This window comes from Coralloluteibacterium stylophorae (assembly GCF_018122625.2).
Taxonomy (GTDB): Bacteria; Pseudomonadota; Gammaproteobacteria; order Xanthomonadales; family Xanthomonadaceae; genus Coralloluteibacterium; species Coralloluteibacterium stylophorae.
In genome coordinates this window covers 57672-113328 of the sequence record NZ_JAGQFT020000008.1, presented here as the reverse complement: position 1 = coordinate 113328, position 55657 = coordinate 57672, and the positions used below count along the sequence as shown (strand labels likewise).

The 55657-nt window shown below is 72.2% G+C and carries 50 protein-coding genes and 1 riboswitch (1 of these 51 running past the window's edge); of the genes, 23 read left to right on the top strand and 27 right to left on the bottom strand.

The window, feature by feature from the left end; translation table 11 throughout:
* Positions 1–373, bottom strand: partial view of a TonB-dependent receptor gene (locus KB893_RS12725; RefSeq protein ID WP_211928153.1) — the 5' end (the start) only. It extends 590 nt beyond the left edge of the window; only the first 373 of its 963 coding nucleotides appear in the window; the start codon lies at positions 371–373; its stop codon lies beyond the left edge, outside the window.
* Positions 374–695: 322 nt separating this feature from the next.
* Between KB893_RS12725 and KB893_RS12720 the strand changes: the two genes are divergently transcribed.
* The 9 genes from KB893_RS12720 (at position 696) to KB893_RS12680 (ending at position 8027) form a co-directional block, all read left to right on the top strand.
* Positions 696–1031: an ATP synthase subunit I gene (locus KB893_RS12720; RefSeq protein ID WP_211928154.1), complete on the top strand. Its 336-nt coding sequence runs from the start codon at positions 696–698 to the stop codon at positions 1029–1031.
* Positions 1028–1903 (top strand): F0F1 ATP synthase subunit A, encoded by an 876-nt coding sequence (gene atpB / locus KB893_RS12715; protein WP_213173766.1) that lies wholly within the window; start codon positions 1028–1030, stop codon positions 1901–1903. The genes KB893_RS12720 and atpB overlap by 4 nt, the downstream gene beginning before the upstream one ends.
* 73 nt (positions 1904–1976) lie before the next feature.
* Positions 1977–2264 carry a F0F1 ATP synthase subunit C gene (gene atpE / locus KB893_RS12710; RefSeq protein ID WP_211927360.1) on the top strand — a complete coding sequence of 96 codons (288 nt, stop codon included), beginning with the start codon at positions 1977–1979 and terminating at the stop codon, positions 2262–2264.
* A 103-nt stretch (positions 2265–2367) separates the two neighbouring features.
* A complete protein-coding gene (locus KB893_RS12705; protein ID WP_211927359.1) occupies positions 2368–2838 on the top strand; it encodes a F0F1 ATP synthase subunit B in 471 nt (156 codons plus the stop codon).
* A 39-nt stretch (positions 2839–2877) separates the two neighbouring features.
* A complete protein-coding gene (locus KB893_RS12700; RefSeq protein ID WP_211927358.1) occupies positions 2878–3408 on the top strand; it encodes a F0F1 ATP synthase subunit delta in 531 nt (176 codons plus the stop codon).
* A 54-nt stretch (positions 3409–3462) separates the two neighbouring features.
* Positions 3463–5010, top strand: a complete 1548-nt coding sequence (gene atpA / locus KB893_RS12695; protein WP_211927357.1) for a F0F1 ATP synthase subunit alpha — start codon at positions 3463–3465, stop codon at positions 5008–5010.
* Between the two features lie 96 nt (positions 5011–5106).
* Positions 5107–5970 (top strand): F0F1 ATP synthase subunit gamma, encoded by an 864-nt coding sequence (atpG, locus tag KB893_RS12690; protein WP_211927356.1) that lies wholly within the window; start codon positions 5107–5109, stop codon positions 5968–5970.
* Between the two features lie 91 nt (positions 5971–6061).
* On the top strand, positions 6062–7489 hold the full coding sequence (gene atpD, locus KB893_RS12685; protein ID WP_211927355.1) for a F0F1 ATP synthase subunit beta: 1428 nt from the start codon (positions 6062–6064) through the stop codon (positions 7487–7489).
* 112 nt (positions 7490–7601) lie between these two features.
* Positions 7602–8027, top strand: a complete 426-nt coding sequence (locus KB893_RS12680; RefSeq protein ID WP_211927354.1) for a F0F1 ATP synthase subunit epsilon — start codon at positions 7602–7604, stop codon at positions 8025–8027.
* A 91-nt stretch (positions 8028–8118) separates the two neighbouring features.
* On the opposite strand, the gene KB893_RS12675 is transcribed toward KB893_RS12680, so the two are convergent.
* Positions 8119–8502: a GtrA family protein gene (locus KB893_RS12675; protein ID WP_211927353.1), complete on the bottom strand. Its 384-nt coding sequence runs from the start codon at positions 8500–8502 to the stop codon at positions 8119–8121.
* Positions 8503–8692: 190 nt separating this feature from the next.
* Here KB893_RS12675 and glmU point away from each other — a divergent pair, with 190 nt between their 5' ends.
* Entirely contained in the window at positions 8693–10063 is a 1371-nt protein-coding gene (gene glmU / locus KB893_RS12670) for a bifunctional UDP-N-acetylglucosamine diphosphorylase/glucosamine-1-phosphate N-acetyltransferase GlmU (RefSeq protein ID WP_213173765.1), read from the top strand.
* A 25-nt stretch (positions 10064–10088) separates the two neighbouring features.
* On the opposite strand, the gene KB893_RS12665 is transcribed toward glmU, so the two are convergent.
* The 6 genes from KB893_RS12665 to KB893_RS12640 are packed head-to-tail and all read right to left on the bottom strand — an operon-like array spanning position 10089 to position 17413.
* Complete coding sequence (locus KB893_RS12665) at positions 10089–11414, bottom strand: sensor histidine kinase (RefSeq protein ID WP_213173764.1); 1326 nt, start codon at positions 11412–11414, stop codon at positions 10089–10091.
* A 5-nt stretch (positions 11415–11419) separates the two neighbouring features.
* Positions 11420–12763 carry a sigma-54-dependent transcriptional regulator gene (locus KB893_RS12660; RefSeq protein WP_211928014.1) on the bottom strand — a complete coding sequence of 448 codons (1344 nt, stop codon included), beginning with the start codon at positions 12761–12763 and terminating at the stop codon, positions 11420–11422.
* A gap of 52 nt (positions 12764–12815) precedes the next feature.
* On the bottom strand, positions 12816–14048 hold the full coding sequence (locus tag KB893_RS12655) for an ABC transporter permease (RefSeq protein WP_211928013.1): 1233 nt from the start codon (positions 14046–14048) through the stop codon (positions 12816–12818).
* A 19-nt stretch (positions 14049–14067) separates the two neighbouring features.
* Positions 14068–15378, bottom strand: coding sequence for an ABC transporter permease (locus KB893_RS12650; protein ID WP_213173763.1), 1311 nt, complete (start codon positions 15376–15378; stop codon positions 14068–14070).
* A gap of 11 nt (positions 15379–15389) precedes the next feature.
* Complete coding sequence (locus KB893_RS12645) at positions 15390–16103, bottom strand: ABC transporter ATP-binding protein (RefSeq protein ID WP_211928298.1); 714 nt, start codon at positions 16101–16103, stop codon at positions 15390–15392.
* A 38-nt stretch (positions 16104–16141) separates the two neighbouring features.
* The gene (locus KB893_RS12640) at positions 16142–17413 is read right to left on the bottom strand and encodes an efflux RND transporter periplasmic adaptor subunit (RefSeq protein ID WP_213173762.1); all 1272 of its coding nucleotides are present in this window, start codon (positions 17411–17413) and stop codon (positions 16142–16144) included.
* 207 nt (positions 17414–17620) lie between these two features.
* On the opposite strand from KB893_RS12640, the gene glmS reads away from it, so the two are divergent.
* The 3 genes from glmS to KB893_RS12625 all read left to right on the top strand — a co-directional run bounded on the left by glmS (position 17621) and on the right by KB893_RS12625 (position 20255).
* Positions 17621–19444 carry a glutamine--fructose-6-phosphate transaminase (isomerizing) gene (glmS, locus tag KB893_RS12635; protein WP_211925680.1) on the top strand — a complete coding sequence of 608 codons (1824 nt, stop codon included), beginning with the start codon at positions 17621–17623 and terminating at the stop codon, positions 19442–19444.
* Positions 19445–19542: 98 nt separating this feature from the next.
* A complete protein-coding gene (locus KB893_RS12630) occupies positions 19543–19893 on the top strand; it encodes a glycine zipper 2TM domain-containing protein (protein ID WP_211925679.1) in 351 nt (116 codons plus the stop codon).
* Between the two features lie 119 nt (positions 19894–20012).
* A complete protein-coding gene (locus tag KB893_RS12625; protein ID WP_211925678.1) occupies positions 20013–20255 on the top strand; it encodes a hypothetical protein in 243 nt (80 codons plus the stop codon).
* Between the two features lie 88 nt (positions 20256–20343).
* Here KB893_RS12625 and KB893_RS12620 read toward each other — a convergent pair whose 3' ends face one another.
* The gene (locus tag KB893_RS12620) at positions 20344–20781 is read right to left on the bottom strand and encodes a hypothetical protein (RefSeq protein ID WP_211925677.1); all 438 of its coding nucleotides are present in this window, start codon (positions 20779–20781) and stop codon (positions 20344–20346) included.
* Between the two features lie 158 nt (positions 20782–20939).
* Here KB893_RS12620 and KB893_RS12615 point away from each other — a divergent pair, with 158 nt between their 5' ends.
* On the top strand, positions 20940–21746 hold the full coding sequence (locus KB893_RS12615) for an MOSC domain-containing protein (protein ID WP_211925676.1): 807 nt from the start codon (positions 20940–20942) through the stop codon (positions 21744–21746).
* A gap of 79 nt (positions 21747–21825) precedes the next feature.
* Here the strand turns inward: KB893_RS12615 and KB893_RS12610 are convergent, their stop codons facing one another.
* From KB893_RS12610 to KB893_RS12570, 9 genes are all read right to left on the bottom strand, one after another.
* On the bottom strand, positions 21826–24798 hold the full coding sequence (locus KB893_RS12610; RefSeq protein ID WP_213173761.1) for a M14 family zinc carboxypeptidase: 2973 nt from the start codon (positions 24796–24798) through the stop codon (positions 21826–21828).
* 187 nt (positions 24799–24985) lie between these two features.
* Entirely contained in the window at positions 24986–25801 is an 816-nt protein-coding gene (locus tag KB893_RS12605; protein ID WP_211925674.1) for a MetQ/NlpA family ABC transporter substrate-binding protein, read from the bottom strand.
* A 37-nt stretch (positions 25802–25838) separates the two neighbouring features.
* Positions 25839–26513: a methionine ABC transporter permease gene (locus KB893_RS12600; RefSeq protein ID WP_211925673.1), complete on the bottom strand. Its 675-nt coding sequence runs from the start codon at positions 26511–26513 to the stop codon at positions 25839–25841.
* A complete protein-coding gene (locus tag KB893_RS12595; protein ID WP_211925672.1) occupies positions 26513–27514 on the bottom strand; it encodes a methionine ABC transporter ATP-binding protein in 1002 nt (333 codons plus the stop codon). Before KB893_RS12595 ends, KB893_RS12600 begins: the two co-directional genes overlap by 1 nt.
* Positions 27515–28022: 508 nt before the next feature.
* Positions 28023–29288 (bottom strand): FAD-dependent oxidoreductase, encoded by a 1266-nt coding sequence (locus KB893_RS12590; protein ID WP_211925671.1) that lies wholly within the window; start codon positions 29286–29288, stop codon positions 28023–28025.
* 206 nt (positions 29289–29494) lie between these two features.
* Positions 29495–30208 (bottom strand): pseudouridine synthase, encoded by a 714-nt coding sequence (locus tag KB893_RS12585; RefSeq protein WP_211925670.1) that lies wholly within the window; start codon positions 30206–30208, stop codon positions 29495–29497.
* Positions 30205–31272 carry a class I SAM-dependent methyltransferase gene (locus KB893_RS12580; RefSeq protein WP_211925669.1) on the bottom strand — a complete coding sequence of 356 codons (1068 nt, stop codon included), beginning with the start codon at positions 31270–31272 and terminating at the stop codon, positions 30205–30207. The genes KB893_RS12585 and KB893_RS12580 overlap by 4 nt, the downstream gene beginning before the upstream one ends.
* Before the next feature lie 51 nt (positions 31273–31323).
* Positions 31324–32190: a DUF3014 domain-containing protein gene (locus KB893_RS12575; RefSeq protein ID WP_211925668.1), complete on the bottom strand. Its 867-nt coding sequence runs from the start codon at positions 32188–32190 to the stop codon at positions 31324–31326.
* A gap of 69 nt (positions 32191–32259) precedes the next feature.
* Complete coding sequence (locus KB893_RS12570) at positions 32260–35319, bottom strand: ligand-binding sensor domain-containing diguanylate cyclase (protein WP_211925667.1); 3060 nt, start codon at positions 35317–35319, stop codon at positions 32260–32262.
* Between the two features lie 213 nt (positions 35320–35532).
* Here KB893_RS12570 and KB893_RS12565 point away from each other — a divergent pair, with 213 nt between their 5' ends.
* Entirely contained in the window at positions 35533–36144 is a 612-nt protein-coding gene (locus tag KB893_RS12565; RefSeq protein WP_211925666.1) for a YbhB/YbcL family Raf kinase inhibitor-like protein, read from the top strand.
* Positions 36145–36151: 7 nt separating this feature from the next.
* Here the strand turns inward: KB893_RS12565 and KB893_RS12560 are convergent, their stop codons facing one another.
* Complete coding sequence (locus tag KB893_RS12560; RefSeq protein ID WP_211925665.1) at positions 36152–38284, bottom strand: alkaline phosphatase D family protein; 2133 nt, start codon at positions 38282–38284, stop codon at positions 36152–36154.
* Between the two features lie 203 nt (positions 38285–38487).
* Here KB893_RS12560 and KB893_RS12555 point away from each other — a divergent pair, with 203 nt between their 5' ends.
* A complete protein-coding gene (locus KB893_RS12555; protein WP_211925664.1) occupies positions 38488–40815 on the top strand; it encodes a TonB-dependent receptor in 2328 nt (775 codons plus the stop codon).
* Positions 40816–40954: 139 nt separating this feature from the next.
* Positions 40955–41131 carry a hypothetical protein gene (locus tag KB893_RS12550; RefSeq protein WP_211925663.1) on the top strand — a complete coding sequence of 59 codons (177 nt, stop codon included), beginning with the start codon at positions 40955–40957 and terminating at the stop codon, positions 41129–41131.
* Positions 41132–41167: 36 nt separating this feature from the next.
* Here KB893_RS12550 and KB893_RS12545 read toward each other — a convergent pair whose 3' ends face one another.
* Complete coding sequence (locus tag KB893_RS12545) at positions 41168–41857, bottom strand: M23 family metallopeptidase (RefSeq protein ID WP_377731422.1); 690 nt, start codon at positions 41855–41857, stop codon at positions 41168–41170.
* Positions 41794–42777 (bottom strand): L,D-transpeptidase family protein, encoded by a 984-nt coding sequence (locus KB893_RS12540; protein WP_211925662.1) that lies wholly within the window; start codon positions 42775–42777, stop codon positions 41794–41796. Before KB893_RS12540 ends, KB893_RS12545 begins: the two co-directional genes overlap by 64 nt.
* A gap of 185 nt (positions 42778–42962) precedes the next feature.
* Here KB893_RS12540 and KB893_RS12535 point away from each other — a divergent pair, with 185 nt between their 5' ends.
* From KB893_RS12535 to mntP, 4 genes are all read left to right on the top strand, one after another.
* Entirely contained in the window at positions 42963–44618 is a 1656-nt protein-coding gene (locus KB893_RS12535) for a Na+/H+ antiporter (RefSeq protein ID WP_213173760.1), read from the top strand.
* A gap of 239 nt (positions 44619–44857) precedes the next feature.
* Positions 44858–45343 carry a PaaI family thioesterase gene (locus tag KB893_RS12530; protein WP_211925660.1) on the top strand — a complete coding sequence of 162 codons (486 nt, stop codon included), beginning with the start codon at positions 44858–44860 and terminating at the stop codon, positions 45341–45343.
* Between the two features lie 49 nt (positions 45344–45392).
* Positions 45393–46769, top strand: a complete 1377-nt coding sequence (locus tag KB893_RS12525; protein WP_211925659.1) for a chloride channel protein — start codon at positions 45393–45395, stop codon at positions 46767–46769.
* A 32-nt stretch (positions 46770–46801) separates the two neighbouring features.
* A riboswitch (yybP-ykoY riboswitch) is annotated at positions 46802–46934 on the top strand.
* A gap of 48 nt (positions 46935–46982) precedes the next feature.
* On the top strand, positions 46983–47558 hold the full coding sequence (gene mntP / locus KB893_RS12520) for a manganese efflux pump MntP (RefSeq protein WP_211925658.1): 576 nt from the start codon (positions 46983–46985) through the stop codon (positions 47556–47558).
* A gap of 6 nt (positions 47559–47564) precedes the next feature.
* On the opposite strand, the gene KB893_RS12515 is transcribed toward mntP, so the two are convergent.
* Positions 47565–48095 carry a hypothetical protein gene (locus KB893_RS12515; protein ID WP_213173759.1) on the bottom strand — a complete coding sequence of 177 codons (531 nt, stop codon included), beginning with the start codon at positions 48093–48095 and terminating at the stop codon, positions 47565–47567.
* A 59-nt stretch (positions 48096–48154) separates the two neighbouring features.
* Positions 48155–48325 (bottom strand): oxidoreductase-like domain-containing protein, encoded by a 171-nt coding sequence (locus tag KB893_RS18425; protein WP_338026945.1) that lies wholly within the window; start codon positions 48323–48325, stop codon positions 48155–48157.
* Between the two features lie 173 nt (positions 48326–48498).
* On the opposite strand from KB893_RS18425, the gene KB893_RS12505 reads away from it, so the two are divergent.
* Together KB893_RS12505 and KB893_RS12500 are read left to right on the top strand one after the other, a co-directional pair.
* Positions 48499–49626: a mechanosensitive ion channel family protein gene (locus tag KB893_RS12505; protein WP_211927489.1), complete on the top strand. Its 1128-nt coding sequence runs from the start codon at positions 48499–48501 to the stop codon at positions 49624–49626.
* 93 nt (positions 49627–49719) lie between these two features.
* Positions 49720–50430 (top strand): MgtC/SapB family protein, encoded by a 711-nt coding sequence (locus KB893_RS12500; protein WP_213173758.1) that lies wholly within the window; start codon positions 49720–49722, stop codon positions 50428–50430.
* Between the two features lie 33 nt (positions 50431–50463).
* Here KB893_RS12500 and KB893_RS12495 read toward each other — a convergent pair whose 3' ends face one another.
* The 4 genes from KB893_RS12495 to dprA form a co-directional block, all read right to left on the bottom strand.
* Positions 50464–51024: a ferritin-like domain-containing protein gene (locus tag KB893_RS12495; protein ID WP_211927487.1), complete on the bottom strand. Its 561-nt coding sequence runs from the start codon at positions 51022–51024 to the stop codon at positions 50464–50466.
* A 167-nt stretch (positions 51025–51191) separates the two neighbouring features.
* The gene (locus tag KB893_RS12490; protein ID WP_211927486.1) at positions 51192–53675 is read right to left on the bottom strand and encodes a DNA topoisomerase I; all 2484 of its coding nucleotides are present in this window, start codon (positions 53673–53675) and stop codon (positions 51192–51194) included.
* Between the two features lie 238 nt (positions 53676–53913).
* Positions 53914–54390: a DUF494 family protein gene (locus tag KB893_RS12485; protein ID WP_211927485.1), complete on the bottom strand. Its 477-nt coding sequence runs from the start codon at positions 54388–54390 to the stop codon at positions 53914–53916.
* On the bottom strand, positions 54390–55595 hold the full coding sequence (gene dprA / locus KB893_RS12480; protein WP_211927484.1) for a DNA-processing protein DprA: 1206 nt from the start codon (positions 55593–55595) through the stop codon (positions 54390–54392). Before dprA ends, KB893_RS12485 begins: the two co-directional genes overlap by 1 nt.
* Between the last annotated feature and the right edge of the window lie 62 nt (positions 55596–55657).

Genomic DNA, 55657 nt, shown 5'->3' with positions numbered 1-55657 from the left:
CGTCGAAGGTGCCGCCGTCGTAGGAGAAGCCGCCGGAAATGTCCTCGCTGCGGCTGCGCTTGAAGTCGAGGTAGTCGAACAGCAGGCGCTGGCGCTCGCTGAAGCGCCACTTCAGGGCGATGCTCGGCCGCCACTTGCTGCCGGCCTCGAGCGTGGCGCCATCCTGGTCGAACTCGGCATTGCCGGTCTCGCCCTCGCCGGTGCCGGTCACCGTGCCGGAGGCCGCCAGGCGGATGTCGGCGTGCGACTTGAAGCCCGAGACACGGGCCTGGAAGGTGTCGTCCAGCGGCGCGCTGCGGTTCTGGGCAGCGGCCATCCCCGCGAGCGAGCAGAGAACGGCGGCGGTGAGTGCGCGGGGGAGGAGCTGGGTCATGGGGCGTCCTGTTTGTAAAAATAGCGTTGGGACGCGCACCATCCGCAGGCGCACGTTGAACGGTTGTGAAGGGAGCCAGCGTTCCGTCCACGTCCGTTGCGACAGGTTCAGCAAGCGGGCGTTGTCCGTACGGGACAACGGCGACGGGGCATGGGCCAGAAGTCATTGCCCAGGCAGCGAACGCCGGCAAATTCAATGCCTTGACTCCACCTTGCCGGGTTGCCGGCGACAGTTCAGGACTGTTAAAATTCGGCGGCTTTGGGATCGCCAACCGACGGTCTTGCCCCCCGCGCACCGCAGCATCGCCCGTGCCACCCGCCTCGTGCTCCTGGCCCAGCTCGTCCTGGGGCTCGGGGCTGCCGGCGTCGCGGCACTGCTGCTGGGTCCGGCGCATGCGCAGGGGGTGATCGTGGGCGCTGCGGTCATCGCGACGGGTTTCGCGGTGTTCGGCTGGCGCACCGATGCGCGTTCGCCGGTGGTGCCGGCGGGGCGTCAGTTCGGACGGCTGCTCCTGGGGACGGTGCTGAAGTGGCTCGTCATCGTCGCAGGTCTCGTGCTTGCCATGTCGGGTGACCGCTTCGCCGCCGCTCCCGTCCTCGCCGGTGCCCTGGTGGCCTACCTGGCGTACTTCTTCTGCTTGCCCTGGTTGCTGCGATGATCCAACTCCTGAAGGTTGCCGAAAGTCAGAGCCCCAGCGAATACGTCACCCACCATCTGCACCACCTGCAGATCTTCGGTGACGGTCGCTTCTGGGATCTCAACGTCGACAGCATGGTCATGTCGGTGGTCCTCGGCCTGGTCGCGATCGGCATCTTCTGGCTGGCCGCGCGCCGCGCCACGGTGGGCGTGCCGGGCAAGTTCCAGGCCTTCATCGAGATCGTCATCCAGTTCATCGACGGCCAGGTGCGCGACGTCTACCACGGCAGCCGCCGCTTCGTCGGCCCGATCGCGCTGACGATCTTCGTGTGGATCTTCCTCATGAACGCGGTGAAGATGCTGCCGGTCGACCTGCCGCCGGGCATCGCCCACGGCGCGCTCGGCCTGGACTATTTCCGTGCCGTGCCGACCGCCGATCTCAACGTCACCGCGGGCATGGCGCTCGCCGTGCTGCTGCTGATGATCGCGTTCGCGGTGCACTCCAAGGGCGCGTACGGTTTCACCAAGGAACTGGTCACCGCGCCCTTCCACGCCGACAGCGTGGCGATGAAGATCCTGCTGTCGCCGGCCAACCTCTGCCTCAACGTCATCGAGTACCTGTCCAAGCCGGTCAGCCTCGCGATGCGACTGTTCGGCAACATCTACGCCGGCGAGCTGGTGTTCCTGCTGATCGCCCTGCTCGGCGCGGCCGGCGGCAGCTTCATCGCCGAGGCCGGCGCCGGCTCCAAGTTCGCGGGCGTCGCGGCCTTCGCCGGCGCGGTGATCGCGGGCGCCGGCTGGGAGATCTTCCACATCCTGGTGATCACGCTGCAGGCCTTCATCTTCATGATCCTCACCGTGGTCTACCTGTCGCTCTCCTCCGAGGCGCACTGACCCCGGTCCGTTTCCGCTGTCCCGTCGTTCCATCCAACCCACCATCGCTTTCGTTGCATAGAGGACTCACCACATGGATCTCACCGCCCTCATCTCCGCCATCCAGAGCAGCACCGCGATCGCCATCGGCGTGATCATCGGCCTCGGCGCACTCGGCGCCTGCCTCGGCATCGCCATCATGGGTTCGAAGTTCCTCGAGTCCGCCGCGCGCCAGCCGGAGCTGGTGCCGATGCTGTCGGGCCGCATGTTCCTGCTTGCCGGCCTGATCGACGCGGCGTTCATCATCGGCCTCGCGATCGCCCTGTTCTTCGCCTTCGCCAACCCGCTGCTGTCGGCGGCGACCGCTGCGGTCGGCGGCTGATCCAGGCCCGCAGGACGCGCGCCGCATACGGGCGGCGCGTGTGCACGACGCGGCGGAGGCAAGTCCGTCCGCCGCGAATCCAGGCTCTCCGCGGAACAAGCGCATGCAAATCAACGCAACCCTGATCGGGCAGATGCTCGCCTTCGCGATCCTGCTCTGGTTCTCCTGGAAGTTCGTCTGGCCGCCGCTGATCAACGCGATCGAGGAGCGCCAGCAGAAGATCGCCGAGGGTCTGGCCGCCGCCGAGCGCAGCCAGAAGGACCTCGCGCGCGCCGAGGAGCAGGTCAACGCCCTGCTGCGCGAGGCGCGCGGCAAGGCGAACGAGATCATCGAGCAGGCGCACGCGCGCGCCAACCAGATCGTCGACGCCGCCCGCGACGACGCGATCGCCGAGGCCAACCGCCAGAAGGCGGCCGCCGAGGCCGAGATCGCCGCCGCCGCGCAGCGCGCCAAGGAGGACCTGCGCAGGCAGGTGTCGGCGCTCGCCGTCACCGGCGCGGAGAAGCTCCTGCGTCGCGAGATCGATCCGGCCGCGCACAAGTCGATCCTCGACGAGCTCGCCGCGCAGCTGTAAGCGCGGCCTCCCTCGTCCCGACCTTTCCAGGGCAGATCCATGAGCAACGCCATCACCTTCGCCCGTCCCTACGCACGCGCGGCCTTCGCGTCGGCGCAGGGCGCGTCGCGCGTGCCGCAGTGGTCCGCGGCGCTGGGCTTCGCCGCCGCGGTCGCCGCCGATCCGCGCATCGAGGAACTGCTGGGCGATCCGCGTCCGACCGCGGCCGACAAGATCGCGCTGCTGCTGCCGGAGGGCGGCGCCGACGAGGGCTTCCAGGCGTTCCTGGGGCTGCTCGCCGAGAACGGCCGCCTCGACGTGCTGCCCGAGATCTCGGCGCTGTTCGAGCAGCAGCGCGCGGAGGCCGATCGCGTGGTCAAGGCGACGGTCACCTCGGCGGTGCGGCTCGACGACGCCGACCTCGCGCGGCTCAAGGCCTCGCTCAAGGCGCGCTTCGGCCGTGAGGTCGAGCTGACCCCGGCGGTCGACGAGTCGCTGATCGCCGGCGCGGTGATCGACGCCGGCGACGTGGTGATCGACGGCTCGCTGCGGTCCAAGCTGGCGCGCCTGGAATCGGCGCTCGCCCACTAACGGTTTCACACATCAGTGGGCGGACCAGACGTCGCCCAACAACGGGATATCAAGATGGCTAGCACCCTCAACCCCTCCGAAATCAGCGAACTGATCCAGGCCCGCATCGAGAAGGTCAAGCTGTCGGCCGAGGCGCGCAACGAAGGCACCATCACCAGCGTCTCCGACGGCATCGTGCGCGTGCACGGCCTGGCCGACGTGATGCAGGGCGAGATGGTCGAGCTGCCGGGCAACACCTTCGCCCTGGCGCTCAACCTCGAGCGCGACTCCGTCGGCGCCGTGGTCCTGGGCGACTACGAGCACCTGCGCGAGGGCCAGCCGGCCAAGACCACCGGCCGCATCCTCGAGGTGCCGACCGGTCCGGAGATGCTCGGCCGCGTGGTCAACGCGCTGGGCGAGCCGATCGACGGCAAGGGCCCGATCCAGGCCTCCGCCTCGGCGCCGGTCGAGACCATCGCCCCCGGCGTGATCTGGCGCAAGTCGGTCGACCAGCCGGTGCAGACCGGCTACAAGTCGATCGACGCCATGATCCCGATCGGCCGCGGCCAGCGCGAGCTGATCATCGGCGACCGCCAGACCGGCAAGACCGCGGTGGCGATCGACGCGATCATCAACCAGAAGAACTCCGGCATCCGCTGCATCTACGTCGCGATCGGCCAGAAGGCCAGCTCGATCGCCAACGTGGTGCGCAAGCTCGAGGACAACGGCGCGATGGCGCACACCATCGTGGTGGCGGCCTCGGCTTCCGAGTCGGCGGCGATGCAGTACATCGCGCCCTACGCCGGCTGCGCGATGGGCGAGTACTTCCGCGACCGTGGCGAGGACGCGCTGATCGTCTACGACGACCTGTCCAAGCAGGCCGTGGCCTACCGCCAGATCTCGCTGCTGCTGAAGCGTCCGCCGGGCCGCGAGGCGTTCCCGGGCGACGTGTTCTACCTCCACTCCCGCCTGCTCGAGCGCGCCGCGCGCGTGTCCGAGGAGTACGTCGAGCAGTTCACCAAGGGCGAGGTCAAGGGCCGCAGCGGTTCGCTGACCGCGCTGCCGATCATCGAGACCCAGGCCGGCGACGTCTCGGCGTTCGTGCCGACCAATGTGATCTCGATCACCGACGGCCAGATCTTCCTCGAGACCGACCTGTTCAACGCCGGCATCCGGCCGCCGGTCAACGCCGGCATCTCGGTGTCGCGCGTCGGCGGCTCGGCGCAGACCAAGATCGTCAAGAAGCTCTCCGGCGGCATCAAGCTGTCGCTGGCGCAGTACCGCGAGCTCGCTGCGTTCTCGCAGTTCGCCTCCGACCTCGACGAGGCGACCCGCAAGCAGCTCGAGCGCGGCCAGCGCGTCACCGAGCTGATGAAGCAGAAGCAGTACGCGCCGATGTCGATCGCCGAGATGTCGCTGTCGGTCTATGCCGCCAACGAGGGCTATCTCGACGACGTGCCGGTGGCCAAGATCGGCGCCTTCGAGGAAGGCCTGCAGGCCCATTTCGCCAACACCCAGGGCGAGCTGATGAGCCAGATCGTCGCCACCGGCAACTGGGACAAGGACATCGAGGCCGCCTTCCGCAAGGGCATCGAGGAGTTCAAGCAGACCGGGTCCTGGTAAGCGCGCTCGCAGCGCCACGCGGCGTCCCGGCAGCGATGCCGGCGCCGCCGCGCGGCGCGCAGAGGGTCGTCTTGCAGTTCCGAACGGAGTGAGTCCATGGCCAGTGGCCGCGAAATCAAGACCAAGATCAAGAGCGTGCAGAACACCCGCAAGGTGACGCGCGCGCTGGAGATGGTCTCCGCCTCGAAGATCCGCCGCGCGCAGGACCGCATGGCCGGTTCGCGCCCGTATGCGCGCCTGATCCGCCAGATCGTCGGCCACGTCGCGCACGCGAACGCCGACTACGTGCATCCGTTCCTGGCCGAGCGCAACGAGGTCAGGCGCGTCGGCTACGTGATCGTGTCCAGCGACCGCGGCCTGTGCGGCGGCCTCAACACCCAGCTGTTCCGCCGCATCCTGGCCGACATGCGCCAGTGGACCGACCAGGGCGTCGAGGTCGACGTCGTGTGCATCGGCCAGAAGGCGGTGTCGCTGTTCCGCCGGCTCAAGGTCGACATGCTGGCCTCGGCCACGCACCTGGGCGACCGTCCGCAGCTCGAGGACCTGATCGGCCTGATCAAGGTCATGCTCGACGGCTTCGCCGAGGGCCGCCTGGACCGCGTCAACCTGTGCTTCAACAGCTTCGTCAACAGCATGACCCAGAAGCCCTCGATCGAGCAGCTGCTGCCGCTGCCGCCGGCGGAGTCGATGGAGCGCGCCCACGACTGGGACTACCTCTACGAGCCGTCGGCGGAGCAGGTGCTCGACGACCTCATGACCCGCTACGTCGAGTCGGTGGTCTACCAGGCGGTGCTGGAGAACGTCGCCTCCGAACATGCCGCGCGCATGGTCGCGATGAAGGCCGCCTCCGACAACGCCAACAAGCTGATCGGCGCGCTCAACCTCAGCTACAACAAGGCCCGCCAGGCCGCGATCACCCAGGAAATCTCGGAGATCGTCGGCGGCGCCGCCGCAGTCTGATGCCCCATCCGCGGGAGCGGCCTTGGCCGCGAACGCACGCGCCGCACGGCGCTCCCGCGCAACACCTGATTGAATCTACGAGGATCCACACATGAGCCAGGGCAAGATCGTTCAGATCATCGGCGCGGTCGTCGACGTCGAGTTCGAGCGCGGCGCGGTGCCGAAGGTCTACGACGCGATGACCGTCGACGGCACCGAGGTCACGCTGGAAGTGCAGCAGCAGCTCGGCGACGGCGTCGTGCGCAGCATCGCGCTGGGTTCCACCGAGGGCCTGAAGCGCAACCTGACCGTGCAGAACACGGGCAAGGCGATCACCGTGCCGGTCGGCAGCGCCACGCTCGGCCGCATCATGGACGTGCTCGGCCGTCCGATCGACGAGGTCGGCCCGATCGAGGCGAAGGACGGCTGGGAGATCCACCGCCCGGCGCCCTCCTACGAGGAGCAGGCCGCGACCAGCGAGCTGCTGGAGACCGGCATCAAGGTCATCGACCTGATGTGCCCGTTCGCCAAGGGCGGCAAGGTCGGCCTGTTCGGCGGCGCCGGCGTGGGCAAGACGGTCAACATGCTGGAGCTGATCAACAACATCGCGACCCAGCACTCGGGCCTCTCGGTGTTCGCCGGCGTCGGCGAGCGCACCCGCGAGGGCAACGACTTCTACCACGAGATGATCGAGGCGGGCGTCGTCAACCTCGACGACAAGACCCAGTCCAAGGTGGCGATGGTCTACGGCCAGATGAACGAGCCGCCGGGCAACCGCCTGCGCGTCGCGCTGACCGGCCTGACCATGGCCGAGTACTTCCGCGACGAGAAGGACGAGTCGGGCAAGGGCCGCGACGTGCTGTTCTTCGTCGACAACATCTACCGCTACACCCTGGCCGGTACCGAGGTCTCGGCGCTGCTGGGCCGCATGCCGTCGGCGGTGGGCTACCAGCCGACCCTGGCCGAGGAGATGGGCGTCCTGCAGGAGCGCATCACCTCCACGCGCACCGGTTCGATCACCTCGATCCAGGCCGTGTACGTGCCGGCGGACGACTACACCGATCCGTCGCCGGCGACCACCTTCGCCCACCTGGATTCGACCGTCGCGCTGTCGCGCGAGATCGCCAGCCTCGGCATCTACCCGGCGGTGGACCCGCTGGCCTCGACCAGCCGCCAGCTCGACCCGAACCTGATCGGCAACGAGCACTACGACACCGCGCGTCGCTGCCAGGAGACCCTGCAGCGCTACCGCGAGCTCAAGGACATCATCGCGATCCTGGGCATGGACGAGCTGTCCGAGGAAGACCGCCAGGTCGTGGCGCGCGCGCGCAAGATCGAGCGCTTCTTCTCGCAGCCCTTCCACGTGGCGGAAGTGTTCACCGGCGCGCCCGGCAAGTACGTGTCGCTGAAGGAGACCATCCGCGGCTTCAAGGCGATCCTCGACGGCGAGGTGGACCACCTGCCGGAGCAGGCCTTCTACATGGTCGGCGGCATCGACGAGGCCATCGAGAAGGGCAAGAAGATGGCGGAGAAGGCGTAAGGCGCCGCGGCGGTGGGCGGGCAGGCCGCGGGCGCTCCCTCGCCCGCGCCGGCCGGCCCACTTCGCGCTGCATCGTCCCCCTCATCCGCTTTCGTAACCGGAGCCTTTCGACATGGCCACCACCATCCGCTGCGACATCGTCAGCGCCCAGGAAGAGATCTACCGCGGTGACGCCACCCTGGTCGTGGCCACCGGCGAACTCGGCGAGCTCGGCATCACCCCGCGCCACACGCCGCTGATCACCCGCCTGAAGCCGGGCCAGGTCCGCGTCGTGCACGAGAACGGCGACGAGCACGCCTTCTACATCTCCGGCGGCATCCTCGAGGTGCAGCCGCAGGTGGTGAGCGTGCTCGCCGACACCGCGATCCGCGCCGCCGACCTCGACGAGAAGGCGGCGCTGGCCGCCAAGCAGGAGGCCGAGAAGGCCATCGCCAACCGCGGCGAGACCGAAGACCTCGCCGCCGCCCAGACCCGCCTCAACGAGGCGATGGCCCAGCTCGCCGCGCTGGAGCGCCTGCGCAGGAACATCAAGCACTGACGCCCCCGCGGCGCGTCGACGTGGACCCGGTGCCGGCCTCGTGCCGGCATCGTCGTTCCTGGCGTCCGGCCCCGGCGCACGCGCCGCGCGCTCAGCGGTAGACCCAGGTGCGCGAGCAGGCGAAACCGAGCACCGCCATCAGCGCCTCGACCAGGGGCTTGGCCAGCCATGCGTGGCGCAGGCCGACCTGGTGCGCCGTCCAGCCCACCAGCAGCGTGCTCGCCGCCGTGAGCACCAGCCACATCGCCAGGAAGCGCGCGAGTCTGCGCCGTCCCAGCCGCGGCTTCCCACCCTTCGCGAAGGTGATGCGGCCGTTGAGCCAGAAGCCGACCGCCGCGCCCGCGGTGCGGCTGGCGAGGTTGGCCGCCGGCGCCTGCACGCCCAGCGCCGTCAGCGCCACGAACAGCACCCAGTCGATCGCGAACTGCAGCCCGCCCACCGCGATGTAGCTGCCGCCCTGGCGGAGCAGGCTCACGAGGCGCGCCTCCGCGCGCGGCCCGGTACGCAAGGCGCGGCTGCGGATGCGGTGCGGTGCGTGCGATGCGGGTGGAGGCGCAAGCGCGTTCGGTATCCCCGGGGCGGTCGCCCATGCTAGCGCCGGGTGCGGTGCCGGTGCGGATCAGGCCAGTAGAATGGTCGGTCCCCACGCGACTCCCGGTTCGTCCATGACCGCTGCCCTCCACGTCGTGATCCTCGCCGCCGGCGCCGGCACGCGGATGAAGTCCGACCTGCCCAAGGTCCTGCAGCCGGTGGCGGGACGTCCGATGCTCGCGCACGTGGTCGATGCCGCGCGCGCGCTCGGCGCGGCCGGTATCCATGTCGTGTACGGGCACGGCGGCGAGCGGGTGCGCGCCGCCTTCGCCGGGCAGGACGACCTGCAGTGGTGCGAACAGGCCGAGCGGCTCGGAACCGGGCATGCGGTGCAGCAGGCGCTGCCGGCCATTCCCGATGCGGCCCGCGTGCTGGTGCTGTACGGCGACGTCCCGCTGATCCAGGTGGCCACGCTGCATGCGCTGTGCGGGGTGGAGGCGGTGCTCGCGGTGCTCACCGCCGAGCTCGACGATCCGACCGGCTACGGGCGGGTCGTCGTCGATGCGCAGGGCCGGGTCGAGGCCGTGGTCGAGCACAAGGACGCGACTCCGGCGCAGCGCGCGGTGCGGACCGTCAATACCGGCATCCTCGTCGCGCAGGCGGCGGCGCTGCGCGGCTGGCTCGGCGCCGTCGGCAGCGACAACGCCGCGGGCGAGTACTACCTCACCGACGTGTTCGCCCTCGCCGCGCGCGACGCGGTGCCGGCCCAGGCGGTGGCCTGCGCGGATGCGGCGGAGACCTTCGGCGCCAACGATCCATGGCAGCTCGCGGCGCTCGAGCGGCACTTCCAGCGCCGCGCCGCGCGGCGCCTGTGCGAGGCCGGCGTGCGCCTGCTGGATCCGGCGCGCTTCGACCAGCGCGGCACGGTGGTGGCGGGGCGCGACGTGGAGATCGACGTCGACGTCGTGCTCGAGGGCCACGTCGAGCTGGGCGACGGCGTCCGCATCGGCCCGTTCTGCCGGCTGCGCGACGTGCGCCTCGCCGCGGGCACCGAGGTGCGCGCGCACTGCGACCTCGAGGGCGCCGTCACCACCGGGGCGGTGAGCATCGGCCCGTTCGCACGCCTTCGCCCAGGGACCGAGCTGGCCGGGGGCGTGCATATCGGCAACTTCGTCGAGACCAAGAACGCGGTGCTCGGCGCGGGCAGCAAGGCCAACCACCTGACCTATCTCGGCGACGCCGAGGTGGGCAGTGGCGTCAACATCGGCGCCGGCACCATCACCTGCAACTACGATGGCGCCAACAAGTCGAAGACGCGCATCGGCGACGGCGCCTTCATCGGCTCCAATACCTCGCTGGTGGCGCCGCTGACGGTGGGTGCGGGCGCGACCACCGGTGCCGGTTCGGTGATCGTGAGGAACGTGCCCGAGCACAAGCTCGCGCTCGCGCGCGCGCGCCAGACGGTGATCGAAGGCTGGCGCCGGCCGGCCAAGCCCCCGAAGTAGCGCCCGCGGAGCGCGGCACCGCTGCCTACTCCGGCACGAGCACCGCGATCGCCAGGCCGCCGCCGTCGCGGTTGGACAGCGACAGCCTGCCGCCGTGCGCCTCGGCGATCTCGCGCACCAGCGCCAGGCCGAGGCCGGTGCCGCCGCGCTTGGTCGAGTAGAACGGCAGCAGGGCGTTGGCCAGCACCGCCTCGCTCATGCCGCCGCCGCGGTCGCGGACCTCGATCGCCACCATCTCGCCCAGCCGCCGCACGCCCAGGCTCACCGCATCCGCGGGCGAACCCGACTCGTGCGCGTTGCGCAGCAGGTTGATCAGCGCCTGCTCCATCTGCGCCGGGTCGAAGCGTCCGGGCCGCCCCGGCAGCGTGCCGTCGATGCGGAACTCGATCTGCGAGCGCAGGCGCTCGACGAACCCCGGCCAGGGTGTCGGCTCGAGCCGCGGGGCCGGCAGCTTGGCGAAGCGCGCATAGCCGCGGATGAAGCCTTCCAGGTGCCGCGCCCGGTCCTCGATGGTGGCGAACACCTCGGCAAGCTTCTCGGTGCGACCGCGCTCCAGCAGCGCGCCGCCGGAGTGCGCGAGCGAGGCGATCGGCGCCAGCGAGTTGTTGAGCTCGTGGCTGATGACCCGGATCACCTTCTTCCAGGTGCGCACTTCCTGGCGCCGCAGTTCCGCGGTCAGGTGGCGCAGCAGGATGAGCTCGTGCACGCGGCCGTTGAGGCGGAAGCCGCGGCGGGCCAGGTGGAAGGTGTCCTCCTCGTCCTCGTCGCGGCCGATCGCGAAGAGGCCGTCGCCGCCGCGCGCGACCGCTTCGCGCAGCGCCTCCGGCCCCGCGGCGAACACGGCGTCGAGGGGCATGCCCTCCAGCCGGCGGCCATCGTTGAGCAGCTTGCGCGCGGCGAGGTTGGCGTAGACCACGCGCCGCGACGGGTCGCACAGCAGCATCGCCACCGGCGTGTTCTGGACCATGGTGTCGAGCAGCAGCTCGCGCTGGGCGAGGCCGAGGCGCTGCTCGCGCAGCGTCGCGCCGAGCGCATTGTGCGCGGCGACGAGATCGGCCAGTTCGTCGTCGCGCGCCCAGTGCAGGCCGAAGGAGAAGTCGCCGTCGCGGTAGCTGTTGACGGTTCCGGCCAGTGCGCGGAACAGCGACAGCGCCGGCGCCAGCGTGCGCTGCGCGACCCAGGCGCACAGCGGCGCCAGCAGCAGGATCGCCATGCCCCATGCCGCCCAGGGCGAGGCGAGCCAGGGCCGCAGCGCGAGCGCGGCGCCCGCGCCCGCGGCGACCAGCAGGCAGCCGCCGACGCTGTGCCGCGCGACCAGCGACAGGCGGGGAACGAGGCGTCGGCGCGGCATGCGGATCAGGAACGCGCGATGTCGAGCCGGTCCATGCGCCGGTACAGCGCCTGGCGGCTGAGGCCGAGTTCGGAAGCGGCCTGCGCGATCACGCCGCCGGCGCGCGCCAGTGCGGCCTCGATCGCGGCGCGGTCGGGCTCGGCCTCGCCGGCGGCCGTCGGCGCGACCGCCGGCGCCGCGGGGAGGCCGAGGTCGGCGGCAACGATCTCCCGCCCCGCCGCCAGCAGCGCTGCGCGCTGCATGGTGTTCTTCAGCTCGCGCACGTTGCCCGGCCAGGCGTGCCGGCGCAGCGCGCGCAGCGCGGACTCGGCAAGCGTGCGCCCGGAGGGCAGGAAGCGGCGCGCCAGCGGCACGATGTCGTCCGGCCGCTCGGCCAGCGGCGGCAGCGCGATCTCGATGGTGTTGAGGCGGTAGTAGAGGTCCTCGCGGAAGCGGCCCTCGCGGATCATCTGCGGCAGGTCGGCGTTGGTCGCGCTGATCACGCGCACCTGGACCTGCCGTTCCCGGTTCGCGCCGAGACGCTCGAAGCGGCCGGTCTCGAGCACGCGCAGCAGCTTCATCTGCCCGGCCGGCGGCAGGTTGCCGATCTCGTCGAGGAACAGGGTGCCGCCGTCGGCCGCCTCGAACTTGCCCTCGCGCGCGCGGGTCGCGCCCGTGTAGGCGCCGGCCTCGGCACCGAAGAGTTCGGCTTCGATCAGCTCGGCCGGCAGCGCGCCGCAGTTGAGCGTGACCCAGGGGCCGTCCTTCACCGCCGAATTCGCCTGCACGATCTCGGCGATCTTCTCCTTGCCGGCGCCGTTGGGTCCGGTGATCAGCACCGGCACCTCGGCGCGCGCGACCTGGCAGGCGAGCGCCACCGCGCGCTCGGTGGCGGCGTCGGCGAACACCAGGCCGCGCAGGTCGAAGCGCGTCTCCAGTTCGCGCGCGCGCCGGCGCTCGCCGCTGCGGCGACGGTCGAGCTCGCGCCGGGCCTCGGCCAGTTCGAGCAGGTTGTTGACCGTGGCCAGCAGACGGCGGTCGTCCCAGGGCTTGGGCAGGTAGTCGACCGCGCCGGCCTTGACCAGGTCGACCGCGGCTTCCAGGTGCGTCCACGCGGTGAGCAGGATCACCGGCAGGTCAGGGTGCCGCGCGCGGATCTCGGCGAACAGGGCCCGGCCTTCGGCACCGGAGGTGGTGTCGGCGCTGAAGTTCATGTCCTGGATCACCAGGTCGATGGCGTCCGCGGCGAGGGCGGCGAGGCCCTCCTCCGGCGCATCCACGTGGCGCACCTCGATGTCGTGCAGGGAGAACAGCAGCGACAGCGCGGTGCCGATCGCGGGGTTGTCGTCGATGACGAGGATCGAGGGCATGGGTGGTGATCGCCGGTCGGACGCGCAGCGTAGGCCGCAGCGCGTCGCCGTGCTACGCCGTGCGCGTGGCCACCGCCGGCGGCACCGCCGCCGCGCGCCGGGCCGGGCCCAGCACTGCGACCTGGCCGAGCAGCCACAGGGCCAGCGCGCCGACCGGCAGGAAGGCCAGCGGCAGGCGCGGCAACTCGTAGGCCTGCATCAGCCACTGGTTGATGGCGTAGGCCAGCAGCATGCCGAGCACGATGCCCATCGTCGCCAGCAGGAAGTTCTCGGTCTGGAAGTAGCGCAGGATCTGCCCGCGGGTGGCGCCGAGCGCGCGGCGGATGCCGATCGTGCGGCGGCGCTGCTGCACCCAGAAGCTGGCCAGCCCGACGATGCCCAGCGCGGTCACCACCAGCAGCGCGACGCAGACCGTCACCAGCAGCCAGGCCATGGCGCGGTCCTGGCGGTAGTAGTCGTTGCGCATCTGCTCGAAGCTCACCGCGTCCTCCTCGGGCAGGATGCGGGTCGGGCCCGTCCCCTCCAGCGTCTTCAGCGCCGCATCGATCACCGCCTGGCGCCGGGTGGGATCCTGGACACGGATCAGGTAGCTGCCGCGCTCGTAGCTCGGATGGATCGGCAGCAGGAACGAGTACTGGGTCTGCGCGGGACCGCCTCTCTCGTTGGGGCGCATGAGGTTCTCGACCACGCCCACGATCCGATGCGGCGCATCGCCCCACGCGTAGAAGGTCTTGCCGATCGCGCTCTCGCCGGGGAACAGCGACTCGGCGACGCTGCGGGTGACGATCGTCGAAGGGATGGCGCGGTTCGCGCCAGGCGCCTGGGTCACGTCCCAGTCGAGGACCTCGTCGGGCTGGAAGTTCCGCCCCTCCACCAGCGTCAGTCCCATCGTGCCGAGAAGCGTCTGGTCGCCCAGGTAGACAGCGGCATTCATGTTCGCATGGCTCTGGTCCTGCTCGAGCTGGATCGAGCTGTTCCAAGAGGAATTTCCGAACGGCAGCTGGTTGACGGCGCTGACCGAACGCACGCCCGGGATCTGGCGTAGTGCGACGAGATCCGCGCGGGTGACGGCCATGGCGTCGCTGTTGCGGGCGATGCCGTTGACCTCTATCCGCACCAGCTCCTTCTCGGCGAGTCCACTGGGGCGCTGCATGCGGTCCAGCCGCGTGCCGATGAGGAACAGGGCGTTGCAGATGATCGCGCACGACAGCGCGATCTCCACGACGATGAGCAGCGCAGCGGTCTTGTGCCGGCGCAGGGTGGACAGGATCGGACGCAGTTCCATCGGGATCTCCTGGTGAGGCTTACTGCGACTTCAGCTGGAGCGCGGGCGCGACCTGCATCGCGCGCCAGGCCGGCAGGAGGCCGGCCAGCACGCTGGCGAGGACGGCGAGCACGAAGGTGGTGAGCAGCATTGTCGGATCGAGGTGGGCGAGCTCGGCGTAGTCGCTGGGCTGCTGGCGCACGGCCCACAGGCCCGCCGCTGCCAGCAGCAGCCCGAACAGGCCACCGGCCAGGCCGATGACGCCGGCCTCGACCAGGCACTGCGCGAAGATCGCCCGGCGCGAGGCGCCCAGGGCGCGGCGCACGCCGATCTCGCCGCTGCGGCGCAGGAACTTGGCCAGCAGCAGGCCGACGGTGTTGACCAGGCACACCGCGAGGAAGCCGAAGGCCAGCCACATCTGCAGGCGCACGTCGCCCGGGACGACCTGCTTGAAGTCGAGCCAGGTCATGACGTCGCTGAGGCGGACGTTGGTGGGGCGCTCGAAGCGTCCGGCCGCACGCTGCTGCTCGGAGTAGTTCTCGAGGTAGCGACGGTAGTCGTCGGCCGCCGAGGCATCCGGCAGCTCGACCCAGTACTGGAGCCATGTACAGGGCGCCGTGCGGCCAGTGCTGCCTTCGGGATCGTCGTTCTGGCCTCCCCAGCAGTTCATGTTGCCGCTGCTGGGGAGATTGAGATCCCTCGACGTGGCGAACGGCATGAACACCTCCTCGCTCTCGCCGTAGCGCGTGCTGGTGAGGTCGTAGAAGCGCGGCGTCGGCCGCCATTCGTCGAGCACGCCGATGACCTCGAAGGCGGTGCCATTGAGGCGCAGGCTGCGGCCGACGCCGTCGTCGGTGCCGAAGACGCGTTCGCTGAGCGCGCGGGTGATCACCACCACGCGCGCGCGCGCCTCGTCGTCGTCGGCCGACCACGCCCGCCCGTGCAGCAGCGGCACCTCGAACATCGGGAAGAAGTCGGCCGAGGTGTAGCGCGACTCGATGGTGAACGGCGTCAGCCCCGGCAGCTCCGGTTCCACCGCCAGACCGCCGGCCGACATCACCGCCTGGCGCTCGCCGCGCGCCTCGCGCAGCAACGCCTCGGAGTCCCAGCGCGTCATCTGCTCCTCCGGATCATCCCCGGGCGTGTAGCCGTTCATGCCCGCCGGATCCATCTGCACGTAGAACAGCCGCTCGCTCTTGCCGGGGATGGGATCGCCCGAGAGCACGTGGAACACCGTCAGCGTGGTCATGCTGGCGCCGATGCCGAGCGCGATGGCCAGCACCATCAGCGCGGTCAGCACTCTGTTGCGGCGCACGCTGCGGACCGCAAGGTCGAGGTAGTAGGCGAACATGGCGGCCGACCTCAGGCGCCCGCGCCGGCCGCGGCCGGGCGGGTGAGGCTGGGTGCACGGGCGAGGTCGCTGGCCTGGCCGTCGACGATGTGCACGTTGCGCTGCGCGCGCAGGGCGAGCTCGGGGTCGTGGGTCACCATCACGATGGTCGCGCCCTCGGCGTTGAGCGTCTCCAGCAGTTCCATCACCTCGCGCGCCATGTGCGAATCGAGGTTGCCGGTCGGCTCGTCGGCCAGCAGCAGGCGCGGGCTGCCGGCCAGCGCGCGGGCGATCGCGGCGCGCTGCTGCTGGCCGCCCGAGAGCTCCGCGGGGTAGTGCTTCATGCGCGAACCGAGGCCGACCTGGCCCAGCGCCTGCTCGATCCGCCGCCGGCGCTCGGCGCGGTCGAAGCCGCGGTAGCGCAGCGGCACGTCGACGTTGTCGAACAGGTCGAGGTCGGGGATCAGGTTGAAGCCCTGGAAGATGAAGCCGATCTTCTGGTTGCGCAGCCGTGAGCGCTCGGCATCGCCCAGGCCCCGCACCTCGGTGCCGTCGAGCCGATAGCTGCCCGAGCTGAAGTCCTCCAGCAGTCCTGCGATGTTGAGGAAGGTGGTCTTGCCCGCGCCCGACGGGCCGGTGACCGCGACGAACTCGCCCTCGCGCACGTGCAGGTCGAGCGCACGCAGGGCGTGGGTCTCGACGAGTTCGGTGCGGTAGACCTTGGTGACGGCCTGCATCTCGAGCATGGGTGGCGCTCCTGGTGTCGTGTGCGTGTCTGGAAGGATCAGAGGCCGGCGATGCGCACGCGCTCGGCGTCGCCGAAGGCGTCGGTGGCGGAGACCACGATGCGCTCGCCCGGCTCCAGGCCATCGAGGATCTCGACGGCATCGAGGCTGCTGATGCCGGTGCGGATGGCGCGGCGCTCGGCGATGCCGTCGCGCACCACCCAGGCCACCGAGCCGCCGCCGCTGGCGAGGAAGGCGCCGCGCTCGACCATCAGCGCATCCGGCTTCTCGTCGAGCACGATGCGCGCCGACAGGCGCTGGTTCTGGCGCATGCCCCCGGGCATGTCGCCGGTGAAGCGCAGGCGGCTGACCACCTCGCCGCCGACGACCTCTGGCGAGACCGAGCGCACCGTGCCGGCGAAGGTCCGCGCGCCGCTGCCGATCGTGGCCGGCATGCCGACGGCGAGGTCGCGGGCGAAGCTCTCGGGCACGCGGATCTCGAGTTCGAACTCGGTGAGATCGACCACGCTCAGCACCGGCGCGCTGGCGGCGACGTTGGCGTACTGCGGCACCATCACCTGGCCGACCTGGCCGTCGAAAGGCGCACGCAGGGTGAGCGCGTCGACCTGGCGGCCCAGCTCGGCGGTGAGCGCCTTCTGGCGGTCGAGCTCCAGGCGCTTGGCGTCGAGGTCGAAGCCGAGCCCCTCGGTGCTGAGCGCGGCGTCGGTGCGTGCGTGCGCGAGCGCGATCTCCGCCTTGGTGAGTTCGTCCCTGGCCTTGAGCATGTCGATCTCCGACATCGCCCCGGCGCGGAAGGCCTTTTCGATGCGCTCCAGGTCGCGCGCGGCGGACTGGCGGTCGATCTCGGCCTGGTCGATCAGCTTCTGCGCCTCGGCGCGGCCCTGCCGGATCTCGAGCCCGGCGTGGCCGACCGCCGCCTCCAGTCCGGCCAGGGTGGCTTCCTCCTGCGCCAGCCTGCTCTTGAGCTCCGGGCTGTCGATCACCGCCAGCGGCTGGCCCTGCTCGACCACGTCGCCGGCGACGATCTGGAGGTCGACGGTGCCGGCGGCGATGGCGTAGAGGGTGGGGCTGTTGGCGGCGACCAGGCGTCCGTCGGCGGCGATGTCGCGCACCAGCGTTCCGCGCTCGACCTCGGCGATGCGCACGCGCCCGGCATCGATCGAGCGCGAACCGGACATCCAGTCGCGGGCGACGCTCGCGCCGAGCAGCCCGGCCGCGACGAGGGCCGCGCCAGCGACGAGCCAGCTCTGGCGCACGCGGCGCGGCGGCGCGGCGAGGTGGCGGTCCTGGCCGGAGGTGTCCTGGATCATCGGGAACGTGCGCAGGTGGGGAGGGCATCTCTCCCCAGCAGCAACCGTGCCAACCGCAAGTTGCTGTTTTGAATGCGCATCAGCCGTGTCCGCCGGTGTCCGCCGTGTGTCCGGCCGCTGTCCGGAGCGCAGGCGCCGGCGGGCTGTCGCTCATGCCGGCGCGCGTAGAATTCCCCGCTTCGTCACCTCGACAGGAACGTCCCCGGTATGTGCGGAATCGTCGGCATCAGCGCCCGTCGCGACGTGGTCGCGCACCTCATCTCCGGCCTCAAGGCGCTCGAATACCGCGGCTACGATTCCGCCGGCGTGGCCGTCCTCGCCGACGGGCGCATCGAACGCCTGCGCACCCAGGGCAAGGTACAGGCCCTGGAGGCGCTGCACGCGGGGTCGGGCGTCGCCGGCCACTGCGGCATCGCGCACACGCGCTGGGCCACGCACGGCGTACCGAGCGAGGGCAACGCGCATCCGCACGTGTCGGGCCCGGTGTCGGTGGTGCACAACGGCATCATCGAGAACCACGCCGCGCTGCGCGCCGAGCTGCAGGCCGCCGGCTACGTGTTCACCTCGCAGACCGACAGCGAGGTCATCGCCCACCTGGTCGCGCGGGCGCTGGATGGCCAGCCCGACCTGCTGGCGGCGGTGCGCAGCGTGCTGCCGCGCCTGCACGGCGCCTACTCGATCGCGGTGATGTCCACCGACGAGCCCGGCGTGCTGGTCGGCGCGCGCCTGGGCTCGCCGCTGGTGGCGGGGCTGGGCAGCGACGAGAACTATCTCGCCTCCGACATCCACGCCCTGCTGCCGTTGACCCGGCGCTTCATCTACCTGGCCGAGGGCGACGTGGCGCGGGTGGACGCCGAAGGCGTCGCGATCTGGGACGAGGGCGGCGCGCCGGTCGAGCGCGCGGTGCGTGAATCCCAGTTCTCCACCGACGCGGTCGAGCGCGGCGAGTACCGGCACTACATGCTCAAGGAGATCCACGAGCAGCCGCAGGCGCTCGCCGACACGCTGGAGGGCCGCATCGCCGGCGGACGCGTGCTCACCCAGATCCTGGGCGTGGATGCGGAAGACCTGCTGGCGCGCACCGAGGCCGTGCACATCGTCGCCTGCGGCACCAGCTACCACGCCGGCCTGGTGGCGCGGTACTGGATCGAGTCGCTGGCCGGCATCCCGTGCACCGCCGAGATCGCCAGCGAATACCGCTACCGCAACCCGGTCGTGCGCCCGGGCACGCTGTTCGTGAGCATCTCGCAGTCTGGCGAGACGGCCGACACCCTGGCCGCGCTGAAGCTCGCGCGCGAGCGCGGCTACCTGGCGCAGCTCGCGGTGTGCAACGTGCCGGAATCGTCCATCGTGCGGGAGTCCTCGCTGGTGCTGATGACCCGCGCCGGCCCGGAGATCGGCGTGGCCTCGACCAAGGCCTTCACCACCCAGCTCGCCGCGCTGGCGCTGTTCGCGCTGGCCTTCGCCCGCGCCAAGGGGCTCGACGAACAGCGCTACCTCGACGGCGTGCGCCAGCTCGAGCAGCTGCCGGGCCTGGTCGCCGAGACGCTTAGGCTCGACGCCGGGATCCAGGACCTGGCGGGGGATTTCGCCGACAAGCAGCACGCGCTGTTCCTCGGCCGCGGCACGCACTGGCCGGTGGCGATGGAAGGCGCGCTCAAGCTCAAGGAGATCTCCTACATCCACGCCGAGGCCTATGCGGCCGGCGAGCTCAAGCACGGGCCGCTGGCCCTGGTCGACGCGCAGATGCCGGTGATCGCGGTGGCGCCGAACGACACACTGATCGACAAGCTGCTGTCGAACCTCGAGGAGGTGCGCACGCGCGGCGGCGTGCTCTACGTCTTCGCCGACCACGACATCGGCAGCCGCGTCGACGACAGCCGCACGCTGGTGATGCCCGCCTGCGGCGAGATCGCGGCGCCGATCGTCTCGACCGTTCCGCTGCAGCTGTTGAGCTACCACGTCGCGGTGCTGCGCGGCACCGACGTCGACCAGCCGCGCAATCTCGCCAAATCGGTCACCGTGGAGTGAAGGCCTGAATGAACCGCGGCCGGGAGCGCGGTCGCCGGTTTACATGCGCATGACGAACCCGGATCTAGCGTCGGGACCAGTTTCCCCGGAGATCCGCAATGAAGACCACGCTTCCCCTGTTCGCCGGTGTCCTCGGCCTCGCGCTGAGCGCCGGTGCCGCAGCGCAGTCCTCCGACTGGGACTACGACTACGACGACGGTGTGCGCTGCCGTGACGTGCCGGTGCAGCGCCAGAAGGAAGTCAAGGACGAGAACCAGATCGCCGGTACCGCGATCGGCGCGGTGGCCGGTGGCCTGCTGGGCAACCAGGTCGGCGGCGGCAGCGGCAGGAAGATCGCCACGGCCGCCGGCGCCATCGGCGGCGGCATCGCCGGCAACAAGATCCAGGAGCACAACCAGAACAACTCGTACGAGACCGTCTACGAGCGTCATTGCGAGTCGATCCGCTGAGCCGCCGCGCGGCCGCGTCCACCCCGCCAGGTGGCGCGGCCGCGCGCTTGGGTGCAGGGTGTGGGGGCGCCGCCCCGGCGCCCGTCCATCTCCAGACGTCTCGACTGACGAGGTAGACCATGCGAGCACTGTTCGTCGGCGGTACCGTCGACAATTCCGAACTCGAATTCGGCACCCGGAAGGAAGCGCCGATCCACTATCCCGAGAACACCGGCAGCGGCCAGTCGCGATACCGGCTGCATCACGAGCATCGCGAGGAGGGGAAGGTCGTGTACGCGGTCTACGCCGCACCGGACCTGGCCGAGAGCGAGGTGGAGCGGGTGATGGAAGAACGCGACTACGTCCGCCGCTTCGGCGGGTGACGGCGGCGCCGGAACGCATCGAGAGCCAAAGAAAAGGCCCGCACGCCGCGGGCCTTTTTCGTGTCCGCGGCGTGGGCGCGGCGGTGGATCAGGAGCGGGACTGATCCTGCGCGTCGCCTCCCTCCTGCGCACCTTCGCCCTGCCCGCCCTCATCCTGGTTCTCCCGGCTCTGCTGGCGCAGCGCCTCGGCCTCGTCGCGGCAGCGCCCCCGTTCCTCCTCCGGCAGGTTCTGGCAGCCCTCGATCGCCGCCTCGTAGCGATCGGCGGGCGAGGTCACCGGGCCCTCGGCGGGCAGGCCTGCCGGATCGGGACGTGCCAGGTCCGCACGCTGCGGCGGCACGCTGCGCTCGTTGACGGTGGCGGCGTCCTCGACGGCCTCGTCCGGCGCCGTGCTGGTGTCCATGTCGCGGCCGGTGCGCACCGGCGGCGGATCGACCGGCGTGTCGTAGGGATCCTTGTCGCAGGCCGCCAGCGGCAGTACGGCGGCGAGGGCCAGGGCGGCGAGGGCGAAATGTGCTCGATGCATGGTGACGGCTTCCATGGGTGGCGGGCGCGCCGTGGCGGCGGCGGATCGACGCCGCGCCGGTCGCCGGGACGGCGATGCGCCGGCGCGACGGACGATGCGACCCGCACCTTCGGCCAGCGCCGGTCCATGGCCGGTGAAGGGGCGGCTATCCTGCGCGCATGCATCTGGCCGGCATCCGCATCCATCCCATCAAGTCATGCGCCGGTCTCGACCTGGATGCCGTCGCCATCGAACCGCGCGGTCCCGAGCACGACCGGCGCTACATGCTGGTCGATGCCGCGGGCCGCTTCGTCACCGGCCGCCAGCACGGCGCGCTGGTCGGGCTGCGGCCCGAGCTGCGCGAGGGCGGCCTGCGCGTGCACGCCGGCGGAGACGCGCAGCTGCCGCCGCTCGAGATCGGGACGCCGGCGGCCGGGGCGCGCCGCATCGCGGTGACGGTGTGGAAGGACAGCGTGCAGGCGGCGCACGTCGGTGCGGACGCCGATGCCTGGTTCACGCAGGCGCTCGGCGTGCCGGTGCGCCTGGTGTGCATGGATGCGGCGGCGCACCGGCCGGTGGCTGCGGGGCATGCGGATTCCGGCGCCGAGGTCAGCTTCGCCGACGGATTCCCGTTGCTGCTGGTGTCGCAGGCGGCGGTCGATGCGCTGTCGGCGCGTGTGGGCCGGGCCATGTCGATGCGCCGCTTCCGCCCGAACCTGGTCATCGGCGCCTGTCCGCCGCACGCCGAGGACGGCTGGCGGCGGCTGCGCATCGGCGCGCTCGAGTTCGAGGCGCCCGGGCCCTGCACCCGCTGCGTGTTCACCACAGTCGATCCCGACTCCGGGCTGCGTGCGGCCGACGGCGAGCCGCTGGCCACGCTCAAGACCTATCGCCGCGGCGAGCGCGGCATCACCTTCGGCATCAACCTGATCGCCCGCGGGCAGGGCAGGCTGCGCATCGGCGATCCGGTGGAGGTGCTGGGATGACGGATCGGCTCCGCCCGCGACCCCGGACACCGGTCGCGGCCGAAGCCGCTCCCGTAAGGCGCTCCCGGCTCCCGACGCGCTAGAGCGCGTCGTGGTTGAGGATCGCGTTGGTGACCAGCGGATAGCTGCCGAGCGTCGCTGCGCGGTACAGCGGGTTGATGCCGAACAGCAGCACGTGGCCGTCGCCCAGGCGGGCGTCGACCACCGCCGCACGCTCGGCCAGCGCGTCGCCGTGGTCGAGCAGGCCCGAGACCAGCAGCCGGTCGGCCTCGGCGAAGCGCAGCAGGGCGCGCGGGCGCTGCTCCTCGGGAAGGAGGCGCAGGTTGTTGCGCATCTGTTCGGCATTGAGCGGCACCGCCTGCCACGGTTTCACGTCCGGCAGGGTCGGCGGCGCGACATAGCCGGGGCCCTGCGGCATGTCGATGTCGTCGGCGTCGCCGCGGCCGGTCGGCCGCCGGTAGTCGGCGGCGGTCTCCACGCGGGCGTCGCCACCGACCTGGTTGCTGACCTCGAAGGCCAGCCCGCCGGCGCTGTAGACGGTGAACGGCCGACCGTAGCCCCAGGTGACCGGGCTCGGCGTCTCGGTCGGCTGCGCACGTACCAGGGTGCCGGCGATGCGCAGGTCGTCGACCTCGGCGACGCGCACGCCCGGCGCGAGGCCGTACGCGATGGCGAGCTCGGCGGTGTCCTCGGCCACGACCAGCAGGCCGCCATCGCGCACGAAGCGCTTCAGGTGCTCGACGCCGGCGCCGCCGAGGCCCGGGCGGATGTCGTCGGTGGCGTCGATGCGGCCGATGTTCGGCGTGAGCGACGTGCTCTTCCACGGGATCGGCGCGCCGTTCATGGGCAGGCCGTCGACGACGAGCCGGGGGTCGCCCCCGACGGGGCCGAACAGCACCACGTCGTAGCGCGACAGCAGGCGCGCGTCCCGGGCCACGTCCTGGGTGCTGACGTAGTCGTAGTCGATGCCGAGGCCGTCGAGCGCCATGCGCCACCAGCCCTCGGTCTGGGTGCCGAGCCAGCTGTGCAGGAGCGCCACCTTCGGCGTGCGCAGGCGCCGGGTGGCGACCTCGGGCGCGGCGGCCAGCGCGGTCGCGGACAGGCCCAGCGCGCGCAGGTGCGGCGCCACGTCGCCGCGCACGAGGAGGCTGCCGGCGGCGAACTCGCGGCCGCCGGCGGAGAAGGGGGCGGTGGCGATCTCGATGCCCGCGTCCGCAGCCGCGAAGCGCAGCGAGGCGAGTTCGGCGGTGGCGGCGTTCGCGACAACATGGACGCCGCCGCTGCCGTCGATGCGCGCGAGATCCGCGGGCGTCGGCGCGGCCGCGCGCATCGGCGCCGCCAGCAGGGCCGGATCGACCACGCGCTCGACGTCGACGCCGAACTGGTCGCCCAGCGACCAGCCGGTGTCGTCGTAGGGATGCTTCTGCGGATCGTCCGGGGCCCAGTACTGGCGGTCGAGCAGGGTGTCGGCGATGCGCGAGTACGGCTGGTCCATGCGCACCACGAAACTGCCCGCAGGAAAGGTGCGGCTGCGCGGCGCGCCGGGCTGCGCCTCGCCGCCCTCGGCCGGCTCGTCCCGCTTCGCATCCGGGCCCGGCGCGGCGATGCGTGCGGCGGCCGGCCACTGCACGGTCAGCGGCGCGTCGAGCCGGTGCACCTCGACCTTCTGCCGCGCGAGCACCTCCAGCAGCTGGGCCTGGGCGGGCCCGCGCGGGTCGTCGGCCGTCAGCACGTAGCCGGCCGGGCCGGCATCCGCGGGCTTGCCCACCGCGCGCTTCGACTTCAGCCAGAACGTGCGCATGAAGGTGTCGGTGTTCTGCGCGAAGTAGTCGAGCGCCGCGAGCATGCCGCTCTGCGAGTAGTTGTTGTTGTTGCGCTGCGACCACAGCACCTGCGCCCGCGGCGGACTGGGGCGGTACCAGGTGCGTGCGTAGTCGGCGGGATCGAGGATGCGCTCGACGGTGTCGGCGCCACCGTTGCCGAAGGTCTCGTACAGGCGGCTGATGCCGTTGTGCATCGCCGCGATGAACATCAGGTAGCCCGGGCTCCAGGTGTCGAACTCGCCGTGGGTGAACACGCCCGGCAGGCCGAGCCGGGTCAGCGTCTGCACGTTGTTCCAGCCGAGCTGCTGCCACTCGCCGACCAGCAGCGGATCGATCCAGGCGTTGTAGGGCGGCGCCCCGATGGTGTTGTCGTAGAGGAAGGGCACCGACTCGTGCAGGTCGTGCAGCACCAGCGGATGCCAGCGATCGAAGGTGTCGATGACGTTGCGGGTCAGCGCGAGCGACGCGACCATCGCGTCGCGGTTGTTGTCGTGGGCGACGTAGTGGCCCCAGTACAGCAGCGGCGGGGTCGGCCGGTCCGGGTGCGCGCGGTGCCAGTCGTAGACGTCGACCATGCGCTCCCAGCCGTCGGGCTCGACCACCGGCGTGATCAGGGTGATCACGTTGCGGCGGATGGCCCGGATGTAGGGCGCCTCGTCGACGGTCAGGCGATAGGCCAGTTCCATCAGCGAGGTCGGCGTGCCGGTCTCGGTGGAATGGATGGTGCCGGTGAGGTAGTAGACCGGCGTGGTCCGCGCGATCAGCGCATCGGCACGGGCATCGTCCATGCCGATGCGGCGCGGATCGGCGAGTTGCGCCATGCGCTCGCGGTTGGCCTCGAGGTCGGCGATCAGCGCCTCGTCGGCGATCGCCACCGCGATCATCTCGCGGCCTTCCTCGGAGCGGCCGATGGGGAACACCTTCACCCGCGGGCTGGCCTGCTCGAGCGAGCGGAAGTAGTCGTGGACGACCTGCAGGCGCGGCAGCCTGTTCGGGGCCCCGGCCACGTCGCCGAGCGCCGCCATCGGCGTCGGCACGCTGGCCGAGGCCGGCAGGTAGCCGGTCAGGATGGTGTTGAAGTCGGCGTCGGTCGTGTACTCGGCGATCTTGGCGCCGTAGGCCGCGTCCACCGCCTGCGCGGGATCGCGGGCAAAGTGCGATTCGAGCCCGTCGGCGGCCTGGGCCGCACCGGCGAGGCCCACGAGGGCGAAGGCGAGAAGACGCTGCATGGATTCCCCGGACGGCCGCGGGGAGGGGCGGCCGCGATCGGGCGATTGTGCGTTGCCCTGGTCGAAGCGAGAAGTGAGGGATGAGGAGCGAGGGACGCCCGGACGCGCCTCGGGGCCCCGGATCATCCTGCGATTCCCGATTCCCGATTCCCGATTCCCGATTCCCGATTCCCGACTCTCAGCGCGATCAGAACGCCGGCAGCACCGCGCCCTGGTACTTCTCCTCGATGAACCGCTTCACCGTCTCGCTGGTCAACGCCTGCGCGAGGGCCTGCACGCGCGGGTCGTCGCGGTTGTCCGGGCGGGCGACCAGGAAGTTCACGTAGGGCGAATCGCTGCTCTCGATGGCCAGCGCGTCCTCCGTCGGCTTCAGGCCGGCATCGAGCGCGTAGTTGGTGTTGATCAGCGCCAGGTCCGCCTCGTCCAGCACGCGCGGCAGCATCGCCGAGTCGAGCTCGCGGAACTGGAGGTTCTTCGGGTTGGCGGTGATGTCGCGGAGCGTCGACAGCGCGTTGCCCGGGTCGGCGAGCTGGATCAGCCCCGCGCGGTGCAGCAGGATCAGCGCGCGGCTGTTGTTGGAGGGATCGTTCGGGATCACCACGCTCGCGCCCTCGGGCAGGGCCTCGAGGCTGTCGTAGCGGCGCGAGTAGGCGCCGAAGGGCTCGATGTGCACGCCGACCACGGTCACCAGCTCGGCCCCGCGGTCGCGCTTGTAGGCCTCGAGGTAGGGCTCGGTCTGGAAGTAGTTGACGTCGATCTGCCTCTGCACGACCTGGTCGTTGGGCTGCACGTAGTCGTTGAACACGCGCACGTCGAGTTCGATGCCCTGCGCGGCCAGCATCGGCTCGACCTGCTCGAGGATCTCGGCGTGCGGGATCGCGGTGGCGGCGACGCTGAGGCGCCTGCCGCCGTCGGCGTCGCCACCCTCGCCCGGCGAGCAGGCGGCGAGCGTCGCGGTGGCGAGCGCGAGCGCGAGAGCGAAAAGGGCGGGGCGGAAGCGCATGCGGTGACTCCGGAAGGCGGACGAAGGGAAGGCGCGCTCAGCGCCGGCTGTAGCGTGCGACCAGGCGGTCGCCGACGACCTGCAGGACCTGCACCAGGACCAGCAGCGCGACCACGGTGACCACGGCCACGTCGGTCTGGTTGCGCTGGTAGCCGTCGCGGTAGGCGAGGTCGCCGAGGCCGCCGGAGCCGATCGCGCCGCCCATCGCGGTGAAGCCGATCAGGGCGATGGCGGTGACCGTGGCGCCGGCGACGAGGCCCGGTCGCGCCTCGGGCAGCAGCACGCGCAGCACGAGCTGGCGGGTGGTCGCGCCCATGGCCTGGGCGGCCTCGATGACGCCGCGGTCGACCTCGCGCAGCGCGGTCTCGACCAGGCGCGCGTAGAAGGGTGCCGCGCCCACCACCAGCGGCAGGATCGCGCCGCGCACGCCGAGCGAGGTGCCCATCACCGCGCGTGTCAGCGGGATCAGCGCGATCATCAGGATGATGAAGGGCGCCGAGCGCAGCACGTTCACCATCAGCGCGAGGCTGCCGTAGACGACGGGCCGGGCCCCGGTCTGGCGCGGCGACCACAGGAACAGGGCTACGCCGAGCGGCAGGCCGATGAGGACGGTCAGCGGCAGCGAGCCGGCGAGCATCAGCAGGGTGTCGAGCGTGGCCTGGCCGAGCGCCGACCACTTGTAGGCATCGAAATGGGGGAGCAGGGCGTCCATCAGCGCAGGACCTCCACGTGCACGCCGGCGGCCTCGAAGGTGCGCCGCGCGGCGTCGACGTCGCCGCCGGTGAGGGCGACGGTGAGCTGCCCGTAGGGCGTGTCGCGGATGCGGTCGATGCGCCCGGCCAGGATCGAGTAGTCGACGCCGGTCTCGCGCGCCACCCGCCCGAGCACCGGCGCATAGGTGTCGTCGCCGAGGAAGGTCAGGCGCAGCACGTCGCCGGTGCCCTGCACGCCGCCGCGCAGCAGCTCCTCGTCGACGTGTTCGGCCTCGGCGACGAAGCGGCGGGTGGTGGCATGCCGTGGATGCAGGAACACCCGGGTCACCGGCCCTTCCTCCACCAGATGACCGGCGTCGAGTACGGCCACGCGGTCGCAGACGCGGCGGATGACGTCCATCTCGTGGGTGATCAGCACGATGGTCAGGCCGAGCTCGCGGTTGATCGTCGACAGCAGGTCGAGCACCGCGGCGGTGGTCTGCGGGTCGAGCGCGCTGGTGGCCTCGTCGCAGAGCAGGATCTTCGGCCGCGTCGCCAGCGCGCGGGCGATGCCGACGCGCTGCTTCTGTCCACCCGAGAGCTGCGCCGGATACTTGTCCGCGTGCGCCTCCAGGCCGACCGTCGCGAGCAGCTCGGCCACGCGGCTGCGGAGCTCGGCCGCGGGGGTGCCGGCCAGCTCCAGCGGAAAGGCGACGTTGCCCGCCACCGTGCGCGCGGAGAGCAGGTTGAAGTGCTGGAAGATCATGCCGACGCGCCGGCGCAGCGTGCGCAGGCCGTCGGCGTCGAGTCCGGCCAGGGCGACGCCGTCGACTGTCAGGCTGCCGCCCGAGGGCGTCTCCAGCCCGTTCAGCAGCCGCAGCAGGGTCGACTTGCCGGCGCCGGAGTGGCCGATGATGCCGAACACCTCGCCCGCGCCGATCGACAGGTCGAGCGGGTGCAGCGCGGGAACGTCGCGACCGTCGACGCGGTAGGACTTGTGGATCTGCCGGAGCTCGATCACGGCGGGCGGGGCCCTGTCGGATGCGGCGCGCAAGCCTAGCAGGGGGCTCCGCGGCCGGGGCGATCGCGCGGGAACACAGTCGTCGTCTCCGCGGGACGGACCGCGTCCGCCGTTTTCCACATGTGCTGTGGATAAGCCGCTGGACAACGGTGTGAGCAGATGCCGCAAGTGGCTGATCCGGGACGCCTGGAACCGCCTCTGGTCAGCGTTTGACCAGCCTGTGGACGCTGTGGACCGGGTGCGCGGCGGCGCGCGTCGAAGTCGCCGGGGATGCGCGTCAAGTACTTTTCGGATCAGTAATTTACGACCGATCGCGCGGCTGCACCACGCAGGCCGGAAGATCAAGATTGACAGCGGGATGACGGGCGCTTCCGGCCTGGAACCGGCGCGTCGTCCGGCTCCGGCCGCTTTCCACAAACCTTGTGGATAAGCACTTGGACAAGAATGTGGGAAGGTGCGGCAAGTGCTTGACGTGACGGGCGATCTTCACGCGCTGTTTAGTTTTTGCTCACCGACCTGAATCCCCGGCCGCGCCGAAGCGGATCCGCTCCGGGCGCGGCCCCAGCCCGAACAGCCACGCCGGCAGCGCCCGGACCACCGGCAGGCGGCTGGCGAGGCGCGCCAGCCGAGGCGCGCGCGGTGGCGGGCCGCCGGCGGCCAGCGCCCGCGCGACCACCCGTCGCTGCAGTTCGATCTGGACCCGCTGGATCAGTCGCGTCGGCAGCATCCGTCGTCGCTGCACACGCGCCAGCAGCGCTTCCGGGACCGGGGCAGCACCGCACAGGGCCGGCCCGAGCAGGTTTCCGGCCGCGGCGGCGTCCTGGAAGGCGAGGTTGATGCCGACCCCGCCGATCGGCGACATCGCATGTGCGGCATCGCCGATGCACAGCAGCCCCGGCCGGTGCCAGCGCCTCAACCGCGATACCCGGACCTGCAGGCGATGCAGCCCGCCGGCGGCGAGCGCGGTCACCCGCGCATCCAGGTCCGGTGCCAGTGCATGCAGGCGCGCCTGCAGCTCGGTCGGCGAGGCCGCGACCGCTCCGGCGGCGTCCTTGGGCAGGATCAGGCCGACCTGCCAGTAGTCGCCGCGATGGATCATCACCATGAACTGGCCGCGCCCGGCGACGGCGTGGGTGCAGTCGGGGTCGCGCGCCTCGCGCGGCAGCCGGAACCACAGCACGTCCATCGGCGCGCCCAGTTCGCGAAGCGGTAGCCCCGACTGCGCGCGCAGGACCGAATCGCGCCCGTCGGCGGCCACCACCAGGTCCGCCTCGATCCGCAGCGACCCCTGCGCATCGCGTGCCAGCACGCCGGCGACGCGCCCGCCGGGATCGTCACCGTCGAAGCAGAGCGCGGTGGCCTCGGTGGCCATGCGCAGGGCGAAGCGGGGACAGGCGCGCGCCTGTCCCGCGAGCAGGTCGAGCAGGTCCCACTGCGGGACGAACGCCAGCCATGGATGAGGGCGCAGCCAGCCGAAGTCGGCGAGCGCCAGCATGCGGTCGGCGAAGCGGACGTGCAGGGCGCGCTCGCGCCGCTGCGGCAGGCGCGCGAACGCGTCGCCCAGGCCGAGGTCGTCCAGCAGGCGCAACGTCGACGGGTGCACGGTGTCGCCGCGGAAATCGCGCAGGAAATCGGCGTGCTTCTCCAGCACCACGACCTCCACACCCCCGCGCGCCAGCTGCAGGCCGAGCAGCATCCCGGCCGGCCCGCCGCCGACGATCAGGCAGCGGGCCCGGATGCGCCGGGGCGGCGCGTCCCCGGCGGAGGCGGCCATGCCCGGTCAGCGACGGCGGGGCGCGCCCGCGCTCCCGCCCTGGCCGGAGCGCTGGGTCACCGCCTTCCACACCTTGCCCGCCACCCAGACCATCACCACACGTCGCAGCATGCGCATCATCGTTCGACTCCTCAGGCCGTGAACCGCGCCGGGACGGCGCGAACGCAGGGAGGCTGCCGCAGGGCATGCCTGCATCGCGTGAGATCTCAGGGCGCGGGCGGTGGCTGGAACACGCGCGCGACCTCCTCCGGCGCCAGCTCGCGCCAGCTCCCCGGGGCGAGCGTGCCCAGGGTGAGCGCGCCCACCGCGACCCGTTCCAGCGCCAGCACGTGGTTGCCGGTCGCGGCGAACATGCGCCGGACCTGGTGGTAGCGCCCCTCGGTGACGTCGAGCAGCGCCCGGCGCGGCTCCAGCACGTGCAGGGCCGCCGGCAGCAGCGGCGTCGGCTCCGAGTCGAGCATCAGCGTGCCCGCGGCGAACAGCGCCGCCTCGTCGCCGCGCAGATCCTGCGCGAGGGTGACGGCGTAGCGTTTGCTCACCTCGGCGCGCGGCGAGATGATCCGGTGCAGCAGGGTGCCGTCGTCGGTGAACAGCAGCAGGCCCGAGGTATCGCGGTCGAGCCGCCCCACCGTCGACAGCGCGGGCTTGCGCATCCGGAAGCGCGGCGGCAGCAGCTGGTAGACGAGGCGCCCGGCGTCCTTGGTCGAGCATGTCGCGCCGAGCGGCTTGTGCATCATCAGCACCATGCCCGGCGCGGGATCCAGCGGCTCGCCGTCCAGGCGCACGTCCGCATGGTCACGGCGGTCGTCCTCGTCCAGCGGCTGCCCCGCGAGGTCGGTCACGCGACCACTGCGGAACAGGGCCGCGACCTCGCGCCGGCTGCCGTAGCCGAGATTGGCGAGATGGCGCAGCAGCTTCATGCGCGCGCCTGCGTCGCGGCGAGGACCTTGAAGCCGTCGCGGTCGGCGAGCGTCCGCACCTGCGCGAAGCGGCGCGCCAGCGTCGCCTCGTAGGGCAGGTGGCGGTTGGCGACCAGGATCAGGCGTCCCTGCGGCGCGAGCGCATCGGCGGCGGCGTCGATGAAGGCGCGGCCGAGCGCGGGATCGTCGGCGCGGCCCTGGTGGAAGGGGGGATTGCTGACGATCGCGTCGTAGCGCGCCGGCAGGCCCGCCGTCACGTCGTGCCAGTGCACCTGCGCGGCGACGCCGTCGGCATGCGGCAGCAGCGCCGCCCCGAGGTTGGCCCGCGCCGGTTCCAGCGCGCGCGCGTCGGCCTCGTAGAGATCCAGGTGCGCGATCCGCGGGCAGCGCCGCAGCAGCTCGCTGGCGAGAAAGCCCCAGCCGGCGCCGAGGTCGGCGACGCGCCCGGCCAGGTCGGCCGGCAGGTGTTCGGCCAGGAGCGCCGAACCCGCGTCGACCCGATCCCAGGCGAACAGCCCGGGGCGGCTGAGGTAGCGGCCGTCGAGGATCGGCCGGATCGCATCCAGCGCCTGCCATTCGGCGACGAGCGCGGCGTCCGCGCTGCCGTCGCTGCGCGGCGCGCACCAGAACGCACGGCAGTGGAACTTCGACAGGCTGCCGCCGTCGCCGGCCAGCCGCGCGAGGTCGGTGGCGCCGCTGCGCGCGCCCTCGGTGTTGGGCATGGCCGCGAGCACGATGCCGCCCTCGGCCAGCAACGACACCGCGCGCGCCAGCAGCGCGCGCGCCTGTTCGCGCTGGCGCGGCGGCAGCACCAGGACGCGGTCGAAGCGCGCCTGCGGCGCCGGCGGTGCCGTCGCCAGCCCGGCGCGCGCGAGCGCGTCCGCGCGCGGCTTCGAGTCCTGCTCGTACACCCAGCCGGCGCCACGCGCCGCGTGCAGGCCGGGACTCTCGCGGGCGCCGAGCACCAGCACGCGCGCATCCGCCGCGGGCTTCAGCGTTGGATCGGCGAGCGCGTGGAACAGCGCGTCGGAAGCGGGATCGGATGCGGAACCTGCGCGGGCCACGGCGGCACTACGGACGAGGGGCCCGCGATTCTACGCGCGACCCGGGGGCGCTCAGCCGGGGCCGGCGCCGTCCTCCGCGGCGGCCGCCGCCGGCCCGGCCACCGGCGCACCCTCGCCGACCAGGCGCGCGCGGATGTCGCGGAGCTTGGCCTTGACCGCCTGCGCCTGCTCCGGACCCATCCGCAGCAGCGCCTTGCGCCCGACCGACCAGGATTCGTACGCGGGATCGGCATAGGCGTAGCCGACCCGGCCGCGCACCAGCTCGATCTCCGCGGGCACCGGCGGCGTCGCCAGCAGATGGTCGATGACCTCGACCAGGCGGTCGTTGAAGTAGCGGTCCGGATAGCCGAGCTCGCGCCAGGCGCGCTGGAACAGCGGATACATGCGCGTGTAGGTGCCGACCAACAGGCCGGTGTCGGCCGTGGTCAAGGCCTGCACGTAGGGCGCGTAGCGGCGTGCGTTGTCCTCCGCCAGGAACAGGCGCCCGTCCTCCGCGGTGCGCAGCGCCAGGGTGCCGCCCACGCGCTTGACCGGCAGGGCCTGCGGGGTGAGGCGCTCGCTGGTGAGGCCGTCGACGGTGGCGACGAAGCGCGAGATCAGGTGCTGCGGCACCAGCAGGTCGAGCAGTTCGGCGGGGACGAGGCCGCCGAGCGCGTCGCGCACGGCAGCGTCGCTCTCGCCGAGGGCAGGCAGGACCGCCTCGTCGGCCGGCGCCTCGGCGGTCGCGACCTCCTCGATCGGATGGCGCGGCGCCGGCGTCGCCGGCACCTCGATCTCGCGGGCACGGCCTGCGGGCGCGGTCGCCGCGCTCTCCGCCGCCGGGCGCAGGTGGTGTGTGTAGATCCACCAGCCGGCGCCGGCCGCGAGCAGCAAAAGCAGGATCCAGATCCAACCGGTCGCGCGCTTCTTCCTTCTCATCGCCTCGGGATTTCGTGGGAACCTCGAGGTTCCGACACCGCTGCGTCGCGAATGTTCCGCCGGCGTGGCTCAGTCGGCGGCGACCACGCAGTCGCGCCCGGCGCGCTTGGCCGCGTAGAGCGCACGGTCGGCGCGCTGCAGGAGCGCGGCGAGCGCCTCGTCCGGCGCGTGCCAGACGGCGACGCCGACGCTGGTGGTGATGCGGATCGCGGTGCCGGATTCGGAATAGTCGACGGGGCTGGCCGCGATGGTCCGACGCACGTCCTCGGCGACCGCAAGGGCCGTGGCCGCGCCGGCACCCGGCAGGCAGACGATGAGCTCCTCGCCGCCGTAGCGCGCGACGTGGTCGTCGGCGCGGCAGGCGGCGGCCACGCGGGCGCCGGCCGCGGCGATCACCGCGTCGCCCGCGGGATGGCCCCAGGTGTCGTTGATCGCCTTGAAGTGGTCGAGGTCGATCAGCAGCAGCGCGAACCCGGCGCCCTCGCGCATCGCCCGCCTGCGCTCGGCCTCGGCCAGCTGCAGGAAGCGGCGCCGGTTGAGCAGGCCGGAGAGTTCGTCGGTGCTGGCCAGCGTGTCGAGCCGCGCGTTGGCCGCCTGCAGGTCGCGGGTGCGGTGGCGGACGAGACGCTCGAGGCGCCGCGCGCGGCGACGCTGGACCAGCGTGGCGAGGTGGAAGATGCCGAACAGCGACGCGGCGACCAGTACCGCCATCGCCAGCCGCGCCGGCAGCGTCTCGTGCCAGTGCGGCGCCACCTCGACCTCGACCCCCTCGACCACGGCGCCGCCGTGCAGGCCGCGGACCGTCGCGCGCAGCTCCAGCGTGTAGGTGCCGGAGGGCAGGTTCGTGTAGGTGGCGGTGGGCGGCGCGCCGCGCGGCACCTGCGTCCAGCCCGCGTCGTCGAAGCCGACCAGGCGATACGCGTAGCGGATCTCGGCCGGCGTCCGGTAGTCGAGCAGGGCGAAGTCGACGTGCAGGCTGCGCGCGCCGGCGGGGACCGCGAGCGCGCCGCCGGCCGCAGGCAGCGCGTCCGCCGGCAGCGCGGCGTCGTCGAAGCGCAGCCCGGTGATCGCCAGCGGCACGTCGAGACGCTCGCGTTCCCCCGGATGCGTACCCGGGCGCACGACGGTGAGACCGCCCAGTCCGCCGAACAGCAGGCTGCCGTCCGGTGCGCGCGCCGCCGCGCGGTGCACGTAGCTGGCTACCCGCAGGCCATCGCGCGCGCCCAGGTCCTGCGCCTGCAGGGTCGCGCCGTCGATCCGCGCCAGGCCGTTGGCGAGGCTGGCCCAGGCATCGCCGGCATCGTCCAGCAGCAGCGCGTTGACCTTCAGGTTGGACAGGCCTTCGTCGCCGCCGATCCGGTCGAAGCGCCAGCCGTCGCCGCGCCCGGGCGTGCGGATGCCCACACCGATGCCGCCGAAGGTCGGCATCCACACGCGTCCGCGTCCGTCCTCCACCGGCGCGCCGGTGTAGTTCTGCGGCAGGGTGGCCGGATCGTCGGGGTCGTGGCGGAGGGTCACGAACTCGCCGCGATCGAGGTCGGCGATGCTCGCGCCGGTCGTGGTCGAGAACCACCAGCGGCCGTCGAGGCGGGTGATCGCGCGGACCTGGTTGCCGGCGAGCGTGCGCGGGTCGTCCGGATCGCCCAGGAACTGCTCCAGCCGTCCGCTGCGCATGTCGTAGCGGTGCACGCCGTCGTAGGAGCCGATCAGCACGCGCTCGCCGTCGCGCTGCATGGACAGGATCAGGCGTCCCTCCAGGTCGGGCAGCAGGCCCGGGGTGACCGCGAAGGTCTCGGGATCGATGCGCGCGATGCCCTGCGCCCCGGCCCACACCGCACCGTCGGGGCCGATCACGAAGGCCTGCACGTCGCGCCCGGCCTGGCCGCCGGTGAGGGCGATGCGGTGCAGGCGTCCGGCCGCGAGATCGAGCACGTCGATCCGGCCCATGCCCTCGCCGAGCCAGATCCGCCCGCGCGGATCGACGAAGATGGTGTGCACGTTGGGGTCGGACAGCGTGGTGTCCTGCAGCGGCGAGGCCAGCATCGAGAACACGCCGCGGGCACCGGGATCGTGGCGCGCCGCGCCGACTTCCGTCGCGATCCAGACCAGCCCGCTGCGGTCCTGGAACACCGCGCGGGTGATGTCGCCGGGCAGCGAGGACTGCAGCGCCGGGTCGTGGCGCACCGCGCGCACGCGGCCGTCCGGCTGCACCGTGACCAGGCCGGCGCCGTCGGTGGCGATCCAGACCTCGCCGTCGTCGAGCTCGAGGATCGAGCGCACCGTGCGCCGGCTGATCGGCCCGTCGCCGCCGAGGCCCGGCGGGAGGACCGCGCGGCCGTCGGTCGCGATCCGCAGCACGCCGTGGCGGCCGGTGCCGACCCACAGCCGCCCGGCGCGGTCCTGGTGCAGGGCCCAGACCTGCTCGCGCAGCGCCGCGGCCGCGGCGGCCGGCTGGCCGTCGGCGGCAGCGACGAAGCGGTCGCTGCCGGCGCGGCGGACGAACAGGCCGGTATCGCCGCCGACCCACAGCGCGCCGTCGCGGTCCTCGAGGACGGTGAAGGTGCGCCGCGCCATGCCGGGCACTTCGCCGGGTCCCGGCACCGCCGCGATACGGCCGCTCGCCGGGTCGAGACGGTCGACGCCGGCCTCGGTGGCGATCCACACGCCGCCGTCGCGCGCCGCGGCCAGGGCGAAGATCTTGGCGTCCGCGGTGCCGCCGGGTCCGCCCACCGGGTAGCGCAGGAAGCGACCGTCGCGCGGGTCGTGGCGGACCAGGCCGCCGGCGTTCGTGCCGACGAGCAGGCTGCCGTCGGCCAGCGGCAGCAGCGTGCGCGCGTAGACGTCGGGCAGGCCGCGGGTCTCGTCCGGATCCTCGGAGTAGACCTGCATGCGGTGGCCGTCGTAGCGGACCAGGCCGCCGAAGGTGCCCATCCAGACCAGGCCGTGGCGGTCCTGCACGATGCTGGTGACGGTGGAGTGCGGCAGGCCGTCGCGCACGGTGACGTGCTCGAACCACAGCGACTCGAACGGCGCCCACGCATCCGCCGCCCGCGCGGACGGCGCCCACGCGGCGAGCAGGAGCAAGGCGCCAAGGAGCAGCCCCGGCAGGATTGAGGATGTACGGAACATGGGCCCGGTTTCTCGGAACGGCTGAGCACCGGCCCCCTGGGACCACCGACGCCGAACGGGCCGGTCCTTCGCCGGCCCGGCGCGCATGCTAGCCGGGCGCGGACGCGCAGGCCATCCGGGCCGGCCCGACGCCCGCATCACTGGGGGCCGGCGAGCATCCGGGTTTCCCGCTCCCCATTCCCCATTCCCGTTCCCCGTTCCCCGGAGACCGCGATGCTCGAGAAACTCCCCGAAGCGCTGGGCCACGCGCTGCGCGAGGTGCGCCCCGGCCTGGACCGCCTGGTGATCCACGGCGATGCGCTCGGCGAGGGCGTGCGCCCGCTGCTGGTGACCAGTCTGGCCATCGACGACGGCAGGCCGATGCCGCTGCGCTTCACCGCCGACGGCGACGGCCGCTCGCCGCCGGTGCAGTGGAACGGCGTGCCGGACGGCGCGGCGAGCGTGGTCGTGCTGATCGAGGACGCCGACAGCCCGACACCGCAGCCCCTGGTCCACGCGATCGCCTGGAACCTCCCCGGCGCCGACGGCATGCTCGACGAGGGCGCGCTCGACGCCGCGCGCGACGACGCGCCCGAGCTCGGGCGCAACTCCTACCTCCGCCACGCCTACCTGCCGCCCGACCCGCCGCCGGGGCACGGCGCGCACCGGTACGCGATCCAGGTGTTCGCGCTCGATCACGTCCCCGACGACCCCGGCGCCGGGCGCGGCGCCCTGGTCGAGGCGCTGCGCGGTCACGTGCTGGCCTGCGGGCTCCTGATCGGCACCCACGAGCGCGAGGACGCCGAGCGCCCGCCGGACGGCCCGGCCAGTCCCATCGTCGCCTGAGGCGCCGTCAGTCCAGCGCGCGCAGGCGCATGTCGTCGCGGGTGAAGGCGAAGCGACGCGTCCGCACCTGCGCCGCCAGCCCGGGACGGTCGTCGTAGAGCCTCTCGGCGACGGCGCCGGCGGGCAGCTCGAGGAAGCGCGCCGCGGCGTGATCGCCCTCGAGCGCGAGCAGCCCCGCGCCATGGCGCTCGGTCTGCACGTAGCGCAGCGGCGCGAAGCCGGACCGGAACAGCTCGTCGAGCGCGGCGACCATGCGCCGCCCGGCGTCGGCCTGCGCACCCTCGCCGGCGCTGCTGCGCGCGAGGATGCCCTTCAGCGTCTCCGACGACACCGCCGGCGTGGTGAATTCGACCGTCGCCGCGCTGTGCTGGGTGGCGAAGCCGGCGTGGATGTCGCCGGAGAGCAGGATCACCCCTCCGGCAGGATCGAACAGCTCGCCGAGCAGGCGCTCGCGCTCCTGCGGGAAGCCGTCCCAGTGGTCGACGTTGAGATAGAAGCGTCGGCGCATCGCCTCCGGCGCCTGCAGCTCGGGGCGAGCCAGGTCCAGCACCAGCGAGGTGAACGACACCGAGCTGGCGACGATCTTGAAGCGCGCGTCGCTGCCCTGCAGGCGCTCGGCCAGCCAAGTGTGCTGGGCCGGGCCATAGGCGCCGGGCGCGCCGTCGAGCGCGCGCAGTGCGGCGAACAGGTCGAAGCTGTCCTTGACCACCAGGTAGCGCGCGCCGATCGCGCTGAACAGCTGGGTCTTGCCCAGCGCCAGCCACGGCAGGCCGCGGTCGAGGCCGGCCGTGTCCGGCGGCGCCACCCGCGCCGCGGCCGGCACGCCCGCGTTGTAGGCGGCGAGGAACTGCGCCAGCACCGGCAGCGCGATGGTGCCGCCGGTCGCGGCCTCGGCGCGGGCCTGCGCCTCGCGTTCGTCGAGGCCGGCGCCGCGGTAGCCCTGCGCGATGGCCATGCGCGCGGCGGTGCGCAGCGCGCGGCGTGCGTCGCCGCGCAGGTCGACGTAGGGGATCAGCGACGGCACCAGGCTGGCATAGTCGAGGCCGAGCTTCGGCAGCCGCGCCTCGAGCGCCGCACGGTCGTAGACCACGGTGCCGGGGAAGGCGTCCTCGGGGATGAGGTGGTCGGGCCGCAGGCTGCGATAGTCGGTGAGCACCAGTTCCAGCGCGCGCCCAAAGCGCAGGCTGCGGTACAGGGCGACGTTGGGGAACAGGCGCTCGCGGTCGACCGGCAGGGTCGCGTCGTCGCCGACCTCCACGTCGACCGGCATGTATTCGAAGTAGGCCTGCTCGGCGTTGCGACGGCGCTCGGCGTCGCCCTCGTCGTCGCGGCCGTCGAGGTAGGTGCCGTGGTCCTGCCAGCAGTCGTCGGAGAACTCGTGGTCGTCCCAGATCGCCACCAGCGGCGTGCGCTCGAGCAGGGCCTGCAGGACGCTGTCGCCGCGCACGCTGCGGTGGATCTGGCGGTAGTTCGACAGGCTGCGCGCGGCCTGGAAGCCGGCGCCCGGCTCGCCCAGGTCGATGGCGCCGGCGGCGTCCTCGAACACGATGCGGCGCTCGGGACTCTCGCTCTGGAACTGCGGATCGCCGGTGGTCTCGTAGATGAAGTCGCCCAGGTGCAGGACGAAATCGAGCTCCTCGTCGAGCAGCGGCACCAGGCTGTTGTACCAGCGCCCGCCGTAGTCCTGGCAGCTCAGGAAGGCCAGGCGCACCGGCACGTCGGCGTCCGGCGCCGGGGCGGTGCGGGTCCTGCCGTGCGGCGAGGCCAGGAACGCGCCGTCGTCGTCGATCAGGAAGCGGTAGTGGTAGACGCGGCCCGGGGCAAGGTTCTCGATGCGCACCTTGATGCAGCCGTCGGCCTCCGCGCTCACCGCCACCTCGCGGTCCACCCGCAGCGCGGTGAAGGCGGCATCCTCGGCGACCTGCACGCGCACGCTGCGCGGCAGCGGCGCGACTTCCACGCGCGTCCACAGCAGCACGCGGTCCGGGCGCGGATCGCCGGAGGCGACCGACTGCGGGAAATGGCGGCGCGAGACGCGCACGGCGTCGGCGGCCATGGCGGCGAGCACGCGCCCGGCCGGCGTCACGGCGGCGGCGCCCGCGGTCAGGGCGACGGTCTTGAGGAAGCGGCGGCGGTCCATCGGGTGCACGGCGACTCGGTGTGGCGGTGAGGGAAGCGCGCAGGAATACGGGGCGCGGATGACCGTGCGTTGACAGCACTCGTCGCGTTCGCCGCGTCACCGCCGCGTTATCCGCATGTCACCCCCGCGCAATCCGTGGCCTCGACCCTGCGCGGCTTTCGTGCCGCATCGCGCGGCACGCAACTGCGAAGGGGAACTCCTGCATGCCGCATCGCCGCCATCCGCTCGTCATCGCCCTGCGCGCCGGCCTCGCCGCCGCCGCGCTGCCCGCCGCCGCCTTCGCCCAGGACCCGGCCTCCGCGCGCGGCAGCGAGGAGGCGGTGCGGCTCGACGCGATGATCGTCACCGCGCAGAAGCGCGAGCAGCAGGTGCAGGAGGTGCCGATCGCGATCAGCGCCTACTCCGGCGGGTTCCTGGACGACTACGACGTGCGCAACGTCTCCGACATCGGCAACCTGGTGCCAGGCCTGCAGGTGCAGGAGCAGAGTCCGAACAACCCCGGCTTCGTCATCCGCGGCATCACCTCGGACTCGGGCGAGGCCAACGTCGAGCCGCGCGTGTCGGTGTTCCAGGACGGGGTGTCGATCTCCAAGTCGCGCGGCTCGGTGGTGCAGCCCTTCGACCTCGAGCGCGTGGAGGTGCTGCGCGGCCCGCAGGGCACGCTGTTCGGCCGCGGCGCGCAGATCGGCGCGGTGCACTTCATCCAGAACAAGGCCTTCGACGGCAGCGAGGCCGGCTTCACCCTCGGCGCAGGCAACTACTCGTCTTCGCTGGCCGAGGCCCATGCCAACGCGCCCATCGTCGACGACGTGCTGTTCGGGCGCATCGCCGTGTTCCACGAGAAGCGCGACGGCTTCGTCGAGAACCTCTCCGGCGGCGACCTCAACGGCAAGGACACCAATGCCCTGCGCGCCAGCTTCCGCCTCGACCTGCGCGACACCGATACGCTCGACCTGATCCTCAACTACCAGAAGGACACGCCGCCGGGCACCGCCTTCCGCAGCGGCTCAATCCCGACCCGCGCAGGCAGCCTCGACGTGCTCGACCGGACCGCCGACCTCAACCGCGGCGAGGACCTCGGCCTCGATCGGACCGTGCGCGGCGCGACCCTGCTCGGCAACTTCATGCTCGACGACGCCTGGTCGCTGGCCACGATCACCGGCTGGCGCGATTTCGATTCGGTCGAGGAGTTCGACGCCGACGGCGCGCAGATCCACGCACTGGAGTTCGCCGAGGATTCGCAGGGCCGCCAGGTCAGCCACGAGTTCCGCTTCAACTACGACGGCGGCGGCCGCTTCACCGGCTTCGGCGGGCTGTCCTACTTCCACGAGAGCGGCACGCAGTCGGTGCCGTTCAGCACCGACGAGCGCAGCTTCATCACCCTGCCGGCGGTGGGCCTGGGCGTGCCGCCGCTGCTGCCCGACGGCACGCCGAACACGCTGGTCGACATGCTGCCCATCGCACCCGGCGTGGTCCTGCCGCTCAAGCCCTTCCACCAGGAGAGCTACGCCAACTCCGGCGAGACCGACGCCTGGGAGCTGTTCGCCGACGGCACCTTCGCGGTGACCGAGCGCCTCAACCTCACCCTCGGCCTGCGCGGCACCCGGGAGGACACCACCGCCGGCTACCGCGCCGACTTCTACGGCGTGCCCAGCTTCCTCGGCCTCGCCGGCCTCGGCGGCAGCCCCGATCCGACCGCACCGACCAACATCCTGTTCGCGCCCACCGAGGGCTGGTTGACCCGCAGCGAGACCTTCGAGAGCGCGGTCGGCCGCTTCGTCGTCGACTACGCCTTCGCCGACGACCTGCGCGGCTACGCGTCGATCTCGCGCGGGCGCAGGCCGAACGTGATCAACGTCGACGCCTTCGGTTCGGAAGTGATCGACGAGGAGCTCGTATGGAGCAGCGAGGCCGGCATCAAGGGCGCGATGGCCGGCGGCGGGCTCGTCTACGACCTTGCCCTGTTCCACTACGAGTACACGAACTTCCAGACCTCGGTACGCGACGACGACACCCTGCTGTACGTCACCGCCAACGGCGGCAACGCCACGGCCGACGGCGCGGAGGTTGCGCTGAGCTGGCGCGCGAGCGACAGCGTCGGTGTGTTCTTCAACTACGGCTGGATCGATGCGCGCTTCGACGACACCGACGACGACGGCAACGCGCAGGAGCTCGCCGGAAACCGCTTCCGGCTGACCCCCGAGCACAGCGCCTCGGCCGGCCTCGACCTCGGCTGGGACATCGCCGCCGGCACGCGGCTGTACCTGCGTCCGAGCTGGAACTGGCGCTCCCAGGTCTACTTCGAGGACGACAACACCGACGGCATCGAGCAGCCGGGCTATGCGCTCTACAACCTGCGCGCCGGCGTGACCTTCGGCGACGGCCGCTGGGATCTGGGCGTGTACGGCTCCAACCTGGCCGACACCGACTACCTGATCGACGCCGGCAACACCGGGCGCCTGTTCGGCACGCCGACCTTCATCCAGGGCGCGCCGCGGCTCTACGGCGCGACCCTGCGCGGACGTTTCTGAGCTCGCCGGACGTCCGCCGTGCCGCGCCCCTTCCACAGCCCGGCCATCCGCGGGAGGGGCAGGCGCGGCGGCGCGATTTCATGCCTCCCACACCGGGCGCTTCCTAGTCTCCGGCTCCCCTGGTTTCGGGACCCTTCGCATGTCGTCCTTCGCGCTCTACCTCGTGGGCATGGTGATCGTGATCGCCGGGCTGACCTACGGCGCCACCCTGGCCGGCGTGCCGACGCCGTGGATCGTGGCCGGCGCGGTGGTGCTGCTCGGCATCGGCATCGTCACCGCCGTCTCGCGCACGCGCACCAAGGACCCGTCGCACTGAACAGGCGCGACGGGCCGTCGTGGCGGCGCGGGCGCTTCAGCGCGGATCGGCCGCGCCGGACGGCGTCGCTGCCGGGTCTTCCACTGCGGCAGGCACCGCCGGGCGCGTGAGCAGGGGATAGGGATTGATCGCGCTGGCCTCCCACCAGCGCTTCTCCGGCCCGGGCAGCATCACCGCGAAGTGCAGGTGCGGCGCGTCCGCGCTGGCGTTGCCGGTGCTGCCGACGTAGCCGATCACCTCGCCGCGCCGCAGCACCTGTCCCTCGGCGAGGCCGTCGGCGCGCCGGTCGAGGTGGGCGTAGTAGTAGATGACCTCGCGGCTGGGATCGAACTGGTAGACGGTGAGCCCGCCAGGCTCGCTGTCGAACAGCTTCTCGACGGTGCCATCGTCGGCGGCCAGCACCGGCGTGCCGCGCGCGGCCATGATGTCGATCGCCTCGTGCACGCGTCCCTGGCTGCGCGCATCGTCGAAGGTGTTGGCCAGCGCATCGGGCATGACACCCTCCACCGGAACGATCAGTGCGTGGCTGCGCAGCCGCTCCGGCAACGGCGGCGTCGCCGTCTCCGGTTCGACCGCCGCGGGCACCGGCTGCGGGTTCTGCGCCGCCGCCGGCCCCAGGGCCAGCGCCCACGCCGCCGGCACGAGCCACGCGCGGGCGCGGCTCACGGCACCAGCTCCGCGGTCATGCCGGGGCGCACCGCGTCGGCCACCGTCTGCGCGCTCCAGTTGGTCAGGCGGATGCAGCCGTGCGACTGGGTCTTGCCCACGTGCGCCGGCTCGGGGGTGCCGTGGATGCCGTAGTGCGGCTTGGACAGGTCGACCCACACCGGCCCCACCGGGTTGTTCGGGCCCGGCGGCAGCGTGGCCTCGCGGTCGCCCGGATCGGCGTCGTGGAACAGGCTCGGGTCGTACTCGAATACGGGTTCGCGGCCGACGCCGTTGATCGTCCACTCGCCGATCGGCAGCGGGTCGTGCTCGCTGCCCGAGGACGCCGGGAACTGCGCCACCACCGCGCCCTGCGCGTCGCGCAGGCGCAGCACCGAGTCGCCCGCGCTCACCTCCACCGACTCGATCTCCGGCAGCGGCGGCACCCCGACGACGTTGGGCACGCGCAGCACGGTGCCGGCGGTCGCGAGGTCGGCGCCGGGATTCAGCGCTTCGAGCACCGCAGGGGCGACGTGGAAGCGCTCGCCCAGCGCCTCGGCGGCGCTTTCGTAGCCGAGCCCGTCCATGTCCGCGCGCGCCATCATGCCCTCGGGCAGCGGCCGGAACGGCCCGGTCACGTCCGCCTCGGCCACCGTGTAGTCGGCCAGCGCGGGCGCGCCATCGTCGAGCGCGGCCCAGGTCGCGGCGTCGACCTCGCCGCTCACGGGCAGGTCGCGGCTGCGCTGGAAGCCCTCGATCGCGCGGCGCATGTTGCTGCCGTAGCGGCCGTCGATCTCGCCGGGCGAGAAGCGGGCGCGGTCGAGCAGCACCTGTGCGCGCAGCACCACGGGGCCTTCCGCGCCATCGTCGACCGGCCCCTCGCCGGCGGCGTCCACGGCCGCGGCATCGAAGCCGGGCGTGGGCGGCGCCGGCTGCGCGGCGATGGGCAGCGCGAGCGGCATCAGCAGGACGGCGGTCAGGATCGGTCGCAGCAGGGGCATCGGCAGGCTTCCTCGTGGGAGGCCGGCAGGCTGCCGACGGCGCGGTGAAAGCGCGGGCAGCATGCGCTCGCCGGGTGGCGGTGGTTCATCTTCGTGGACGGGCTGCGAGGGGGTGCGGGTGCGTTCGGTATAGTCCGGCGTCCCGCACCGGTGCGGGACGGATGGCGGCGGGAGCGGGTGCGTCGATGGACGTGGTGACGATGGTGCTGGTGTTCCTGCTGACGGTCGTGGTCTGCGGGTTCGTCGCGCGCCTGCTTCCCGTGCGCCTGCCCTTGCCGCTGCTGCAGATCGCCGGCGGCGCGGTGCTGTCCTACGGCTTCGGCTTCGACGTCGCGCTCGATCCCGACATCTTCTTCCTGCTGTTCATCCCGCCGCTGCTGTTCCTCGACGGCTGGCGCATCCCCAAGGGCGCGTTCTTCCGCGACTGGCGGCCGATCCTGACCCTGGCGGTCGGCCTGGTGTTCGCGACCGTCGTCGGCATCGGCCTGTTCATCGAGTGGCTGATCCCGGCGATGCCGCTGGCGGTGGCCTTCGCGCTGGCGGCGATCCTGTCGCCGACCGATCCGGTCGCGGTGTCGGCGGTGGCGGCGAACGCCCCCATCCCGCCGCGGCTGATGCACATCCTCGAGGGCGAGTCCCTGCTCAACGACGCCTCGGGCCTGGTGTGCTTCCGCTTCGCGGTGGCCGCGGCGGTGACCGGCGGTTTCTCCATCGGCGCGGCCTCGCTGAGCTTCCTCACCGTCGCCGGCGGCGGCCTGCTGGTCGGGCTGGCGGTGACCTGGCTGGTGGGCCTGCTCAACCGCAGGCTGGTGCGCCGCGTGGGCGAGGAGCCGGGCATCCAGATCCTGGTCAGCCTGCTGATGCCCTTCGCCGCCTACCTGGTCGCCGAGCACCTGCACGTGTCGGGCATCCTCGCCGCGGCCGCGGCGGGCATCGCCATGCACTACGCCGAACTCTCCGGCCGCCCGCTCGCGGCCACGCGCATGCAGCGCAACGCGGTGTGGGACATGGTGCAGACCAGCCTCAACGGCATCATCTTCGTGATGCTCGGCGAGCAGCTGCCGCGCATCCTGCGCAGCCTGCCGGAGGTCGCCGCCTCGGTCGGCGCGAGTGGACCGGGCCCGCTGGTCGCCTACGTGTTCGCGATCACGGTGGCCCTGGGCCTGCTGCGCTTCGCCTGGGTCTGGACCTCGGTGCGCTTCAGCCTGTTCCGCCGCGCCCGTCGCGGCGATGCCGAGGGCCGGCCGCACGTGCGCACGCTCGCGGTGACCGCGACCGCCGGCGTGCGCGGCGCGATCACCCTGGCCGGCGTGCTGACCCTGCCGCTGGTGCTGCCCGACGGCAGCCCGTTCCCGGCGCGCGACTTGGCGATCTTCCTGGCCATGGGCGTGATCCTGCTGTCGCTGGTCATCGCCAGCATCGGCCTGCCGCTCCTGGCCCGCGACCTGCCCGAACTGCCGCAGCCGCCGCAGGGCGCGAGCGAGGGCCATGCGCGCGCGCAGGCCGCCGAGGCCGCGCTGCGCCGGCTCGAGGAACTGGGCATGGACCGCACCGGCATCCTCGCCAACGACGAGGTCCGCAACGAGGCCTCCGCGCACGTGGAGAGCGTCTACCGCCGCCGCCTCGACTACGGCCAGAGCGCCGCCGAGGACGCGCAGCGCGGCCTGCAGGTCGCCGATGCCGAACGCGGCATCTGGCTCCGGACCCTGGCCGCCGAACGCGACGAGCTCTACCGCATGCGCCGCCTGCGCGAGATCGACGACGGCCTGCTCGCCAGGCTGGTGCGCGAAGTCGATCTGATGGAAGCGCGCTTCGGTCGCGGCAGCGGGGCGCATGGGTGAGTCGGGTGTAGCGGGGGCAGGGGCAGGGGCAGGGAACAGAGAACAGGGAACAGGGAACAGGGATTCGGGAATCGGGAATCGGGAATCGGGAGGTCGATCTGGAGTGGAAATTCTGCGTTTCGGTCGGACGCGATGACTTCGCCCGCTCGCGTTAGCCTCCCGTTCCCCGTTCCCCGTTCCCCGTTCCCCGGCTCCAGGCTCCAGGCTCCAACCCAACCCAACCCAACCCACTCCTCGCCATGCCCGACTCCCTCCAGGACCTCGCCGCGCCCGACGGCATCTGCTACGGCTGCGGCAGCGCGCACCCGGCGGGGCTGCGCATCAAGAGTCGCTGGGATGCGGACGGGGTGCACGTGGTCGCGACGCATCTGCCGGACGCGACCTTCAGCGGATGGCCCGGGCTGGTCTACGGCGGCCTGCTGGCGATGCTGGTGGACTGCCATTCGAACTGGACCGCGATGGCCTGGCACTACCGCGCCGAAGGGCGCGCGCCGGGCAGCCTGCCGCGGATCGAGTGCGTGACCGCGCACCTGGGGCTCGACTACCGCAGGCCGACGCCGATGGGCGTGCCGTTGACCCTGCGCGCGCGGGTCGAGGGCGAGGTGGCGCGCAGGACGCGGGTGCTGTGCGAGGTGCTGGCCGACGGCCAGGTCACCGCGCTCGGCGATTCGACGTTCGTGCGCGTGGATGTCGCGCGCCTGGCCGCGGCCGCGCGCGGCGCATGAGGTCGGGCGTGGCGACCGTGGCGCGCGGGGCCCATGCGACACTGCGCGGATGGAGAACACTTCGCCCGAGCCGTCATCCGGCCCGCGCGCGCGCCTGCGCCGCCTGATCGCGGATCCCGGCTGGAAACGCCACGTCGCGCTCTGGGCCGGTGCCGTCGCCGTGGCCCTGGTCGCCATCGTCTTCGCCAAGGCCAGCGACGCGGCCTTCGGACTCTTCGCCCGCGCCACGGCGGTGTCGCCGTGGTGGGCGCTGGCGATCACGCCGGCGATGTTCGCGCTGCTGTCGTGGGCGACCACGGGACGGCTGCGCAGCGCGCGCGGCAGCGGCATTCCGCAGGTGATCGCCTCGCTCGAGCGGCCCGAGCCCGGCTATCGCGAGGCCCAGCTCTCGCTGCGGGTGTCGGCCGGCAAGCTGGTGCTGACCGTGCTCGCCCTGCTCGGCGGCGCCTCGGTGGGACGCGAGGGGCCGACCGTCCACGTCGGCGCCGGCATCATGCATACGCTCGGCCGCCGGCTCGGCTTCGGCGACGAGTACCAGGCTTCGCGCTTCCTGCTCGCCGGCGGCGCGGCCGGCATCGCCGCCGCGTTCAACGCGCCGCTGGCGGGCGTGGTGTTCGCGATCGAGGAACTCAGCGGCACCTACCAGCACCGCTTTTCCGGCGCGCTGCTGACCGCGGTGATCATCGGCGGCGTGGTGTCGCTGGGCATCCTCGGCGACTACGCCTATTTCGGCCATGTCACCGCGCGCCTGCCGCTGGGGCAGGGCTGGCTTGCGGTCGCGCTGTGCGGCGTGGTGTGCGGCCTGCTCGGCGGCCTGTTCGCGCGCACGGTGGTGGCGGCCATGGACGGGCGCCCGCGCTGGCTCGGGCGCCTGCGCGGGCGCAGCCCGATCCTGTTCGCCGCTGCCTGCGGCGTGCTGCTCGCCCTGCTCGGCATCGGCGCCGGGCCCGGCACCTTCGGCACCGGCTACGAGCAGGCACGGGAACTGCTGCAGGGCGGGGCGGTGGAGGCGGTCGGGCACGACTACGGCGTGGTCAAGTTCGCCGCCAACCTGCTCTCCTACCTGGCCGGGATCCCCGGCGGGCTGTTCTCGCCGGCGCTCGCGGTCGGCGCCGGCGTCGGCCACAACCTCTCGGTCCTGCTGCCGGCGGTCGACCCGCGCGCGATGGTGCTGCTGGGCATGACCGCCTACCTCGCGGGGGTGACCCAGGCGCCGCTGACCTCGGCGGTGATCGCGATCGAGCTCACCGACAACCATGCCCTGCTGCTGCCGATCCTGGCGGTGGTGCTGGTCGCGCGCGGCGCGTCCGCGCTGGTGTGCAAGGTGCCGATCTACAAGGCGCTCGCGCAGCGTCTGGTGCCGACCGCCGAGACTCCGCATCCGCCCGCCGCGGCCGAACCCGCGCCGGTGCCGCCCAGGACCTGAAGGGTCGTCCCGCGCGCGGCGCTGGTAGAATGCTCGGATTCGTTGGGGAGTAGCCTGCTTCCGCGCTTCGCGGAAGCGCCCGCATCAACAGACTCGGCGCACGCGCCGTGGTGCGGGCAGCCGTCCTGGTTGGCGAGACCATCGGCATGTCGGCGCAATGCGGTCGGGCGGCGCCGGCCTGCCGTGGCCGCGCAGCGCCCGCCGGATCCCGCAATGACACCTGTCTCCACGCTCCTGCTCGGTTTCGCGATGTCCACCGACGCCTTCGCCGCGGCGATCGGCAAGGGCACCGCCATGGCGGCGCCGCGTCTGCGCGAGGCGCTGCGCGCGGGCCTGATCTTCGGCGCGATCGAGGCGCTGACCCCGCTGCTGGGCTGGGCGCTCGGCAGCGTGGCGGCGCGTCACGCACGCGCCTGGGACCACTGGATCGCGTTCACCCTGCTCGCGGTTCTCGGCGCGCGGATGATCGTCGCGGCGCTGCGCGCCGAACCCGCCCCGGCGGAGGGGCCGCGCGCGCGCCCGCACTCGTTCTGGCTGCTGGCGGCCACGGCGGTGGCCACCAGCATCGACGCGCTCGCCGTCGGCGTGGGTCTGGCCTTCATGGATGTCGACGTCCTTGTCGCCGCCGCGGTGATCGGCGCGACGACCTTCGTCATGGTGACCCTGGGCATGATGCTCGGGCGCGCCCTCGGCGCCGTGGTCGGCCGCCGTGCCGAACTGGTCGGCGGCGTGGTGCTGATCGGGATGGGCAGCCTGATCCTGGTCCGCCATCTCGGCGGGTTCGCCTGAACCGCGCTACTCGAGCACCGGCTGCAGCGCGGCGTCGCTGATCCGCCAGCCTGCGCCGGACGGGTCGGCGGTGACGCGGTACCAGCCTTCGATGCGCCGCGATCCGCTGGCGGCCTGCACGCGCAGGCGGATCGGCACCTCGATGCTGCGCGGCGGCGTCTCCGCGTCCAGCGGCCGCGCGCGGCCGTTGCGGATCTGCGCCGAGCGCAGGTCGTCGATCGCGCGCAGGCTGCCGTCGCCGGCAGGGGCAGGCGGATGTCCGCCGACCCAGAAGCCGTCGGCCGCGGCCATGTCGCGCCGGGTCAGCGCCGCGAGATAGGCGTGCACGGTGGAGACCGCCGCCATCAGCGCGGTGGTGGTGCGTTCCTGCGCGAGCAGCGCCTGCGGGTCCGGCGCGGAAGCCGCGACCGGTTCGGCGGGCGCCGCCTGCTCCACGGTCGCCCCGGGCGCCGCGGCGGGCGGTTCGGGGGCGGGGTCGCGGCCACAGGAGCATCCCGCGAGGCACAGGCTGGCCAGCATCAACAGTCCGATCCGCATCGCACGCTCCCCGGTCGAGCCGCGGATCCTAGCGTGACGGGCTGCGGCGCGCGCGACGTTCAGTCCTCCGCCTCCGGGTGCCGCGCGCGCCATGCCGCCAGCGCCGCGCGGTACTCGGCCAGGGCCTCGGCGTGGAGATCGAAGATGCAGGGGTCGCAGCCGCTCTCGCAGCAGTCGCTGGGCAGCGGCTGCTCCGGCGGTTCGGGGCGGGGGTCGGAGGGAGACGGCACGGGGGCGTCGGCGCGGCTGACATGGACCGCGCACCGTAGCGCATCCCCCCGCCCGCGTCTTGACGTGGGCATCGCGTCGACGCGCACGCCTGCATCCTGTGGCGGTTGCCCGTCGCGCGGGCGCTGCGGTCGCGCCTGCCGCCACACACCGGGCGTTCGACGAAGGAGAGAGGATGAACTGGATCACCGACTACGAGGTGCTGGACAACACGCTCCTGGCGTGGATCACCGCGGCCGGCATCACCGTGCTCGCCCTGGCGGTCTTCATGGTCGTCAAGTGGGTGTTGATCAACCGCCTGGGCGCGCTGTCGAAGCACGCCGTGCACGACGTGTTCGCCTCGGTGGTGCACAGCCTGCGCGGCACGCGCATGTGGCTGCTGTTCTTCCCTGCGCTCAACTTCGGCGTGCAGGCGCTGGAACTGCCACCGCGCGCCTACGACATCGCCGGCAAGCTCGCCGCCGTCGCGCTGTTCGTGCAGATCGGCCTGTGGGGCATGCGCCAGATCAGCTTCTGGATCGACCGCTCGAAGGCGAAGGCGCAGGACACCAACATCGGCGCGGCCACCAGCCTGGGCGCGGTGAGCTTCATCGGCCAGGTGGTGCTGTGGTCGATCCTGCTGCTGGTGATCCTGCAGAACATGGGCGTGGACATCACCGCCCTGATCGCAGGTCTCGGCGTCGGCGGCATCGCGGTCGCGCTGGCCGTGCAGAACATCCTCGGCGACCTGTTCGCGTCGCTGTCGATCGTGATCGACAAGCCCTTCGTGATCGGCGACTTCGTCGTCGTCGGCGAGTACGCGGGCACGGTCGAGTACGTCGGCCTCAAGACCACGCGCCTGCGCAGCCTCTCGGGCGAGCAGCTGATCTTCTCCAACAGCGACATGCTCTCGACCCGGGTGCGCAACTACAAGCGCATGGAGACCCGGCGCATCGTGTTCGGTTTCGGCGTGCTGTATTCGACGCCGCACGCCAAGCTCGCCGGCATCCCGCAGACGGTGCGCGAGATCGTCGAGGCGCAGGAGCGGGCCAAGTTCGACCGCGCCCACTTCAAGGCCTTCGGCGAATCGTCCTACGACTTCGAGGTCGTCTACATCATGCAGGTGCCGGACTTCAACGCGTACATGGACGTGCAGCAGGAGATCAACCTCGAGCTGGTGCGCCGCTTCGGCGAGCAGGGCATCGACTTCGCGTTCCCGACCCGGACGCTGGACTTCCCCGGGGTCGTCAACATCCGCACCCTCCGCGACGACGACGGGGATGCGGAGACGGACGCCGCGGCGCAGGCGCAGGGCCGGCCCTGACGGTGCGCTCGCGCGGCGTTGATGGCGGCGGCGCTAGCGTGTGCCGACATCACGCCGCGCGTTGCGGCGCGTGAGCCCCGACGTCGCCGGACCATGTCGTTCTCCACCCTGCAGGAACAGTTCGCGCCGCTGCTGTGGCCGGTGCTCGGGAGCCTAGTCGCGGGCATCCTGATCGGGCTGGAGCGCGAGTACAAGGGCCGTCCCGCGGGGCTGCGCACGCACACCATGGTGTGCCTGGCCTCCAGCCTGCTGATGTTCGCGGCGACGCGCCAGGCCGAGTGGGACATCCATCTGGTCCCGGGCGAATCGATCGTCACCGACCCCACGCGCATGGCGCACGGCGTGCTGACCGGCATCGGCTTCCTGTGCGCCGGGGTGATCTTCCGCGAGGGCTTCTCGATCCGCGGGCTGACCACCGCCACCTCGCTGTGGATGACCGCCTCGCTCGGCCTGCTGTTCGGGGTCGGCATGCACGCGCCGGCCGTGCTCGGCACGGCGGCGGCGCTGGTGGTGCTGGCCGGCTTCCGCCTCGCCTACGCGGTGCTGCCGCGGCGCGAGACGGCGGAGGTCGAGGTGCGCGTGGACCGCGATGCGGCGCTGGACGCGCACGGACTCAAGGCACTGTTGGACGCAGCCGGCTTCGACGCCGCCGCCGTGCGCCAGCGCTGCGACCGCGAGGGACGCACGTTCGAGCTGCGCGTGCAGGTGCGCCGCCGCGGCCGCGTCGACACCGATGCCGTCGGCCGCGCCCTGCACGCGGCGCCGGAGGTGCGCGCCTACGACGTGCAGGCGCGCGAGGACTGACACGCGCCACCGCGCCCGGTCCCGCAGCGGGGCCTACACCGTCTCCGGTTCGCCGCACCCGCCCAGGTTGTCGAGCAGCTCGCTCATGTCGTCGGCGTGCTCCTCCTCGGTCGCGAGGATGTCCTCCATCATGCGCCGCGTGGTCGGATCGGCATCGCCGATGTACTGCACGATCTCGCGATAGGTGTCGATCGCGATGCGCTCGGCGACGAGATCCTCCCTGATCATGTCCACCAGGTTGGCGCCCTCGGCGTACTGCGAGTGCGAGCGGGTCAGCAGGCCCTCGGGCGAGAAGTCGGGGCGGCCGTCGAGCTGGGTGATGCGCTCGGCGATGCGGTCGGCATGCTCCTGTTCTTCCTGCGCATGCTCGGCGAACTCCGCCTTGGCGGTCTTGGCGTGGATGCCGGTGGCCATGAAGTAGTGGAACTTGTAGCGCAGCGTGCACACGATCTCGGTCGCCAGCGCCTCGTTGAGCAGCTTGAGCACGGTCTCGCGGTCGGCCCTGTAGCCCTCGGTGACGGCGCCGTTCTCGATGTGCTCGCGCGCGCGCCTGCGGATCGTCTCGATGTCGGTGAGGAACGGGGTGTCGCTCATGGTCTGCCTGCCTCGGATCGCCGTGGTGGGTGGCCGCGCCTGGCGACGCGGCGGCCTCATGCTAGGTGGCGTCCGGTACGGCCCCGTGAACGCGAAAGCCGCGCTGGGCGCGGCTTTCGGGGGGTGAGACGCGATCGCATCGGCAGGCGCGCGCCGCCGGCGCGGCCTCAGAACGGCAGGTCCTCCGGTGCCAGCGGCGCGGCCGGCTCGGCAACGTTCTTCCTGGTGCCCGTCTTCCGCGCGGCCTTCTTCGTGGCCGCCTTCTTCGCGGCCTTCTTCGTCGCGACCTTCTTTGCCGCCTTCTTGGCCGGCGCCTTCTTCGCCGCCGCCTTCCTGGTCGCGGCCTTGCGGCCGAAGCGCCGCACCGGCTTGCCGGTCTCCTCGAGGATCTGCTGGCATTCGGCCAGGGTCAGCGACGCCGGCTCGCGGTCCTTGGGGATCTTGCCGTTCTTCTCGCCGTCGGAGATGTAGGGCCCGAAGCGGCCGTTGAGCACCTGCATCGTCGAGCCGTCGAAGGACTTGATGATGCGGTTGCGCGCGATCTCCTCCTTCTCCTCGATCAGGAACAGCGCCCGCGCGAGGTCGACGGTGTAGGGGTCGTCCTCCTTCGTCAGCGAGGCGTAGGTGCTGCCGCGCTTGGCGAAAGGCCCGAAGCGGCCGATGCCGACCGTGACGGGCTCGCCCTTGTCCTCGCCGAGCGTGCGCGGCAGCAGGAACAGGTCGAGCGCCTCCTCGAGCGTGAGCGTGTGCATGCTCTGGCCCGGGCGCAGCGAGGCGAAGGCCGGCTTCTCCTCGTCCTCCTTGGTCCCGATCTGCGCGAACGGCCCGAAGCGGCCGAGGCGGACGCTCACCGGCTTGCCGCTCTTGGGGTCGGTGCCCAGCTCGCGCGCGCCGGTGGCCTCGGACTTGTCGACCGTCTCGATCTTCTCGTCGACGGTGGACTTGAACGGCTTCCAGAAGCGCTCCAGCAGCGGCACCCACTCCTCCTCGCCGCGCGAGACGGCATCGAGCTCGTCCTCGAGGTGCGCGGTGAAGTCGTAGTCGACGTACTGGCTGAAATGGCCGGAGAGGAACTTGGCCACCGCGCGACCGACGTCCGAGGGCTTGAAGCGGCGGTTGTCGAGGAACACGTACTCGCGGTTCTGCAGCACCTGGATGATGCTGGCGTAGGTCGAGGGGCGCCCGATGCCGTACTCCTCCAGCGCCTTGACCAGCGAGGCCTCCGAATAGCGCGGCGGCGGCTCGGTGAAGTGCTGGGCGATCTGGATCGCGCCGAGCGGGATGCGGTCGCCGGGCTTGAGCTGCGGCAGCTTGCGGCCCTGCTCGTCGTCCTCGGCGCCCTTCTGGTCCTTGCCTTCCTCGTAGACGGCGAGGAAGCCGGGGTCGACGACGGTGGTGCCGGTCGCGCGGAAGGCGTGCTCGGCGCTGCAGGCCAGCTCCACCGACACGGTATTGAGCGTGGCCGGCACCATCTGCGAGGCCACGGTCCGCTTCCAGATCAGTTCGTAGAGCTTGAGGCCGTCGGCGTCGAGGTACTTCGCCACCGAGCCCGGCGTGCGCAGCGCCGAGGTCGGGCGGATGCCTTCGTGCGCTTCCTGCGCGTTCTTGGACTTGGTCTGGTAGACGTTGGGCTGGTCCGGCACCGCCTGGGTGCCGAAGTCGCGGGCGATCACGTCGCGCAGCTCGGCCACCGCCTCCTGCGACAGGCTGACCGAGTCGGTACGCATGTAGGTGATCAGGCCGACGGTGCCCTCGTCGCCGAGCGCCACGCCCTCGTACAGCTTCTGCGCCACGCGCATGGTGCGCGAGGTGGTGAAGCCGAGCTTGCGCGAGGCCTCCTGCTGCAGGGTCGAGGTGATGAAGGGTGCGGCCGGGCGGCGCTTGCGCTGCTTGGAGTCGACGTCGGTGACCGCGAGCACCCCGCTGGCCGCGGCCAGCAGGCGCCTGCGCGCGGATTCGGCGGTCTCGCCGTCGGTGATCGTGAACTGCTGGAACTTCTCGTTGTCGAGCTTGACCAGGCGCGCGCCGAAGGGCTGCGCGGGATGCTGGCAGTCGGCGTCCACCGACCAGTACTCGCGCGGGACGAAGGCCTCGATCTCCTCCTCGCGTTCGACGATCATGCGCAGCGCCGGCGACTGCACACGGCCGGCCGACAGCCCGCGCTGCACCTTGCGCCACAGCACCGGCGACAGGTTGAAGCCGACCAGGTAGTCCAGCGCACGCCGCGCCTGCTGCGCGTTGACCAGGTCGTAGGAGATCTGCCGCGGATGCGCGACCGCATCCTTGATCGCGCGCGGGGTGATCTCGCTGAACACCACGCGGTAGAGATGCTTGCCTTCGAGCAGGCCGCGCTCCTTCAGGATCTCGGCGACGTGCCAGCTGATCGCCTCGCCCTCGCGGTCCGGGTCGGTGGCGAGATAGAGCGCGTCGGCGGATCGGGCGGCCTTGGCGATCGCATCGACGTGGCGCTCGTTGCGCTCGATCAGGTCGTAGCGCATGGCGAAGCCGTGCGCGGTGTCGACCGCACCCTCCTTCGGCACCAGATCGCGCACGTGGCCGTAGGAGGCGAGCACGTGGAAATCGCTGCCGAGGTACTTGTTGATCGTCTTGGCCTTGGCGGGCGACTCGACGATGAGGAGGTTCTTGGCCATGGTCCGGGGATGCTCTGCACGCACAGGCGTGTGCGACGCGTAAAGAAACCGAGGCCCGCGACGTGCGCGGGCCGGATGCTTTTTTCAAGGGACACCAGCCCTGCGCGGACTGTCAAGCGCGCCGCTGGCGGGCCGGCAGTGTACGCGCGACGCCGACGCCGCGCGCGACGGCGCACGGGAGGGGCGGACGGCGCCATCGGAGCCGCGGCGCGATGCGGCCGCGGCGGGTGCGCCGGCGTCAGTGCACCGGCTCGGGCGCGTCCTCGAACATCTGGCTCTCCATCCAGGCGTAGGCGGCCTCGGAGCCGGGCTGGTTGAACAGCACCATCAGCACGACCCACTTGAGGTCGTCGAGATCCACCTCGTCCTGGTCGAGCGCCATGACCCGGTCGAGCACCAGCTCGCGCTGGTCGGCGTCGAGCACGCCGGTGGCCTCCAGGAACATCAGGAAGCCGCGGCACTCCACGTCCAGCCGCGCCAGTTCCGGCTCGGCGTACACGCGCACCGGCGCATCCGGGCGCGCCACGTGCGGCGCGCTCGGGCGCTGGCTGGCGAGCGCGTCGAGCCAGTCGAAGGCCTTGCTGATCTCTGTCGGGGAGAAGCCGGCCTGGAGCAGGCCGTTCTGGAGCGAGTCGCGGTCACGGACCGCGTCCGTGCCTTCGGTGAAGTAGTGTTCGAACAGGTAGAGCAGTACGTCGAGGATGGTCTCTTTCATCAACCTCTGCCTGCGCCCGGAGGCGCCGCGGTGGGATGCGGGGGCGCGTCGAAGCGGGCATCGAGGCGTGTCCCCTGGGAATGGCGGCGGTAGCGCCCGTGTTCACAGGCGATCAGGGCCGCCATTTCCATGCGCAGCAGGATGGCGGAGGTGGCAGGGACCGTCAATCCCGCGCGCTCGGCGATCACGTCCAGCGGCACCGGGTCGAAGCCGATCGCGGCCAGCAGCGGCGCCATGTCGGGGTCCGGCGGCACCGCAGCGGGGACGCTGCGTTCCGGAGCGGATCGAGGGGCGGCGTCCTCCGCCAGGCGGCCCCGCAGGGCCTCGGCGAGCTCGGCCGCGGTGGCGCCCAGGCCCTCGATCACCTCGCCGGGCGACTCGACCAGGGCCACGCCCTGGCGGATCAGGCGGTGGCAGCCGCGGGCGAGCGGATTGTGGATCGAGCCGGGGATGGCGAAGACCTCGCGCCCGAGTTCGCCGGCCAGCCGCGCGGTGATCAGCGCGCCGCTGCGCTCGGCCGCCTCGACCACCAGCACGCCCAGGGCCAGGCCGGCGATGATCCGGTTGCGCGCGGGGAAGTGCGGGCGCAGGGGCGGCGTTCCCGGCGGGTGCTCGCTGACCACGGTGCCGGCGGCGGCGATCTCGGCCTGCAACCCGGCATGGCTGCGGGGGTAGGCGAGGTCGGGACCGGTGCCGAGCACGGCCGTGGTGTGACCACCGGTGTCCAGCGCGCCGCGGTGCGCGGCGGCATCGATGCCGGCGGCGAGGCCGCTGGTCACCGCGAGTCCGGCGCTGGCGAAGGCGCGGGCGAAGCGGCGGGCGATGTCGCGGCCGTCGGCGCTGGCGTGGCGGCTGCCGACCACGGCGACCTGTGGCCGCCACAGCGCATCCACGTCGCCGACGACGAACAGGGCGGCGGGTGCATCGGGCAGGCGCCGCAGCAGGGCGGGGTAGTCGGGATCGTCCCAGCCGATCAGATGGTGGCCGGCCGCCTGCAGCCAGGCCTCCGCGGCCGCGAGACGGTCAGGGTCCGGCCGGGCCAGCGCCTCCCGCGCGGGCGCGCGGACACCGGCGGCGCGCCAGGCGGCGGCGCCCGCCGCGAGCGCCGCGCCGGCGTCGCCATGGGTGTCGAGCAGCCGGCGCAGCGCCGCCGGCGCGATCCGCGCGTGCAGCAGCCTGAGCCAGGCGAGGTGCCGTGCTTCCATGTCGCGACGTCTCCCGTCCGTGGGAAAACGAAACGCGGCGCCCCGTCTCCGGAGCGCCGCGG

What these genes read in the sequence shown, in the direction of transcription:
- atpB (WP_213173766.1), top strand. Translation starts at nt 1,028, where the DNA reads ATGATCCAACTCCTGAAGGTTGCCGAAAGTCAGAGCCCCAGCGAATAC.
- atpE (WP_211927360.1), top strand. Translation starts at nt 1,977, where the DNA reads ATGGATCTCACCGCCCTCATCTCCGCCATCCAGAGCAGCACCGCGATC.
- KB893_RS12705 (WP_211927359.1), top strand. Translation starts at nt 2,368, where the DNA reads ATGCAAATCAACGCAACCCTGATCGGGCAGATGCTCGCCTTCGCGATC.
- KB893_RS12700 (WP_211927358.1), top strand. Translation starts at nt 2,878, where the DNA reads ATGAGCAACGCCATCACCTTCGCCCGTCCCTACGCACGCGCGGCCTTC.
- atpA (WP_211927357.1), top strand. Translation starts at nt 3,463, where the DNA reads ATGGCTAGCACCCTCAACCCCTCCGAAATCAGCGAACTGATCCAGGCC.
- atpG (WP_211927356.1), top strand. Translation starts at nt 5,107, where the DNA reads ATGGCCAGTGGCCGCGAAATCAAGACCAAGATCAAGAGCGTGCAGAAC.
- atpD (WP_211927355.1), top strand. Translation starts at nt 6,062, where the DNA reads ATGAGCCAGGGCAAGATCGTTCAGATCATCGGCGCGGTCGTCGACGTC.
- KB893_RS12680 (WP_211927354.1), top strand. Translation starts at nt 7,602, where the DNA reads ATGGCCACCACCATCCGCTGCGACATCGTCAGCGCCCAGGAAGAGATC.
- glmU (WP_213173765.1), top strand. Translation starts at nt 8,693, where the DNA reads ATGACCGCTGCCCTCCACGTCGTGATCCTCGCCGCCGGCGCCGGCACG.
- KB893_RS12665 (WP_213173764.1), bottom strand. Translation starts at nt 11,414, where the DNA reads ATGCCGCGCCGACGCCTCGTTCCCCGCCTGTCGCTGGTCGCGCGGCAC.
- KB893_RS12660 (WP_211928014.1), bottom strand. Translation starts at nt 12,763, where the DNA reads ATGCCCTCGATCCTCGTCATCGACGACAACCCCGCGATCGGCACCGCG.
- KB893_RS12655 (WP_211928013.1), bottom strand. Translation starts at nt 14,048, where the DNA reads ATGGAACTGCGTCCGATCCTGTCCACCCTGCGCCGGCACAAGACCGCT.
- KB893_RS12650 (WP_213173763.1), bottom strand. Translation starts at nt 15,378, where the DNA reads ATGTTCGCCTACTACCTCGACCTTGCGGTCCGCAGCGTGCGCCGCAAC.
- KB893_RS12645 (WP_211928298.1), bottom strand. Translation starts at nt 16,103, where the DNA reads ATGCTCGAGATGCAGGCCGTCACCAAGGTCTACCGCACCGAACTCGTC.
- KB893_RS12640 (WP_213173762.1), bottom strand. Translation starts at nt 17,413, where the DNA reads ATGATCCAGGACACCTCCGGCCAGGACCGCCACCTCGCCGCGCCGCCG.
- glmS (WP_211925680.1), top strand. Translation starts at nt 17,621, where the DNA reads ATGTGCGGAATCGTCGGCATCAGCGCCCGTCGCGACGTGGTCGCGCAC.
- KB893_RS12630 (WP_211925679.1), top strand. Translation starts at nt 19,543, where the DNA reads ATGAAGACCACGCTTCCCCTGTTCGCCGGTGTCCTCGGCCTCGCGCTG.
- KB893_RS12625 (WP_211925678.1), top strand. Translation starts at nt 20,013, where the DNA reads ATGCGAGCACTGTTCGTCGGCGGTACCGTCGACAATTCCGAACTCGAA.
- KB893_RS12620 (WP_211925677.1), bottom strand. Translation starts at nt 20,781, where the DNA reads ATGCATCGAGCACATTTCGCCCTCGCCGCCCTGGCCCTCGCCGCCGTA.
- KB893_RS12615 (WP_211925676.1), top strand. Translation starts at nt 20,940, where the DNA reads ATGCATCTGGCCGGCATCCGCATCCATCCCATCAAGTCATGCGCCGGT.
- KB893_RS12610 (WP_213173761.1), bottom strand. Translation starts at nt 24,798, where the DNA reads ATGCAGCGTCTTCTCGCCTTCGCCCTCGTGGGCCTCGCCGGTGCGGCC.
- KB893_RS12605 (WP_211925674.1), bottom strand. Translation starts at nt 25,801, where the DNA reads ATGCGCTTCCGCCCCGCCCTTTTCGCTCTCGCGCTCGCGCTCGCCACC.
- KB893_RS12600 (WP_211925673.1), bottom strand. Translation starts at nt 26,513, where the DNA reads ATGGACGCCCTGCTCCCCCATTTCGATGCCTACAAGTGGTCGGCGCTC.
- KB893_RS12590 (WP_211925671.1), bottom strand. Translation starts at nt 29,288, where the DNA reads ATGGCCGCCTCCGCCGGGGACGCGCCGCCCCGGCGCATCCGGGCCCGC.
- KB893_RS12585 (WP_211925670.1), bottom strand. Translation starts at nt 30,208, where the DNA reads ATGAAGCTGCTGCGCCATCTCGCCAATCTCGGCTACGGCAGCCGGCGC.
- KB893_RS12575 (WP_211925668.1), bottom strand. Translation starts at nt 32,190, where the DNA reads ATGAGAAGGAAGAAGCGCGCGACCGGTTGGATCTGGATCCTGCTTTTG.
- KB893_RS12570 (WP_211925667.1), bottom strand. Translation starts at nt 35,319, where the DNA reads ATGTTCCGTACATCCTCAATCCTGCCGGGGCTGCTCCTTGGCGCCTTG.
- KB893_RS12565 (WP_211925666.1), top strand. Translation starts at nt 35,533, where the DNA reads ATGCTCGAGAAACTCCCCGAAGCGCTGGGCCACGCGCTGCGCGAGGTG.
- KB893_RS12560 (WP_211925665.1), bottom strand. Translation starts at nt 38,284, where the DNA reads ATGGACCGCCGCCGCTTCCTCAAGACCGTCGCCCTGACCGCGGGCGCC.
- KB893_RS12555 (WP_211925664.1), top strand. Translation starts at nt 38,488, where the DNA reads ATGCCGCATCGCCGCCATCCGCTCGTCATCGCCCTGCGCGCCGGCCTC.
- KB893_RS12550 (WP_211925663.1), top strand. Translation starts at nt 40,955, where the DNA reads ATGTCGTCCTTCGCGCTCTACCTCGTGGGCATGGTGATCGTGATCGCC.
- KB893_RS12540 (WP_211925662.1), bottom strand. Translation starts at nt 42,777, where the DNA reads ATGCCCCTGCTGCGACCGATCCTGACCGCCGTCCTGCTGATGCCGCTC.
- KB893_RS12535 (WP_213173760.1), top strand. Translation starts at nt 42,963, where the DNA reads ATGGACGTGGTGACGATGGTGCTGGTGTTCCTGCTGACGGTCGTGGTC.
- KB893_RS12530 (WP_211925660.1), top strand. Translation starts at nt 44,858, where the DNA reads ATGCCCGACTCCCTCCAGGACCTCGCCGCGCCCGACGGCATCTGCTAC.
- KB893_RS12525 (WP_211925659.1), top strand. Translation starts at nt 45,393, where the DNA reads ATGGAGAACACTTCGCCCGAGCCGTCATCCGGCCCGCGCGCGCGCCTG.
- mntP (WP_211925658.1), top strand. Translation starts at nt 46,983, where the DNA reads ATGACACCTGTCTCCACGCTCCTGCTCGGTTTCGCGATGTCCACCGAC.
- KB893_RS12515 (WP_213173759.1), bottom strand. Translation starts at nt 48,095, where the DNA reads ATGCGGATCGGACTGTTGATGCTGGCCAGCCTGTGCCTCGCGGGATGC.
- KB893_RS12505 (WP_211927489.1), top strand. Translation starts at nt 48,499, where the DNA reads ATGAACTGGATCACCGACTACGAGGTGCTGGACAACACGCTCCTGGCG.
- KB893_RS12500 (WP_213173758.1), top strand. Translation starts at nt 49,720, where the DNA reads ATGTCGTTCTCCACCCTGCAGGAACAGTTCGCGCCGCTGCTGTGGCCG.
- KB893_RS12495 (WP_211927487.1), bottom strand. Translation starts at nt 51,024, where the DNA reads ATGAGCGACACCCCGTTCCTCACCGACATCGAGACGATCCGCAGGCGC.
- KB893_RS12490 (WP_211927486.1), bottom strand. Translation starts at nt 53,675, where the DNA reads ATGGCCAAGAACCTCCTCATCGTCGAGTCGCCCGCCAAGGCCAAGACG.
- KB893_RS12485 (WP_211927485.1), bottom strand. Translation starts at nt 54,390, where the DNA reads ATGAAAGAGACCATCCTCGACGTACTGCTCTACCTGTTCGAACACTAC.
- dprA (WP_211927484.1), bottom strand. Translation starts at nt 55,595, where the DNA reads ATGGAAGCACGGCACCTCGCCTGGCTCAGGCTGCTGCACGCGCGGATC.